The 56999-nt window shown below is 65.0% G+C and carries 49 protein-coding genes, 3 tRNA genes and 1 pseudogene (1 of these 53 running past the window's edge); 16 read left to right on the plus strand and 37 right to left on the minus strand.

Going from position 1 to position 56999, the window contains the following annotated elements; genetic code table 11:
• Both AC1RMD_RS27100 and AC1RMD_RS27105 read right to left on the minus strand, forming a co-directional pair.
• Positions 1–596, minus strand: a pseudogene (locus AC1RMD_RS27100) (hypothetical protein); the annotation flags it as partial.
• Between the two features lie 249 nt (positions 597–845).
• Positions 846–2219: a sigma-54 dependent transcriptional regulator gene (locus AC1RMD_RS27105; RefSeq protein WP_492931262.1), complete on the minus strand. Its 1374-nt coding sequence runs from the start codon at positions 2217–2219 to the stop codon at positions 846–848.
• Positions 2220–2390: 171 nt separating this feature from the next.
• Here AC1RMD_RS27105 and AC1RMD_RS27110 point away from each other — a divergent pair, with 171 nt between their 5' ends.
• Positions 2391–3011 carry a 1-acyl-sn-glycerol-3-phosphate acyltransferase gene (locus tag AC1RMD_RS27110; protein ID WP_492931264.1) on the plus strand — a complete coding sequence of 207 codons (621 nt, stop codon included), beginning with the start codon at positions 2391–2393 and terminating at the stop codon, positions 3009–3011.
• A 1-nt stretch (position 3012) separates the two neighbouring features.
• Here AC1RMD_RS27110 and AC1RMD_RS27115 read toward each other — a convergent pair whose 3' ends face one another.
• From AC1RMD_RS27115 to AC1RMD_RS27150, 8 genes are read right to left on the minus strand one after another with little or no spacing between them, the layout of a single operon-like run.
• Positions 3013–3570, minus strand: coding sequence for a HupE/UreJ family protein (locus AC1RMD_RS27115; RefSeq protein ID WP_492931266.1), 558 nt, complete (start codon positions 3568–3570; stop codon positions 3013–3015).
• Positions 3567–4211, minus strand: coding sequence for an urease accessory protein UreG (ureG, locus tag AC1RMD_RS27120; protein WP_492931268.1), 645 nt, complete (start codon positions 4209–4211; stop codon positions 3567–3569). The genes AC1RMD_RS27115 and ureG overlap by 4 nt, the downstream gene beginning before the upstream one ends.
• Positions 4212–4224: 13 nt before the next feature.
• On the minus strand, positions 4225–4905 hold the full coding sequence (locus tag AC1RMD_RS27125; protein WP_492931474.1) for an urease accessory protein UreF: 681 nt from the start codon (positions 4903–4905) through the stop codon (positions 4225–4227).
• Positions 4905–5408, minus strand: coding sequence for an urease accessory protein UreE (ureE, locus tag AC1RMD_RS27130; protein ID WP_492931269.1), 504 nt, complete (start codon positions 5406–5408; stop codon positions 4905–4907). Before ureE ends, AC1RMD_RS27125 begins: the two co-directional genes overlap by 1 nt.
• Positions 5409–5425: 17 nt before the next feature.
• Positions 5426–7126, minus strand: coding sequence for an urease subunit alpha (gene ureC, locus AC1RMD_RS27135; protein ID WP_492931271.1), 1701 nt, complete (start codon positions 7124–7126; stop codon positions 5426–5428).
• A gap of 1 nt (position 7127) precedes the next feature.
• Positions 7128–7454 carry an urease subunit beta gene (locus tag AC1RMD_RS27140; RefSeq protein WP_492931273.1) on the minus strand — a complete coding sequence of 109 codons (327 nt, stop codon included), beginning with the start codon at positions 7452–7454 and terminating at the stop codon, positions 7128–7130.
• 11 nt (positions 7455–7465) lie between these two features.
• The gene (locus AC1RMD_RS27145; protein ID WP_161046610.1) at positions 7466–7768 is read right to left on the minus strand and encodes an urease subunit gamma; all 303 of its coding nucleotides are present in this window, start codon (positions 7766–7768) and stop codon (positions 7466–7468) included.
• Positions 7769–7788: 20 nt separating this feature from the next.
• On the minus strand, positions 7789–8646 hold the full coding sequence (locus AC1RMD_RS27150) for an urease accessory protein UreD (RefSeq protein ID WP_492931276.1): 858 nt from the start codon (positions 8644–8646) through the stop codon (positions 7789–7791).
• Positions 8647–8831: 185 nt separating this feature from the next.
• On the opposite strand from AC1RMD_RS27150, the gene AC1RMD_RS27155 reads away from it, so the two are divergent.
• Together AC1RMD_RS27155 and AC1RMD_RS27160 are read left to right on the plus strand one after the other, a co-directional pair.
• Positions 8832–9527 carry a PEP-CTERM sorting domain-containing protein gene (locus tag AC1RMD_RS27155; RefSeq protein ID WP_492931278.1) on the plus strand — a complete coding sequence of 232 codons (696 nt, stop codon included), beginning with the start codon at positions 8832–8834 and terminating at the stop codon, positions 9525–9527.
• A 102-nt stretch (positions 9528–9629) separates the two neighbouring features.
• Positions 9630–10523 (plus strand): NAD-dependent epimerase/dehydratase family protein, encoded by an 894-nt coding sequence (locus tag AC1RMD_RS27160; protein ID WP_492931280.1) that lies wholly within the window; start codon positions 9630–9632, stop codon positions 10521–10523.
• A gap of 3 nt (positions 10524–10526) precedes the next feature.
• Here AC1RMD_RS27160 and AC1RMD_RS27165 read toward each other — a convergent pair whose 3' ends face one another.
• On the minus strand, positions 10527–11882 hold the full coding sequence (locus tag AC1RMD_RS27165; protein ID WP_492931282.1) for a DUF945 family protein: 1356 nt from the start codon (positions 11880–11882) through the stop codon (positions 10527–10529).
• Between the two features lie 327 nt (positions 11883–12209).
• On the opposite strand from AC1RMD_RS27165, the gene AC1RMD_RS27170 reads away from it, so the two are divergent.
• Complete coding sequence (locus AC1RMD_RS27170; protein WP_492931284.1) at positions 12210–13529, plus strand: reverse transcriptase family protein; 1320 nt, start codon at positions 12210–12212, stop codon at positions 13527–13529.
• Here AC1RMD_RS27170 and AC1RMD_RS27175 read toward each other — a convergent pair.
• From AC1RMD_RS27175 to AC1RMD_RS27200, 6 genes are all read right to left on the minus strand, one after another.
• Entirely contained in the window at positions 13500–13880 is a 381-nt protein-coding gene (locus tag AC1RMD_RS27175) for a DUF945 family protein (protein WP_492931476.1), read from the minus strand. The two genes, AC1RMD_RS27170 and AC1RMD_RS27175, sit on opposite strands and share 30 nt — an antisense overlap.
• A 226-nt stretch (positions 13881–14106) precedes the next feature.
• On the minus strand, positions 14107–14367 hold the full coding sequence (locus AC1RMD_RS27180) for a hypothetical protein (RefSeq protein ID WP_492931286.1): 261 nt from the start codon (positions 14365–14367) through the stop codon (positions 14107–14109).
• 70 nt (positions 14368–14437) lie between these two features.
• Positions 14438–16219, minus strand: coding sequence for a DUF885 domain-containing protein (locus AC1RMD_RS27185; RefSeq protein ID WP_492931288.1), 1782 nt, complete (start codon positions 16217–16219; stop codon positions 14438–14440).
• A 22-nt stretch (positions 16220–16241) separates the two neighbouring features.
• Complete coding sequence (locus AC1RMD_RS27190; RefSeq protein ID WP_492931290.1) at positions 16242–18446, minus strand: two-component system response regulator; 2205 nt, start codon at positions 18444–18446, stop codon at positions 16242–16244.
• Between the two features lie 56 nt (positions 18447–18502).
• Positions 18503–21037 carry an ATP-binding protein gene (locus tag AC1RMD_RS27195; protein WP_492931292.1) on the minus strand — a complete coding sequence of 845 codons (2535 nt, stop codon included), beginning with the start codon at positions 21035–21037 and terminating at the stop codon, positions 18503–18505.
• A 184-nt stretch (positions 21038–21221) separates the two neighbouring features.
• Positions 21222–22868, minus strand: a complete 1647-nt coding sequence (locus tag AC1RMD_RS27200) for a SulP family inorganic anion transporter (protein ID WP_492931294.1) — start codon at positions 22866–22868, stop codon at positions 21222–21224.
• 276 nt (positions 22869–23144) lie between these two features.
• Here AC1RMD_RS27200 and AC1RMD_RS27205 point away from each other — a divergent pair, with 276 nt between their 5' ends.
• The gene (locus AC1RMD_RS27205) at positions 23145–24440 is read left to right on the plus strand and encodes a porin (protein WP_492931296.1); all 1296 of its coding nucleotides are present in this window, start codon (positions 23145–23147) and stop codon (positions 24438–24440) included.
• Positions 24441–24469: 29 nt separating this feature from the next.
• Here AC1RMD_RS27205 and AC1RMD_RS27210 read toward each other — a convergent pair whose 3' ends face one another.
• Positions 24470–25042: a TetR/AcrR family transcriptional regulator gene (locus AC1RMD_RS27210; RefSeq protein ID WP_492931298.1), complete on the minus strand. Its 573-nt coding sequence runs from the start codon at positions 25040–25042 to the stop codon at positions 24470–24472.
• 87 nt (positions 25043–25129) lie between these two features.
• Between AC1RMD_RS27210 and AC1RMD_RS27215 the strand changes: the two genes are divergently transcribed.
• Complete coding sequence (locus AC1RMD_RS27215) at positions 25130–26266, plus strand: thiolase family protein (protein WP_492931300.1); 1137 nt, start codon at positions 25130–25132, stop codon at positions 26264–26266.
• A 1-nt stretch (position 26267) separates the two neighbouring features.
• Here AC1RMD_RS27215 and AC1RMD_RS27220 read toward each other — a convergent pair whose 3' ends face one another.
• Positions 26268–27632, minus strand: coding sequence for a GGDEF domain-containing protein (locus AC1RMD_RS27220; protein ID WP_492931302.1), 1365 nt, complete (start codon positions 27630–27632; stop codon positions 26268–26270).
• 374 nt (positions 27633–28006) lie between these two features.
• Between AC1RMD_RS27220 and ku the strand changes: the two genes are divergently transcribed.
• A complete protein-coding gene (gene ku / locus AC1RMD_RS27225; RefSeq protein WP_492931304.1) occupies positions 28007–28870 on the plus strand; it encodes a non-homologous end joining protein Ku in 864 nt (287 codons plus the stop codon).
• A gap of 13 nt (positions 28871–28883) precedes the next feature.
• On the opposite strand, the gene ligD is transcribed toward ku, so the two are convergent.
• On the minus strand, positions 28884–31358 hold the full coding sequence (gene ligD, locus AC1RMD_RS27230) for a DNA ligase D (protein ID WP_492931306.1): 2475 nt from the start codon (positions 31356–31358) through the stop codon (positions 28884–28886).
• Between the two features lie 176 nt (positions 31359–31534).
• Here ligD and AC1RMD_RS27235 point away from each other — a divergent pair, with 176 nt between their 5' ends.
• Positions 31535–31897 carry a hypothetical protein gene (locus tag AC1RMD_RS27235; RefSeq protein WP_492931308.1) on the plus strand — a complete coding sequence of 121 codons (363 nt, stop codon included), beginning with the start codon at positions 31535–31537 and terminating at the stop codon, positions 31895–31897.
• Positions 31898–32010: 113 nt separating this feature from the next.
• On the opposite strand, the gene AC1RMD_RS27240 is transcribed toward AC1RMD_RS27235, so the two are convergent.
• The 5 genes from AC1RMD_RS27240 to AC1RMD_RS27260 all read right to left on the minus strand — a co-directional run bounded on the left by AC1RMD_RS27240 (position 32011) and on the right by AC1RMD_RS27260 (position 39159).
• Positions 32011–33504 carry an efflux transporter outer membrane subunit gene (locus AC1RMD_RS27240; protein WP_492931310.1) on the minus strand — a complete coding sequence of 498 codons (1494 nt, stop codon included), beginning with the start codon at positions 33502–33504 and terminating at the stop codon, positions 32011–32013.
• A gap of 1 nt (position 33505) precedes the next feature.
• Complete coding sequence (locus tag AC1RMD_RS27245; protein ID WP_492931312.1) at positions 33506–36694, minus strand: efflux RND transporter permease subunit; 3189 nt, start codon at positions 36692–36694, stop codon at positions 33506–33508.
• A gap of 6 nt (positions 36695–36700) precedes the next feature.
• Entirely contained in the window at positions 36701–37942 is a 1242-nt protein-coding gene (locus AC1RMD_RS27250; RefSeq protein WP_492931314.1) for an efflux RND transporter periplasmic adaptor subunit, read from the minus strand.
• Between the two features lie 144 nt (positions 37943–38086).
• On the minus strand, positions 38087–38953 hold the full coding sequence (locus AC1RMD_RS27255; protein ID WP_492931316.1) for an alpha/beta hydrolase: 867 nt from the start codon (positions 38951–38953) through the stop codon (positions 38087–38089).
• The gene (locus AC1RMD_RS27260) at positions 38950–39159 is read right to left on the minus strand and encodes a hypothetical protein (protein ID WP_492931318.1); all 210 of its coding nucleotides are present in this window, start codon (positions 39157–39159) and stop codon (positions 38950–38952) included. Before AC1RMD_RS27260 ends, AC1RMD_RS27255 begins: the two co-directional genes overlap by 4 nt.
• A 125-nt stretch (positions 39160–39284) precedes the next feature.
• On the opposite strand from AC1RMD_RS27260, the gene AC1RMD_RS27265 reads away from it, so the two are divergent.
• Positions 39285–40241 (plus strand): LysR family transcriptional regulator, encoded by a 957-nt coding sequence (locus AC1RMD_RS27265; protein ID WP_492931320.1) that lies wholly within the window; start codon positions 39285–39287, stop codon positions 40239–40241.
• Entirely contained in the window at positions 40238–41209 is a 972-nt protein-coding gene (locus tag AC1RMD_RS27270; RefSeq protein WP_492931322.1) for a D-2-hydroxyacid dehydrogenase, read from the plus strand. Before AC1RMD_RS27265 ends, AC1RMD_RS27270 begins: the two co-directional genes overlap by 4 nt.
• A gap of 22 nt (positions 41210–41231) precedes the next feature.
• Here the strand turns inward: AC1RMD_RS27270 and AC1RMD_RS27275 are convergent, their stop codons facing one another.
• The 3 genes from AC1RMD_RS27275 to AC1RMD_RS27285 form a co-directional block, all read right to left on the minus strand.
• Positions 41232–41918: an SDR family NAD(P)-dependent oxidoreductase gene (locus tag AC1RMD_RS27275; RefSeq protein WP_492931324.1), complete on the minus strand. Its 687-nt coding sequence runs from the start codon at positions 41916–41918 to the stop codon at positions 41232–41234.
• 133 nt (positions 41919–42051) lie between these two features.
• Entirely contained in the window at positions 42052–42930 is an 879-nt protein-coding gene (locus AC1RMD_RS27280; protein WP_492931326.1) for a class I SAM-dependent methyltransferase, read from the minus strand.
• Positions 42927–44075 carry an alpha-hydroxy acid oxidase gene (locus AC1RMD_RS27285; RefSeq protein ID WP_492931328.1) on the minus strand — a complete coding sequence of 383 codons (1149 nt, stop codon included), beginning with the start codon at positions 44073–44075 and terminating at the stop codon, positions 42927–42929. The genes AC1RMD_RS27280 and AC1RMD_RS27285 overlap by 4 nt, the downstream gene beginning before the upstream one ends.
• 83 nt (positions 44076–44158) lie before the next feature.
• Between AC1RMD_RS27285 and AC1RMD_RS27290 the strand changes: the two genes are divergently transcribed.
• Positions 44159–44359, plus strand: a complete 201-nt coding sequence (locus AC1RMD_RS27290) for an entry exclusion lipoprotein TrbK (RefSeq protein WP_492931329.1) — start codon at positions 44159–44161, stop codon at positions 44357–44359.
• A gap of 47 nt (positions 44360–44406) precedes the next feature.
• On the opposite strand, the gene AC1RMD_RS27295 is transcribed toward AC1RMD_RS27290, so the two are convergent.
• The 5 genes from AC1RMD_RS27295 to AC1RMD_RS27315 all read right to left on the minus strand — a co-directional run bounded on the left by AC1RMD_RS27295 (position 44407) and on the right by AC1RMD_RS27315 (position 45643).
• Positions 44407–44483, minus strand: a tRNA-Arg gene (locus tag AC1RMD_RS27295).
• Positions 44484–44553: 70 nt separating this feature from the next.
• A complete protein-coding gene (locus tag AC1RMD_RS27300; protein ID WP_492931331.1) occupies positions 44554–44805 on the minus strand; it encodes a hypothetical protein in 252 nt (83 codons plus the stop codon).
• Positions 44806–44947: 142 nt separating this feature from the next.
• Positions 44948–45024, minus strand: a tRNA-Arg gene (locus tag AC1RMD_RS27305).
• A 136-nt stretch (positions 45025–45160) separates the two neighbouring features.
• A tRNA-Arg gene (locus tag AC1RMD_RS27310) sits at positions 45161–45237 on the minus strand.
• A 190-nt stretch (positions 45238–45427) separates the two neighbouring features.
• Entirely contained in the window at positions 45428–45643 is a 216-nt protein-coding gene (locus AC1RMD_RS27315) for a hypothetical protein (protein WP_492931333.1), read from the minus strand.
• A 329-nt stretch (positions 45644–45972) separates the two neighbouring features.
• Between AC1RMD_RS27315 and AC1RMD_RS27320 the strand changes: the two genes are divergently transcribed.
• The 3 genes from AC1RMD_RS27320 to AC1RMD_RS27330 all read left to right on the plus strand — a co-directional run bounded on the left by AC1RMD_RS27320 (position 45973) and on the right by AC1RMD_RS27330 (position 50404).
• Positions 45973–46800 (plus strand): response regulator, encoded by an 828-nt coding sequence (locus AC1RMD_RS27320; protein WP_492931335.1) that lies wholly within the window; start codon positions 45973–45975, stop codon positions 46798–46800.
• A gap of 135 nt (positions 46801–46935) precedes the next feature.
• Positions 46936–49167 carry a hybrid sensor histidine kinase/response regulator gene (locus AC1RMD_RS27325; RefSeq protein ID WP_492931337.1) on the plus strand — a complete coding sequence of 744 codons (2232 nt, stop codon included), beginning with the start codon at positions 46936–46938 and terminating at the stop codon, positions 49165–49167.
• 262 nt (positions 49168–49429) lie between these two features.
• The gene (locus AC1RMD_RS27330) at positions 49430–50404 is read left to right on the plus strand and encodes a diguanylate cyclase domain-containing protein (RefSeq protein ID WP_492931339.1); all 975 of its coding nucleotides are present in this window, start codon (positions 49430–49432) and stop codon (positions 50402–50404) included.
• Positions 50405–50424: 20 nt separating this feature from the next.
• On the opposite strand, the gene AC1RMD_RS27335 is transcribed toward AC1RMD_RS27330, so the two are convergent.
• Positions 50425–50823, minus strand: coding sequence for a hypothetical protein (locus AC1RMD_RS27335; protein ID WP_492931341.1), 399 nt, complete (start codon positions 50821–50823; stop codon positions 50425–50427).
• A gap of 226 nt (positions 50824–51049) precedes the next feature.
• On the opposite strand from AC1RMD_RS27335, the gene AC1RMD_RS27340 reads away from it, so the two are divergent.
• Positions 51050–52672 (plus strand): response regulator, encoded by a 1623-nt coding sequence (locus AC1RMD_RS27340; RefSeq protein WP_492931343.1) that lies wholly within the window; start codon positions 51050–51052, stop codon positions 52670–52672.
• Positions 52673–52749: 77 nt separating this feature from the next.
• A complete protein-coding gene (locus AC1RMD_RS27345) occupies positions 52750–53478 on the plus strand; it encodes a sensor histidine kinase (RefSeq protein ID WP_492931345.1) in 729 nt (242 codons plus the stop codon).
• Positions 53479–53485: 7 nt separating this feature from the next.
• Here AC1RMD_RS27345 and AC1RMD_RS27350 read toward each other — a convergent pair whose 3' ends face one another.
• The 3 genes from AC1RMD_RS27350 to AC1RMD_RS27360 all read right to left on the minus strand — a co-directional run.
• On the minus strand, positions 53486–54790 hold the full coding sequence (locus AC1RMD_RS27350; RefSeq protein ID WP_492931347.1) for an NAD(P)/FAD-dependent oxidoreductase: 1305 nt from the start codon (positions 54788–54790) through the stop codon (positions 53486–53488).
• A 36-nt stretch (positions 54791–54826) separates the two neighbouring features.
• Positions 54827–55294: a hypothetical protein gene (locus AC1RMD_RS27355; protein ID WP_492931349.1), complete on the minus strand. Its 468-nt coding sequence runs from the start codon at positions 55292–55294 to the stop codon at positions 54827–54829.
• Positions 55295–55577: 283 nt separating this feature from the next.
• Positions 55578–56999: the 3' portion of a hypothetical protein gene (locus AC1RMD_RS27360; RefSeq protein ID WP_492931351.1), read on the minus strand. The gene runs 138 nt beyond the window's last position; the window shows 1422 of its 1560 coding nt (coding positions 139–1560); its start codon lies off the right edge, out of view; its stop codon occupies positions 55578–55580.

Below are 56999 nucleotides of genomic sequence, written 5' to 3' on the forward strand. Positions count from 1 at the left end.
GCGCCACCCGCACCGCCCGAGCCGCTGGCCGCAGCGCTGGCGGCGCCGCCGGCACCGCCGGCGCCGCCGCTGACGGCGCCCACCGAGGGCGAGGCATTAGTGGCGCTGCCGTTGGTGGCGTTGCCGCCCAAACCGCCAGCCGCGCCATTGCCGCCGGCGCTATTGCCGCCCAGGCCGCCAGTGCCGGTGGCCGCACCCGCCGTGGCCGCACCACCGGTGCCGGCGCCGCCGGCGCCGCCCGTGGTGCCGGCGCTGTTAGTGGCATTGTTGCCGATGTTTTCCACGGTATTGTTGCTGACGGTGCCGGTCAGGGTGCTGGTGGCGGTGGCCGTCGATTGGTTGTACGCATTAGTGAGCGAGGATGTGGCTGTGGCGCCGTTGTTGGCTGCCGCCGCGCCGATCTGGCTGGCGGTCGCGCTGCCGGTGCTGTTATTCTTGTCGCTGCTGCTGTCCTGACGCGCAGTAGCGTTGTCGCTCGCGTGAGCGCCGGCGCCGGATTGGGTGGTCGCCGTCGTCGGCGGCGGCGTGGTTTGCGCATACGCTGCACTTGCGCCAAACGCCAACGCGATGGCCGCGCTGATCAATGTTTTATTCATAGCTGCTCCCTACCTAACAAGTTGTACGGTTGATTGAATGGGTGCCAGGGGACCGATCTCCCGGCCATCCCCTCATTCGCAAACTTGATGCCAGCGCCGGCGCCACGCGCGCAAACCATTGAAAACACGGGACAATTCAACCCAGCCGCTGAACCACAGCGCTCGCCGCCGCACGCCGCCCGGCGCTGGACGTAACACCGATGTGACAGCGCGACAGCAGCGCCACGCCGCGCGCCCCAGCGCCATCCCCTATTTGGACGGTGGCGCGGCGGTGTAACAGGCACGCGACGGCGCCGCCATGCCGTGCTTGGCCAGCAGGCGATACAGCGTCATGCGCGAGACACCGAGGTCGCGCGCCGCCAGCGTGATATTGCGGCCGGCCCGTTGCAGGCTGGCGTCGATGGCGTCGCGCTCGGCGCGAATGCGGGCGTCGTCCAGCGGCGCGGCGATGCGCGGCGCCGGCTCCGCGCTCAGGCCCAGGTCGTGCGGCAGGATCAGCCGGCCCTCGGCCATCACCATCGCCCGCCGCACGCGGTTGAGCAGCTCGCGCACATTGCCGGGCCAGTCGTAGTCGCGGATCGCCTGCGCCGCGCGGCCGCTGAAGCCCTTGACGCGCGGCGCCCGCTCGCTGGAATAAGTGTGGAAGAATTGTTCGGCCAGCGGCAGCAGATCCTCGCGCCGCTCGCGCAGCGGCGGCACATCCAGCGCCAGCACGTTGAGCCGGTAATACAGGTCCTCGCGGAAGGCGCCGCGCGCCACCGCCTGCGCCAGGTTGACGTGCGAAGCGGCGATCACCCGCACGTCGACCGCGATGCTGCGCGTCGAACCCAGGCGGTAGATGGTCTTCTCCTGAAGGAAGCGCAGCAGGTTCGCTTGCAGCTCCATCGGCAGGTCGCCGATCTCGTCGAGAAAAATAGAGCCGCCCTGCGCCGTCTCGATCAGCCCGCGCTTCTCGCGCGCCGCGCCGGTAAAGGCGCCGCGCTCATAGCCGAACAATTCGGACTGGATCAGCGCGGCCGGAATCGCGCCGCAATTGATCGGCACGAACGGCCCGTCGCGGCGCGGCGAATGCGCGTGGACGGCCTGCGCCGCCAGCTCCTTGCCGCTGCCGCTCTCGCCCCAGATCAGCACCGGCGCGCTGGCGCCCGCCACCTTGACGATCTGCCGCCGCAGCCTGGCGATGGCGACCGATTGTCCCGTCAACGCCGGCTCTTGCTGGGCGACGCCGCGCCCCTGCTGCGACCGGCGCAACGCCGCCAGTCCGAGCGCGTGGCCCAGCGTATGCCGCAGCCGCTGGGCATCCAGCGGCAAGGTGTGAAAATCGCCGCAGTGGTCGTGCACCAGCTGACGCCAGGCCGGCGATTCCAGCGCCGGCGCATGCAGCACCGCCACCCAGTGCACATCCCAGTGTTCGTGCAGGAAGCCATCCATCGCGGCGCACGACTGCTCGTCATGCGCCTCCACCAGCAGCACGCCCACCAGCATGGGGCGCTCCTTCAACTGGCGGCGCGCCTCGGCCAGCGTCACCGCACTGTATACTTCCCATCCCTCTACTGCGGCGTTGAGCGTGTCCGGTAAGACGGGACTCCCGAGTGCCAGGCAGAGTATGGTTTTTTTCGTCATCAGCGTTGGACGGCACGGCGTGAGAAAAGTTCAATCTTTCAATTTCAGCAAACACAAGTAGCTTGCCGCGCCCTCGGCGTCCAGATAGAATGCCTGCGCAGTTTTTTTGACGAGGGGTACGCCAGCCTGTCAATAGTGAAGTAAGTTAATAATAACGACGGGATCAAGTACATGAGCGAATATCGAGTGAAGCCGGCGGATCTGCCGGGCTGGGGCCAGCGCGCGGCCTTGCGCGTCCTGGGCCTGTTCGGCTGGCGCATGCTGTTTCGCACACTGCCCGGCCCACGCGGCATCTGCGTGATCTATCCCCATACGTCCAACTGGGATTTCATGATCGGCCTGTTCGGCAAATGGGCGCTGAACCTGCCGTTCCGTTGGCTGGCCAAGGATTCGCTGTTCAAACTGCCGGTGTTGGGCAAATGGTTCCGCGCCATGGGTGGCGAGCCGGTCGAACGCGGCACGCCAAGCGGCACCATCAAGCTGCAGGCGCAGCGCATGAATGCAGCCGACTGGTACTGGGTCGGCATCACGCCGGAAGGCACGCGCGGCTATCGTCCCAACTGGAAGAGCGGTTTCTACCATCTGGCGCTGGAGGCCAAGGTGCCGCTGGTGCTGGTGTATATCGACTATCCGAACAAGACGCTGGGCCTGGTCGACCATGTGTTCCTGACCGGCGACCAGGAGACCGACCTGGCCGCCATCCGCGCCGGTTTCGACGGCCACCAGGGCCTGTATCCGGCCAACGCGGCGCCCATCGTGCTGCAGGAACGCCGCACCGAGACGCGCGACTAGATCAAGCCGTCGCCACCAGCATCACGCCGGTGGCGGCGATCGCGGCGCCGGAAAGCTTCAGCGCCAGCGCCGGACTGACACGGCCCAGCACCCTTCCCCCATAGACCAGCAGCGCGCTGGCAGCCAGCAAGCCCATGGCGCTGGCCGCCTCCGGCAGTTCGTGGCCATGCGCGTTGCCGTGCAAGAGCGCGAACGCGCCGACCATCAACGCCCCCAGCGCCGCCGGCAAGCGCGCAGCCACCGCGATCAGCCCCCCCATCAAGGCCACCGTCAGCGCGATGCCGATTTCCAGTCCGGGGATCGCCAGGCCCGCCACGCCGGTCAGCACACCGAACAGCATCATGCCGAGGAAGGTCGCCGGCAACCACTGCGCGTTGGACTGGCGCGCGCTCCAGATCCCCATCGCCAGCATCGCCAGCAAGTGATCGAGGCCGGTGAACGGATGAACGAAACCGTCAAAGAAGCCGTGAGTGTGCGCGCCGCCCGTTTGCGGGTGGGCCGCTGCGGCGGCGCAGGCCAGTGCCAGTGCGGCTGCCGCCGCGATGCGTTGCTTCTTCATTGGATTTCCTTTGCAAAGTGTGGAGTTTGGCCGAGCAAGCCTTGCTCGCGGATGAAATCGATGACGGCGGCCACGCCGTCGCCGCTGCGCAGATTGGTGAACACGAACGGCCGCGCGCCCCGCTGCTGCCTGGCGTCGCGCGCCATCACATCGAGGTCGGCGCCGACGTGCGGCGCCAGGTCGGTCTTGTTGATGATCAGCAGATCGGAACGGGTGATGCCGGGCCCACCCTTGCGCGGAATCTTCTCGCCGCCGGCCACGTCGATCACGTAGATCGTCAGGTCCGACAGCTCCGGGCTGAAGGTGGCGGCCAGGTTGTCGCCGCCCGATTCAACCAGTATCAGGTCAAGATTGGGAAAGTCGGCCTGCATGCGGGCGATGGCTTCAAGGTTGATCGACGCATCTTCGCGGATCGCCGTGTGCGGACAGCCGCCGGTCTCCACGCCCATCAGGCGCTCGGCCGGCAGCGCGTTGGCGCGCAGCAGGATCTCCATGTCTTCCTTGGTGTAGATGTCGTTGGTGATGACGGCCATGTCGAACTGGTCGCGCATGCCTTTGCACAGCATCTCGCACAAGGCGGTCTTGCCGGAGCCGACCGGGCCGCCGATGCCGACGCGCAGGGGATTGGAAGTTGGTGTCATGATGGTTCTCTCTTTAAGATCGGTATAAACGGCTGTACTGCACCTCATGCTGCATCGACAGCAGCGACAGGCCCGGCGCCCAGTTGCTCATGTCATCGTCGGCGACGGTTTTCGCGTGGCGGGCGGCGGCTTCGAGGTCGGCCCGCAGCGACAGCAACATGCGCTGGCCCGCCACCTGCCCCAACGGCACGGATTTGACGCACACCAGCACCTGGTTCTCGGCCCACGCGAACAGCATCGCCAGCAACGCGGCATCGTGCGGGATGTCCAGCGCGGCGACGGCGCAGGCGAAGGCGGTCGGCAAGGCGACTTCCGCCTGGCCCTGCAGCTGCGCCAGCATCTCGGCGTCGACGATGCCCAGCTCCGCCACCAGCTTGGTCAGCGAGTAGCCCATCTGGATGGTCTCGGCGCGGAACTCGGCGCTGTCGCGCGAGGCGATGAAACGCTCGCTCCATTCGGACACGGCCTGCCAGTCGCGCCGCGACCAGGCTTGCATCAGACGCCAGCACACCGGCGCCTCCCACTGCGACACCACTTCATGCAGATGGCGCAATATCCAGGCGCGCGCGGTGCCGGCGTTGTGGACGATACCGGTTTCCAGCGCCGCCTCCAGTCCCTGCGAATAGCTGTACGCGCCGATCGGCAGGGCCGGACTGGCGAACTGCAGGAGGTTGAGCAGCGCCGAGGCTTGCATCATTTGGGATCGCCGGGACGGTGGATCTTCTGGCGCAGCGGGATCGGCGCCAGCGGATTGCCATCGTGGTGGTGCCCGTGACCGCCGCCATACGCGCCGGACTCCGGCTCGAAGGCGGCCTTCTCCTCCACCACCGTCGCGCCCAGCCCGGCCAGCATCTCCTTCAGCACCGCGTCCGCGCGGATGCGCAGGTAGCCGTCGCCGACCTGCGCCTGCGTGTGGCGGTTACCCAGGTGGAAAGCGCAGCGCAGCAAGGTGTGCGCATCGGCGCAGGTGATCTTGTAGGTCGGCTCCGGCGCTGCCACCACCTTGACCACGCGCTTGTCCTCGCCGGTCAGCAGGTCGCCGTCGCGCAGCACGGTGCCGCGCACGGTGAACACGGCGACCTCCTCGCCGGTATCGAGCGTGGCCCGCAGACGGCACTTCTCGCGCAGTTCGTAAGGCAGCACCAGCTGCGCGGCGATGGTGTCCGCGCTCGGGATTTTAGTGTGCAGTGTCAGCATAGGTCATCAAAAATTCATCAGAATAAGAAGTAGCGCTGCGCCATCGGCAGCGTGGCCGCGGCTTCGCAGATCAGCAGCTCGCCATCGGCGCGCACTTCATAGGTTTCGGGATCGACACTCATCTTCGGCGTGGCGCCGTTATGGATCATGTCGGACTTGCGCAGCGAGCGCATGTTGCTGGCGACGATCAGCGTCTTGTTCAACTTGAGCTGGTCGCCGATGCCGGCGTCGAACGCCGCCTGCGAGACAAAGGTGAACGACTTCTTCAAGCCGCCGCCGAAGGCGCCGAACATCATCCGGTAATGCACCGGCTGCGGCGTCGGGATCGAGGCGTTGGGATCGCCCATCTGCGCGGCGGCGATCATGCCGCCCTTCAGGATCGTCTGCGGCTTGACGCCGAAGAAGGCCGGCTTCCATAGCACCAGGTCGGCGATCTTGCCCACTTCCAGCGAACCCACCGCATGCGCGATGCCGTGCGTGATGGCCGGGTTGATCGTGTACTTGGCGATGTAGCGCTTGACGCGGAAGTTATCGTTGCGCGACGAATCCGGCGCCAGCGGCCCGCGCTGCACCTTCATCTTGTGCGCGGTCTGCCAGGTGCGCATCACCACCTCGCCGACCCGGCCCATGGCCTGCGAATCGGACGACATCATCGAGATCGCGCCGATGTCGTGCAGGATGTCCTCGGCCGCGATGGTCTCGCGGCGGATGCGCGATTCGGCGAAGGCCACGTCCTCGGCGATGGCCGCGTCGAGGTGATGGCAGACCATCAGCATGTCCAGGTGCTCGTCCAGCGTGTTGACGGTGAACGGGCGGGTCGGATTGGTCGACGACGGCAGCACGTTCGATTCGCCCACCGCCGCGATGATGTCCGGCGCATGGCCGCCGCCCGCGCCTTCGGTGTGGAAGGTGTGGATGGTGCGGTCCTTGAACGCGGCCAGCGTGTCGGCCAGGTAGCCGCCCTCGTTGAGCGTATCGCTGTGGATGGCCACCTGCACGTCCATGCGGTCGGCCACCGACAGGCAGTTGTCGATGGCGGCCGGCGTGCTGCCCCAGTCCTCGTGCAGCTTCAGGCCGATGGCGCCGGCGCGCACCTGCTCCTCCAGCGGCTCCGGCAGCGACACATTGCCCTTGCCGAGGAAGCCCAGGTTCATCGGGAAGGCGTCGGCCGCGCCCAGCATCGAGTGCAGGTGCCACGGTCCCGGCGTGCAGGTGGTGGCCGAGGTACCGGCCGAGGGACCGGTGCCGCCGCCTATCATGGTGGTCACGCCGCTCATCAGCGCTTCCTCGATCTGCTGCGGGCAGATGAAGTGGATGTGCGTATCGACCCCGCCGGCGGTGACGATCATGCCTTCGCCGGCGATGATCTCGGTGGCGCCGCCGATGGCCATCGTCACATTCGGCTGGATGTCCGGGTTGCCGGCCTTGCCGATGGCGGCGATCATGCCGTTTTTCAGGCCGATGTCGGCCTTGACGATCCCCCAGTGGTCGATGATCACCGCGTTGGTGATCACCGTGTCCATCACGTCGGCGGCCACGCGCTGCGACTGGCCCATGCCGTCGCGGATCACTTTGCCGCCGCCGAATTTGACTTCTTCGCCATAGGTGGCGTAATCGTGTTCGATTTCGATAAACAGTTCGGTGTCCGCCAGGCGGATGCGGTCGCCCTTGGTGGGACCGAACATTTCCGAGTAGGCGCGGCGCGAGATTGTAGCCATGTCAGCCCTTCTGTGGATTGGGATCGAGCTTGCCCATGACTTTTCCGTTGAAGCCGTAGACCTTTTGATCGCCGCCCAGCTTCACCAGTTCCACCGTGCGCTGCTGGCCCGGCTCGAAGCGCACGGCGGTGCCGGCGGCGATATTGAGCCGCATGCCGTAGGCCTTCCAGCGCTCGAACTTGAGCTCCGTGTTGACTTCGAAAAAATGGAAATGCGAGCCGACCTGCACCGGCCGGTCGCCCTGGTTGGTCACCACCACGGTCGCGGTGGCGCGGCCTTCATTGAGGCCGATCTCGCCCTCTTCGAGTATGTATTCGCCTGGGATCATGATGACCTCCTTTAAGGGATGGGGTTGTGGACGGTTACCAGCTTGCTGCCGTCGGGGAACGTGGCTTCGACCTGGATGTCGGGGATCATTTCGGGGATGCCTTCCATGACGTCGGCGCGGGTGAGGATGCGGGCGCCGTCGGACATCAGCTGCGCCACGGTCTTGCCGTCGCGCGCACCTTCCATGATGGCGCAGGTGATCAGCGCCACCGCTTCCGGATAGTTCAGCTTCAGGCCGCGCGCGAGGCGGCGTTCCGCCACGATGCCGGCGGTGAAAATCAGCAGCTTGTCTTTTTCTCTTGGTGTCAGGTCCATGGTGTTTCTCAGGTTAACCTTCAGGTTTGCCAGATGCGCGGCGTGACGGCCGCGCGGTCCAGCAGGTGTGGGCGCAAACGGCGCCAGACGGTGAGCATCAGGCGGCGCGCGGTTTCGCTGTCGTCGCCCAGATGGCGCGCGACCAGCACGCCCTTGGTTTGCGTAACGCCGAAAACGTGGTCGCCGTCGGCTTGAATATCGGCGCGGATCTCGGACAGCACGGCGGCGCCGAGCTGCTTGCCGGCGGCGATCAGCGTGGCGCAAACGGTCTTGCCGTTCAGCGCCAGCGGACTGTCGAGCCGACCGCCCAGCATCGCGCCCTGCTCCCACCAGATCAACCGACCGTCGCGGCGGATGCTGCTGCGTTGGGTGACGGTGCCGGTGTTGAAGGTTTCGCCGGAGCCGCGCCGGCCCATGCAAAGGATCTCGCAGCCGATGTAGGTGGCGCCGGCGGCCAGTTCGACGTGCTGCTCCAGCACCACGTTAGCGGTATCAAAAAAGATGGTTTCTTGCGGCAGCCATTCGAGTGCGGCGCCTGCGCCCACGGTCAGGCGCACGCTCTGGCGCGACACCTGGCCGTTGGCCTTGTACCACTTGGCGGCGCCGGGCGTGGTGAGGAAGGCATGCGCCTGCGCGCCGACGCCGACTTCGATGGACAGCTGATCGCCGCCCACCACGCCGCCCGGCGGATGGACCACGATGGCGTGGCACACCTTGGCGTCCTCCGGGTACAGCGCCTTCTGCACGCGCAGCGGACCATAGTGGCGATTGTCGAACAGCCGCGTGACGCCGCCATCGTCGGCAAAACCGAGGGCGAGGCTGGCCTGCCAGGCGCTGTGGCCGGCGGCGAGTTCTCTGGAGGCGGTGGTATCGGGCATGCCTGACGTAATGCAAGCGTCATGCCAGCTGAATCACGGGCTACATCCGCCGTCATGACATTTTTCGCACCAAAGCGTCTCCCGCGCACCGAGACGGTGCACGCCAAGCCAGCGCGAGGTTTTACTTTTGCCAATTTTGCTTGTAAAATAATCACCTTTTCTCATTTTCCGTTTAAGGACAAGCAATGCGCTTCTCGACTTTTGCCGCCGCTGCGGCGGTTGCCCTGGCACTGGCTCCGGCCGCACACGCCACCGCTTTCGGCGCCAACCTGATCGCCAACGGCAATGCCGAATCCGGCAGTACCTCGGGCTGGAACACTTCGTCGGCGTTCACCGTGGTCCAATACGGCGCTGGCGGCGGCTTCCCATCCCCATCCGATTCGGGTCCGTCCGACCGCGGCACCTACTTCTTCGCCGGCGGCGACGGTAGCTCGCTGTCGAGTGCAACCCAGACCATCGACCTGTCGTCGCTGAGCGCCGCGATCAACACCGGCGCATCGCGCTACGACCTGTCGGCCTGGCTGGGTGGCTATGAATCGCAGAACGACAACGCCAAGCTGACCGCCACCTTCTTCGGCAGCGGCGGCAATGCGCTGACCCGGGTCAGCCTCGGCCCTGTCTCCAATACCGATCGCGCCAACCACACTGGTTTGCTGCTGAGCGACAAGCAAGGCTACATCCCGGTCGGTGCGTTCACCGTCGGCATCACGCTGACCATGGCCCGCGAAGCCGGCTCCTACAACGACGGCTACGCCGACAACCTGTCCTTCGCCGTGGCCGCCGCACCTGTGCCGGAAGCGGACGCCTACGCCATGCTGCTGGGCGGACTGGCCCTGCTGGGCGTGGTCGCCAAGCGCAAACAGCGCAAGGTTCAAGCCTAATATTTGACCGGCAATCAAGAGTACTTTGCGCCGCGCGGGCTATTTGCGCGCGGCGTTCATCCTCATACTGTGTGCTTCTCGATTTGATTAAGTGAGCACAGCATGAAAGTATTCGTCACTGGCGCAGCAGGTTTCATCGGCGGTTCGATCGCAGCGGGACTGGTACGCGCAGGCCATCAGGTAACGGGCCTGGTGCGCAAGCCGGAACAGCTGGCGGAACTGGCCAGCATCGGCGTAACCGGCGTGGTCGGCACCCTGAACGACCGCGATCTGCTGATCGCCCAGGCGCAGGCGGCGGACGCCGTCATCAACGCCGCCAGCAGCGACAACCGCGCCGCCGTTGAAGCCTTCATCGAAGCGCTGGCCGACTCCGGCAAGGTATTCCTGCACACCAGCGGTTCCAGCATCGTCGGCGACGCCGCCGGCGGCGAAAGCACGGACCGCATCTACTTCGAAGACCAACTCCCCGCCCCCACCGCCGACAAGGCCGCGCGCGTCGCCATCGACGACCTGGTGCTGGCCGCCGCCGGCAAAGGCGTGCGTTCGGCGGTGCTGTGCAATACGCTGATCTACGGCCACGGCGCGCTGCCGCGCGACAGCGTGCAGCTGCCACGCCTGCTCAAGCAGGCCCGCAAGAGCGGCATCGTGCGCCACGTGGGCCGTGGTTTGAATATCTGGTCCAACGTCCACATCGACGACGTGGTCGACCTGTATCTGCTGGCGTTGGAGAAGACCGAAGCGGGCGCGTTCTATTTCGTCGAAAGCGGCGAGGCGTCGTTCCGCGACATGACCACCGCCATCGCCCACGCACTGCACCTGGGCGAACCGCAGGACTGGCCGCTGGAACAAGCCAAGGAAGAATGGGGATATGAAATGGCCTCGTACGGCCTGGGTTGCAATAGCCGCGTGCGCGGACAACGGGCCCGCGCGCAGCTGGGCTGGAAGCCGCATCGCCCGCCAGTGCTGGACTGGATCGCGGGCGACATGCTGCGCTAGGGCTTACTGCTTGGCAGGCGCCCGCGCTATTTGCGCGCGCTGATAGACCTGCACCAGATCACCTTCCGGCATGCCCGGCAGCGGCGCCACCTTGCCATTGAAGGTCAACTTGCCGCCCTTGATCTCGATGGTCGAACGCAGCTCGCCCTTCTCCATCACGGCAAAGCCCTCGTTCAGCAGCTTGCCGACCACCATGCCGGCGATGTTCTTGGCCGCCGTATCGATTTGTCCGGCGACATCGGGCGTCGCAGGGGGCACCTGCTTGGCCGCCACCATGCGCGAAATGTCGTTCACCATCGCGACCGGCAGGCGCACCTCGAAACGCGCGATCAGCTTCTTGATCAGTTCTATCGGCGCGCTGAAATCGGCGTCCACCACTTTGTCGAAATCGACGCGGCCTTTGATCGAGGCCGTGTTGCCGTGATAGCTGGCGCTGATATCGTCGATGATCACACTGGAACCAGCCGTCAATGCGTTCTTGCCGAACGACTTCATGGTCCTCAACATCACCTCAGCCTGGGCGTCCGCCGGCAGGCTGCTGCTTTGCGCCTGCCGCAACTCTCGATCCAGATCGGCCATCGCTTGCTCCGGCATATTCACCATGCGCACGCCGACGTTGACGCGCTCGACGCGGTCGTCGCCAAAGATGATCGACCGGATCGAGAAGCCGGAAGACAGGTCGACCAGCTTACCGCGCAGCGTGGTGCTGGCGCCGGTGGCAAAACCTTCGACGCGGAACAGTTCCTTGGCTTCCGGCGTGCCAGGCGTGACGCCACGTATCACCATGGAGTCGGTTTTGATACCGCCCTTTCCGTACCAAAGGCCGTTCTTCGCGCGCGTGTGCTTGAAGTCCACGCTGATGTTGTCGATCGCGACGCCGACCGTGGTGCCCACGAGGGAAACCGACGGCCAGGTCGCGCTGGTATCGAGCACGGTCCCGCCTTTGCTGACGACAGTCTTGGCGTTAAGCTCGGCCCACGAAAACGCCGTAGCGTGTTCGTCGAGGTAGCTATGCGCCTTCAGTTTCGACGCATATGTGATCTGGCCCTTGGGGCCATTGGTGCGCTGAACCGGGAACGGCCGTTCGCTGCCAAAGACGTCTTTCAGCTTGAGCCGCAGCGCAGGCGAGAATTCGAACTTCGAATAGATCTCCAACTGCTTCGCCATGTCGGACTGCCGGCCGATCGCTTCGGTCAATTCAGTGGCCGCTTCAGCGATGGTCGTGATAAAGGACGATCTAACCGGCGTGGCCGGTGCCGGCGACACGACCTGGGAAGGCGGCGCCTGCTCGATGGCCTGGATGGACGTATGCGCCAGCAAGGCGCCGGAGATGGCTACTGCGAGTATCGATTTTTTCAACGTGCTGCCTGAAGAGGATGGTAATGGTAGGGCCGAGATTCTACACACTACGAGTCGTGCAGAAATACACGCATTGTCACCGTCGAATTACAGATCGGTTAGCTTGTATCCGCGGTTGATTTTTAACTAAAACTCCGCTACCGTGTGCACGGGGCGGATCCTTCAAGCCGGCCTGTCTTTGCCGCGTGCAGGGACAGCCTCCACGGGGCTACCCCGTGGGATATCAAATGTTCAGCACTTCGCCGCATGAGCCGCGTTGCGTTACCACGCAAGACAGCTCACGCATCACGAGACTCGTTGAAGGCTCTCCGCCCCTTTTCACCACACATGAATATCGAAAAACTTACCGTGTTGGCGCTGGCCGACACGATGCTCGCTTCCGACCGCAGCCTGGAAAGCCTGATCTCAGCCTGCGGCCGTGTTTTCGATATGTCGCCGCTATGGGTGCCCGGGGTTTGCGCAGCGCTCATTGAACGGACCGGCGACAACTTCCATTATTTTAGCCGGCACGAGATCGCCCACATTCTCCTGCAGCTTCTTGAGAACGACGATGCGCCGGACGCGATGGCACTGCCAAAAGTGCGGCGCTATTGCATCGACCCGCCCTTACGTCCTCCGCAGGCCGCGTGGGTCGCCGCGCTCGCGCTGCCGCAACTGCCAACGGTTGGCGCCCTGGCCGCCTGGCTGGACGAACCGGTGGGCGCGCTCGATTGGTTCGCCGACCAATGGCGCCTCGCGGGCGACCGGCAATCGCCCCTGCAGCATTACCATTACCGGTGGGTGCCAAAACGCAGCGGCGGCCTGCGCCTGATCGAGATCCCCAAGGCGCGGCTGCGCCGTCTGCAGCAAAAGATACTGCGCCACATACTTGACCGCCTGCCGCCGCATGCCGCCGCACATGGCTTTCGGCGCGGCCACTCCTGCGTCACGCACGCCGCGCTGCACGCGGGCCGGAACACCGTCATCCGCATGGACCTGAAGGATTTTTTCCCGAGCATACAACTCGCGCGCATCCACGCATTGTTTGAGAAACTGGACTACCCGCCAGCGGTCGCCGGAACGCTGGCACGCATTTGCGTGAACCGCGCACCGCAAGGCGTTTTCCAAGAAGCCAGTTCACTTCAGTGGGCCGAGCGCCAGGCCTTGAAGTCACCCCACCTGCCGCAAGGCTCCCCATGCTCGCCCGCCCTGGCCAATCTGTGCGCCTACCGGCTCGACATGCGGCTGGAAGCGCTGGCGCGTTCGCTTGGCGCCACGTACAGCCGCTACGCCGACGACCTGGCATTTTCCGGCGATCGTGATTTTGCCCGCGCGGCCGAACGCTTTCACATCCAGGTCGCCGCGATAGCGCTCGAAGAAGGCTTCCGCATCAACACCCGCAAGACGCGGCTGATGCGCGAAGGAACGCGCCAGCAGTTGACAGGCGTTGTGGTCAACGCCCACCCCAACATCGCGCGCGACGAGTACGACAAACTGAAGGCCACGCTGACCAACTGCGCACGCCACGGCCCTGCGTCCCAAAACCGCGATCATCATCCCGACTTTCGCGCCTACCTGGCGGGCAGGATTTCATTCGTGAAGATGGTCAACGCGAATCGCGCGGTCAGGCTGCAACGACTATTGGACACCGTTACCTGGCCAGATTGAAGCTTTTGCGAGGTCACCATCCGGCACACCCGGCAACGGCACGGTGTTGCCGTTAAAAGTGAGCTTGCCGCCTTTGATTTCGATGGTGGACCGCAGTTCGCCTTTTTCCATCACTGCAAAGCGCTCGTTCAGCAGCTTGCCGATCACCATGTCGGACGACAGGTCGCTCGCCATGCCGACCGGCAGGCGCACATCGAAGCGGGCCACGATCTTCCTGACCAACGCCAACGGCGCGCTGAAATCAGCCTCCACCACTTTGTTGAAATCGACGCGCCCCTTGATCGATGCCTTGTTGCCGCGATAGCTGGCGCTGATGTCGTCGATCACCAGGCCGGCGCCGCCGATGATCAGGTTCTTGGCAAAACGCTGGACGCGATATCCTCAACGCGCAGCGTTTCTTTGATTGCCCCGTCAGGCGCCGCCGAACGCAGGACAGCGGAACCAACTTTGAGTCCGCCATGGCCGTACCAGCCACCATCCTTGCCGGACGACGATACCAAGCCAAAGCTCATATCCTTTACCACGAAACTGCCGGAGGCGCCGGTGATCGACAGTGACGGCCAGCTTCCTCTATTGTTCAACAAGCTGCCGGATTTGTTGGTTTTAGCCGGGGACGCAACTCTGGCGAAAACTCAAACTTTGAGTACGGCTCCATCTTTTTCACCACATCGCGCTGGCCGCCCATGGCTGCGCTCAATTCCCTGCCGGCGGCGGCGAGGGTCGGGACAAAAATGGATTTGGATGGCGCGGCAGGGGTTGCCGCATGTACCAACAAGGCACTGGCGAAGGTTGCTGCGAGTAGGGATTTTTTCAACGCGTGTCCGGAGAAGTTGGTCATTGTGGGGCAGCGATTCTACCTGCCCAACTTCTTCCGGAAATACACGCTTTGTCACATTAGAACGATCAGCCTAGTCCAGGTTCGGATACGGGCTCTTGCCGCCTTCGGCGATGAAGGTATCGATGCGCGCCTCCAGCACCGGCAGCGGCACCGAGCCCAGTTGCAGCACCGTGTCGTGGAAGGCGCGGATGTCGAACTTGGTCCCCAGCGCCGCCTCGGCCTTCTTGCGGGCGTTGATGATGCTCATCTCGCCCAGGTAGTAGGACAGCGCCTGGCCCGGCCACGAAATGTAGCGGTCCACTTCCGTTTCGATCTCGTGGTCGGACAGCGCGGTGTTGTCGTGCAGGTAGTCCTGCGCCTGCTTGCGGGTCCAGCCCTTGCTGTGGACGCCCGTGTCGACCACCAGCCGCGAGGCGCGCCAGGCCTGGTAGCTCAACATGCCGAACACCTCATACGGCGTTTCGTACATGCCCATCTCCACGCCCAGCCGCTCCGAGTACAGCGCCCAGCCCTCGCCATAGGCCGAGATGTAGGCGTTGCGGAACGGCGGACGGCCCTTCTGCTCCATCGCCACCGGCATCTGGAAGGCATGGCCCGGCGCCGATTCGTGCAACGTCAGCGCCGGCATCGAGTACAGCGCGCGCGCCGGCAGGTTGTAGGTGTTGACCAGGTAGACGCCCGGACCGCCACGGCCCGAGGTGTAGAACGGCGCCTGGTCGTCCGGCACCGGTATCACCGCGAAGCGGCGGCGCGGCAGGTAGCCGAAGTACTGGCCGACCTTGGCGTCGAACTTCTTGGTGACCCAGGCGGAGCGCATCAGCAGCTCTTCCGGCGTCTTGGCGTAGAAGCGCGAATCGGTGCGCAGGAATTGCAGGAAGGCCGGCAGGTCGCCTTCGAAGCCGGTCTGCTTGATCACGTCGTGCATCTCGGCGCGGATCTTGGCCATTTCGCTCAGGCCGATCTTGTGGATCTGGTCCGCGCTCATCGTGGTGGTGGTGAACTCGACGATCTTCGACTGGTAGTAGGCTTTACCGTTCGGCAGGCTCTCGGCCGCCAGCGACTCGCGCGCCTTCGGCACGTACTCCTCGCGCATGAACTTGAGCAGCTTGGCGTACGACGGCAGCACATAGGCCTGGATCGCCTTCACGCCTTCCGCGCGCAGCGCTTCCTGGCGCGCCGCCGGCATGGTGGCCGGCATGGTCTTGAACGGCAGGTAGAACACCGTGTCCTGCGGCGTCTTGGCGTCGGTGACGGAGGTGATCGACGCGTCGCGGCCGATCAGCGTGACCTTGGGCGGCGTGAAGCCGCGCGCCAGGCCGGCGCGCATATTGTCCATCTCTTCGCCGAAGTAGCGCGGCGTCTCCGTCAGCTGCTTCAGATAGTCCTGGTACTGCTTTTCATTGGTCAGCGGCTTGCGCGCGCCGGACGCCATGTTGGACCAGAAGGCCGAATCGGCGTTCAACGGCTTCTCGTACTCGCGGAACACCTGGCTGGCGATCAGCGCGGCGATCTGCGCCTTGTAGACCTGGTAGTTGATGCGCTCCGGCGCCGACAGCCGGTCCTGCGAGATGCCGTCCAGCTTCTTCATCACGCCCTGCCAGTACGCCAACCGCTTGGCCTGGGTGGCGGCGTCGATGCGCGGCAGCGTCGCGGAGACGCCATTGTCGTCGTCCTCTTCCTCTTCCTGTTTCTGGCTGATGCGCCACTTCCACTCCTGGGTGTAGATGGCTTTGAACTGCGCGTCGGCGGGGCCGGGCTTGATGGCCGGCGCCGGAGCGGCATGGGCGGCGGCGGTGACTGCGGCTAACAGCATGCATGCGCCGGCGATGGCGGCGCTGAACTTCTTTTCCATAACACTCCAGGGGAAGGGTTGATTACATGTCCAACAAGTTGCGGTGTTCGCGCAGCAGCGCGGTGAAGGCTTCGGCGCTGACGGGGCGGCTGAAGAAGTAGCCCTGCATCTCGTCGCAACCGCGTTCGGTCAGGAACTGCACCTGCTCGCGGGTTTCCACACCCTCCGCGATCACGCGCATGTTCAGGTTGTGCGCCAGCGAGATCACCGACAGCGCGATGGCGGCGTCGTTGGCGTTGGTGGTCACGTCGTCGACGAAGGATTTATCGATCTTCAGCACGTCGATCGGAAAGCGCTTCAGGTAGCTCAGGCTGGAATAGCCGGTGCCGAAGTCGTCCAGCGAAACGCTGACGCCGATCGCCTTCAGGCGGCGCAGCGCCGCCACCGCCTTGTCCGGATCGCCCATCACCGTGCCCTCGGTGATTTCCAGGCCCAGGTACTCGGGCGCGACGCCGAACTTGCGCAGCGTGCTTTCCACATACGGCACGGTGGCGTCGTTGGCGAACTGGCCGGCCGCCAGGTTGACCGACACCTTGATATCGCCCAGCCCCTGGTCGTGCCACACCTTGATCTGCGCGCACACGCTCTCCAGCACCCATTCGCCGATCGAATTCACCAGCCCATACTCCTCGGCCAGCGGGATGAAGCGGTTCGGCGGCACCTTGCCCAGCACCGCGTTATCCCAGCGCAGCAGCGCTTCCGCGCCCAGCATGGCGCCGGTCTTCAAACACATCTGCGGCTGGTAGTGCACCTCGAATTCGTCGCGCGCGATGGCGCCGCGCAGCTGGCCCTGGATCGCCAGCTTGTCGCGGATTTCCGCGTCCATGCGCTCGGTGAAGAAGGCGTAGTTGTCGCGGCCTATTTCCTTGGCGCGGAACAGCGCCGTGTCGCCGTTGCGCACCAGCTCATCGAAGCTGTCGCCGTCGGTCAGGCTGACGGCGATGCCGATGCTGGAGGTGACGGTGATCTGCTGGCCGTCGATCATCAGCTCCTTGCGCAGGCCGCCCAGGATCTTCTGCGCCAGCGCCATCGTCGCGCCCAGCTGGGCGTCGTCCGGCACGATGATCTGGAATTCGTCGCCGCCCTGGCGGGTCACGATGTCGCCTTCGCGCACCGCCTCGGTCAGGAACTTCGACACCACCTGCAGCGCCTTGTCGCCGACGTCGTGGCCGTAGGAGTCGTTGATGCTCTTGAAGCGGTCCAGGTCCAGGCACATGACGGCCACGCAGCGGTGTTCGCGCTTGGCCGCGGCCAGCGTCTGCTCGAAGCGCTGGCGCGCCAGCAGGCGGTTCGGCAGCCCGGTCAGCGCGTCGTGGTTGGACAGGAAGTCGATCAGGTGCTGCTCGGCCTTGCGCTCGGTCAGGTCCATGAACACCGCCACGTGGTTGATCACGTGGCCCTGCTCGTCCTTGACCACCGAGGCGCTCAGCAGGCCGGGATAGGTGTCGCCGTTCTTGCGGCGCGCCAGGATCTCGCCCGACCAGTGGCCGGTCTTGGCGATCGACTGCGCCATCAGCTCGAAGGACTTGGCGTCCGGCTCGCCGGCGTGCAGCAGCGCCACGCTCTGCCCCACCACCTCTTCCGCGCTGTAGCCGGAGATCTGGGTGAAGGCGGGATTGGTGGCGACGATGCGCGCATCGCCGTCGGTGACCACGATGGCGTCCTGGCTCGCCTCGAACACCTGGCTGGAGAGGCGCATGAATTCTTCGTTGGCGCGGCGCTGCTCGACTTCCTTTTCCAGCGACGCGGCCAGCGCGGCCAGCTCGGTGGTGCGCTCGATCACGCGCTCCTCCAGCAAGGCGCGTTCGGCCGCCAGCGCCTGCTGGGCGCGGCCCAGCCGCACGTGGGCGTCGGTGCGGGCCAGGATTTCCTCGGCCTGGAACGGCTTGGCGATGAAGTCGACCGCGCCCAGCGCGAAGCCGCGCACCTTGTCGTCGGTGTCATGCTGGGCCGACAGGAAGATCACCGGCACCTGGCTCAGCTCCGGCGAGGCCTTCAGGCGGCGGCACACCTCGAAGCCGTCGATGCCGGGCATGCGCACGTCCAGCAGGATCAGTTCCGGCGGACGTGACTGCGCGGTCCACAGGGCCAGCTCGCCGTTGGGCGCCTGGCGCACGTAGTAGCCGGCTTCCGTCAGCAGGTCGCTCAGCAGTTTGAGCGAGGCCGGCGTGTCCTCCACGATCAGCACTTCGCCCTTGGTGTGTTGTTCCGACAAATCCCGATGCATGTAACGCTCTTTCGCCTGGTTTGCTGCCATATTTGACTGCCACTATGATATACCCGTCAGGCTTGTGCTTCCAACTCATTCCCCGCCTCGTCCAGCAAACCGCACAGCTGCGGGTACTGGTGCAGCCGTATCATGTGCTCGATGCGTTCGACCACCTCGCCCAATTCCAGCGGCAAGGGCGCCAATAACAGCGCCACGCGCGCCAGGTTCAGCTCCTGCAACGCGGTTTTCAGCTGATGGCGCAGCGCCGGCGCCAGCAGGCCCAGGTCGTCGCGCGACAGCGGCGGCGGCAACGGCAGGCGCGCGCTGTGGTGGCGGCGCTGGAACTGCAGCCCCAGCTGCTGCTCCAGCACCGCGTACAACTGGTCCTGCTCCACCGGCTTGCGCATGAATTCATCGGCGCCGGCGCCCAGCGCCTCTTCCCGCTCCTCGGCGAAGGCGGACGCGGTCAGCACCACCACCTTCGGCTGCGGGCCGGCGGCGTTGGCGCGGATCTGGCGCGTCGCGCTCAGGCCGTCCAGCGCCGGCATGCGCCAGTCCATGAACACCAGGTCCGGCCGCCAGACCTCGACCATCGCCAGCGCCTGCGCGCCGTCGCCCACCACCGCCACTTCGAAGCCCAGCGGCTTGAGCAGGTTCTCCAGCAGCGCGCAGCCGTCGGCGTTGTCGTCGGCCACCAGGATGCGGCGGCCGCGCTGCGGCGGCGCCAGCGCCGTCACTTCATCGTCCTCACCGTCGAGCGGCACGCCGTCGGCCACCTGCACCGAGATGGCGAAACGGAAGGTGGCGCCGGCGCCGGGTTGCGATTGCACCGTCAGCTCGCCGCCCATCAGCTGCACGAATTCGCGCGAAATGGTCAGGCCCAGGCCCGTGCCTTCCTGCGCGCCGGGGCCCTCGGCCTGGATGAACGGTTCGAAAATGCGCGCCTGGTCGGGCGGCGAAATGCCCGGGCCGTTGTCGATGACGGCGAATTCCAGCTCGCAGCGGCCGCCGCTCGGGATGTTGCGCATGTCGCCGCGCACCCGCAGCGTGACCTTGCCCTGCCCGGTGAACTTGACCGCGTTCGACATCAGGTTGAGCAGCACCTGGCGCAGCTTGGTGCCGTCCACGCGGGCGCCGGCGGGCAGGCCGGCGGCGTCCAGCTCCAGCTCCACGCCGGTCTGGCCGGCGCGCATGCTGACCATGTCCATCACTTCCTGCAGCATGTCGTCCAGGCCCACCACCTCGGTCTGCAGCACGGCGCGGCCGGCCTCGATCTTGGACAGTTCCAGGATGTCGTTGATCAGCGTGAGCAGGTGCTGGCCGGAGCGGTGGATGATGGCCAGGTTGCGCTTCTCTTCCGGCAGCATGTTCTTGGAGTCCGCCATCAGGCGCGAGAAGCCGATCACGGAGTTGAGCGGCGTGCGCAGCTCGTGGCTCATATTGGCCAGGAAGATGCTCTTGGCCTGGTTGGCGGCCTGCGCCTGCAGCACCGCGACCGACAGCGCGTTGGTGCGCTCGGCCACCAGGTCCTCCAGGTGGATGCGGTGGCGGCGCAGTTCCTGCTCGGCCACGCGGCTGGCGGTGACGTCGTAGTTGACCCCGACCATGCGCGCCGGATGGCCGTCGGCGTCGCGGAAGATCATGGCGTCGCCCTTGATATGGTGCACCGAGCCGTCGGCCCAGACCACGCGGAACTCGACGTCGAACTCGGCCCGGCCGTCCAGCGCCTGGCGCAGCAGCGCCTCGGTGGGGATGGCGTCGTCCGGATGCATCATGCTGCGCCACAGCTCGAACGGCCGCTCCACCTTGCGGCCCTCGACGCCGTGCAGGCGGTACATCTGCTCGTCCCACACCACTTCGTCGCTGGGGATGTTCCAGTCCCAGATGCCGATCGCCGCCGCGCTGCTGGCGATCTGCAGCCGCTCCTCGCTGGCGTGCATGGCGACGAAGCGGCTGTCCATCAGGCGCACCATCTCGCGGATCGAGCCGTTCAGGGTTTTCAGCTCGCCGAAGAACCAGTCGCTGGGCGGCAAGGCGCCCGGATTCTGGCCGGCCTTGACGTTGGCGGCGTAGCGTTCGATGGTGGTCAGCGGCTTGAGGATCAATTGCCACAGCAGCAGGTACAGGCTCAGCACCAGCGTCACGTCCAGCACGAAGATCATGCCGGCGATGGTGTACAGGCGCTGGCGCAACTGCTCGATCAGGCCGGCCGGCGAGGCGTACACGGTGATGACGCCGATGTTCTGGCCGCCGGCGACGATGGCGCGCCGCTCCGACAGCAGCTCGGGATTGTCCGGCATGCGGCTGGTGGCGATCAGCTGCGCCTGGTCGTTGCGGGTGATGATGAAGGGATGGTTGCTGGCCACCGGCGCGACCGCGCTGGCGTACAGGTCGCGGTTGCTCAAGCCGCTCTTCATGATGGTGACGATCTGGGTTTCGTCGAAGTTCCAGGCCGGCAGCGCCACGGCGGCGGCCAGCTCCTCGGCGCTGTTGGCCAGCGTCTTGTGCAGCTGTTCCCAGCGTTGGGCGCGCTCCACCTGGTAGAAGTACAAGGCAAACGTGGTCAATACCAGCGTCACCACGGCCGTCAGCGTCACGCTGACGAACACGGCGATTGATACTCTTCCAGCACGGCGAGCAAGTCGGTCCAACATCGGAAAACCATTCTTTGGGGTTAGTCTGCGCTTGGAGCTTGAATCCTTCGACTTAAATCATAGGAGCAAACCGACCTGAAGTCCACGCATTTTATTGCCCAAAAGGATTAAATTACAGGAACAGCAAGTTTTTACACATTCAAGCAACATCCTTGACAGTTTGCAAATGGTCGCAGGCGATGGCCGTGCTCAGGAACAGCTGGCCGTTCAGCTCGCGCAGCAGCGCGCTGTTGCGCAGCCGGTCCAGCACCGGCCCCTTCACCTCGGCCAGGTGCAGGCCGATGGCGCGCCGCTTCAGGCTCTGGTTCAGTTCGCACAGCGCGTACAGCGCGGTGGTGTCGATCGAGCTGACCGCCGTCATCACCAGCACCAGGTGGCGCGCGCTGGCGTGGGTGGCCAGCTCGCACTCGATGCGCTCGGCCACCGCCTCCATATTGCCGAAGAACAGATTGGCGTCGATCCGCAGCACCAGCAGCTCCGGCTGGGTTTCGGCCGGATAGCGCTCGATATTGCGGAAATGTTCGGTGCCGGCGATGCGGCCCAGCACCGCGATGTGCGGCCGGCTGGCGCGCCAGATCAGGGTGCCCAGCGACAGCGCCACGCCGATCACCACGCCCGCCTCCACGCCCAGCACCAGCACGCCCAGGCAGGTCGCGCCCCAGGCCAGCACGTCGCCACGGTCGTACTGCCAGGCGGTGCGCACGATGCCCAGCTCCAGCAGGCCGAGCACAGCGACGATGATGGTCGCGGCCAGCACCGGCAGCGGCAGCAACGCCAGCCAGCCGGTCGGCGCCAGCAGCGCGCAGGCCAGCAGCGCGGCGGTGATCAGGCTGGCCAGCGGCGTGTTGGCGCCGGCGGCGAAATTGACGGCGGAGCGCGACAGGCTGCCGGTGACGGGGAAGCCGCCGGTCAGCGCGCTGGCGACGTTGGCCGCGCCCAGGCCGATCAGCTCATGGTTGCTGACCAGCTTCTCGTTGCGCTTGAGCGCCAGCGACTGCGCCGCCGACATCGACATCAGGAAGATGATGAAGCCGATCAGCATGCCCGGTTGCAGCAGCGGCTTCCAGTGCGCGCTGGAGCTGGCCAGGTTCAGCTGCGGCAGGCCGCCGGGGATGGCGCCGGTGGTGCGCACGCCCATCTCGGCCAGGCCGGTGCTGGCCATCAGCACGATGCCGGCCAACACCACAAACATCGGCGCCAGCTTGGCGGCGATGTCGGCCGCCGCCGGCCCCATGCCGCAGCGCTTCAGCAGGCCGGCCAGGTAGTGCTTGGACAGCACCAGCACCAGCAGCGAACCGACGCCCAGCACGGCGCTCGGCATATGCACGCGCGGCAGTTCGGCCCCGAGCAGGGTATGCAGCTGGTCGTAGGCGATCACCAGCGCCGAGCCGACGGTGAAGCCGCTCATCACCGGACGCGAAAAGAAGTTGGCCAGGAAGCCCATGCGCAGCACGCCGCACAGCAGCAGCGCCGCGCCGGAGATCAGCGCCAGTTGCGCCGCCAGCACCACGGCCAGCGAAGAGCCGGCCGGCGCCAGCGGGCCGATGACGGTGGCCGTCATCAGTGAAATGATGGCCATCGGCCCCACCGACTGCGTCATGCTGCTGCCGAACAGCGCGTAGATGATCGGCGGCAGGATGCTGGCGTAGATCCCGACCACCGGCGGCAGGCCCGCCACCAATGCGTAGGCGGTGCCCTGCGGGATCATCATCATCGCCACCACCAGGCCGGCGGAGATGTCGCCGGCCAGCAGTTCGCGCCGGTAGTTCTTCAACCAATGCAGCATGTGTTCGTCCACGAAACCAGAAATACCGCCAGTCTACGTCATCGGACATGGGCGGCCCAGCCTTAGACGTTTTTTATTCTTTCATATACGAAAATCACATAAGACCGACTGCGGTCGCGCTAGCAAAACGTGTTTGTGTCTGTTTTGCAACTCCAAATTTCTCGCCACGCTCGGCGTTCTGTACAAGTGCCGGCAGCGCAGGCATATTGAGGAAGCGCTCTAAAAAGAACGAACGTTCGATCTTAAATATCGAAAACAAAAACAAACAGGAGACTTATGAAAACAAAATTACTTGCCGGCATGATCGCGGCGTGTTGCGCCGCGCCCGCCCTGGCCCAGTCGTCGGTCGCGATCTACGGGCTGGCCGATGCCGGCTTAATGTACGTCAACAATGGCGGCAACGACGCCCGGACCAAACTGGTCAGCGGCATCGCCGACGGTTCCCGCCTGGGATTCAAGGGCACGGAAGACATGGGCGGCGGCTACAAGGCCGTCTTCAACCTCGAGATGCGCGTCCAACTCGACAATGGCACCAACCAGGCGGGCAATTTGTCCAGCAACCAGGGTTACGCCCTGACCAAAGGCTTGAACTTCGCCGTACCGGCCGCCGCCGGTGGCGCCGCCACCGCGGCCAAATTGCGGGCCGGCGTGCAAGGCGCGCTGCAGCCCGCGGTCAACGTCAACCTCAACGGCGCCATCTTCGACCGCACCTCGATGGTGGGCCTGGTGACGCCGGTCGGCGCCGTCCTGCTTGGACGGATGTACACACCGGACTATGAAGTGCTGGCCAACGCCGACGTGTTCGAAACCGGCACGGCCGGCGGCTGGGGCGGCATCGTCGGCGGCACCGGCGGCTTGTTGACGGCGGGCGTGGCGATCCGTTCCGACAAATCGATACAATACCGGGTGCAATCGCCGAACGGCGTCAGTGCCGCGCTGATGTACGGCGCCGAGAACTCGGGCTACATCGGCATGGACAAGCGCTCCTGGGGCGCCAACCTGTTCTATAGGGCGAACGGGGTGGATGTCGGCCTCGGTTACAACCATGGCACCGATCAACTCGGCAATCCCGGCCTGATCACCACCACGCTGGGCGGTTCCTACAAGATCGACAACTGGAAGCTGTTCGCCGGTTACCACAAGCAGCGCAACGAAAACTCGGTGATCATCCTGTACGCCGATGCCGTCCTGGCCCCGACCTTCGCCGCCTTCGGCCCGGTGCTCGGCCCGGCGCTGGCGGGCGAACTGCACCGCACGCTGGCACGCACCTTCTACCTCGACGCCGTCAGCACCCAGATCGGCTTGCACTACCAGATCGGCGCCGGGCGGGTCATGGCTTCGGTGGCGCGCCAGCACGACCGGACCGCGTCCGCCAGCGACGCCACCCAGTTCGCCCTGGGCTACGACCACAACCTGTCCAAGCGCACCGATTTGTACATGGTGGCGGCCTACATCAGGAATCAGGGCGATGGCCAGTATGCGATCGGCGCCGCCAGCGCCTCGGGCGGATTTACCTCCAAGCCGGGCGAGGCCAGCAAGGGAATCCAGCTCGGCATGCGCCATCGCTTCTGACGCGGCGGCCCTGGCGACGTAGGGGCAGGCTACGATCCTGCAGGCAGCGATTGCCGCACCGCCTGCAGGATTTCCGCGGACAGCGCTTTGTCGTCGACGGCGCGCGCCAGCACGATGGCGCCGACCATCGAGGCATAAGTGGCCAGCGCCAGCCGGCGCCGCGCCGCCGGATCGGCGCCCGGCATCAGCTCTTCCAGCACCGCCACCTGCCCGCTAGCGCCCTCGGTCAGCGCGTGGCGCGCCTTGGGCCCGAGGCGCGCGATGTCGGCGCCCAGCGCGGTGACCGAGCAGCCCTTCTCCGGATGCTCGCAATGCTGCCTGGTCAGGTAGCCGTCGCCGATTTTCTCCAGCGCCGTGTCGCGCCCTTCGGCTAGATAGCCCTCCCAGCGCTGCACCGATTTTTTCAGCGCATGCGCGGCGGCTTCGGCCAGCAAGTCTTCCTTGGAGGCGAAATGGCCATAGAAACCGCCGTGCGTCAGGCCGGCGCTCTTCATCAGATCGGCCACGCCGATGCCGTCGTAGCCTTTTTCGCGGAACAGCCGCGCCGCCGTTTCAACGATGCGCTCGCGGTTGAGCGCCACTTGTTCCCTGCTGACTTTCATGCCGGTCTCCTTCTCAAATCCTATTGACATCATACATGACGAGCGTAATATATCAATCATTACGATCATCATCAAAGGAGCCGAACCATGAAAGCCGTGATTAGTGCCTATGCCCGTTCCCCCTTCCACTTCTCCCGCAAGGGCAAGCTGGCCGAAGTCCGCCCCGACGACCTGGGCGCCCAGGTGGTGCAGGGCCTGATGCGGCGCACCGGCCTGGATCCCAAGCTGCTGGACGACGTGATCCTCGGCTGCGCCTACCCGGAATCCTCGCAGGGCAACAACCTGGCGCGCATCGTCGCGCTGCTGGCCGGCTTTCCGCATGAGGTGCCGGGCATGACGATCAACCGCTTCTGCGGCTCGTCGATGTCGGCCATCCACATCGCCGCCGCGCAGATCGAGGCCGGCCTGGGCGAGGCTTATCTATGCGTCGGCGTCGAGTCGATGACGATGGTGCCGCAGGGCGGCTACAACTTCTCGCCCAACCCGCGGTTGCTGGCGCAAACCGACGCCTACATCAGCATGGGCGACACCGCCGAAAACGTCGCCCGCAAATACGAGGTATCGCGCGCCGACCAGGAGCTGCTGGCCTTCCAGTCGCACCAGAAGGCGGCCGGCGCCCGCGCCGCCGGTTTGCTGAAGGATGAAATCGTGACTATCACCACCGCCGCCGGCGACCTGGTGGCCGAAGACGGCTGCATCCGCCCCGCCACCACGGTCGAGGCGCTGGCCGCGCTGAAGCCGGTGTTCGATCCCGAGCATGGCGTGGTCACGGCCGGCACCTCGTCGCCGCTGACCGACGGCGCTTCGGCGGTGCTGGTCACCAGCGAGGAATTCGCCCGCAGGCACGGCCTGAAGCCGAGCGCGCGCATCGTCGCGATGGCGGCGGTGGGTTGCGATCCGGCGCTGATGGGCATCGGCCCGATTCCGGCCACGCGCAAGGCGCTGAAGCTGGCCGGCCTGCAAGCGGGCGATATCGACGTAGCGGAGATCAACGAGGCCTTCGCCTCGCAGGCGCTGGCCTGCGTACGCGAGCTGGGGATCCGGCCGGAGGTGTTGAATATCGACGGCGGCGGCATGGCCATCGGCCATCCGCTGGGCGCCACCGGCGCGCGCATCACCGGCAAGGCGGCGGCGCTGCTGGCGCGCACCGGCGGCCGCTACGCGCTGGCCGCCCAGTGCATCGGCGGCGGCCAGGGTATCGCGACGGTGCTGGAAAGGATCTGAGTTACTGCGCCAGCTCGATACAGTTGCGGCCCACGCGCTTGGCGCGGTGCAGCGACGCATCCAGCCGGTCGAGCACAGTGGAGCCGCCCTCGTCCGCCCCGACCTGGGCCACGCCCAGGCTGATTACCACCTCGCCGGTGCCCGGCAGGTCCGCTTCGGCGAGCGCGCCGCGCAGCTTTTCCGCCAGCCGCATGGCGTCGGCCGCCGTGGTGTGGGTGGCGATGATCAGGAACTCTTCGCCGCGCATGCGCGCCAGCAGGTCCGAGGTGCGCAAGCGGCCCTTGACCACGTCCGCCACCGCGCGCAACGCGTGGGCGCCGACCGGGGAACCGTATAAATCGTTTTCCGACTGGAAGCTGGCGACATCGAACGACAGCACCGCCAGCGGCAGGCCGTAGCGGCGCGCGCGGCGGATCTCGTTGTCCAGCATGTCTTCGCCGGCACGGCGGTTGGCGGCGCCGGTGACGGTGTCGGTGGTGCTCATCAGCGTAATCTGGCCGGACAATTCTTCGTTGCGGTGCTTCAATTCGCTCATGCCCAGGCCGAAGCTGACAAACTGCGCCAGGCTGGAGAAGCAGGCGAACTGCTCGCGAGAGAAGGTGATGTGACGGTCGAACATCAGGCAGATCGCGCCCAGTTCAGGGCTGCCCGGCTCGGCGCGCAGCGGCAGCGCCAGCACCATGCGCACGCAGCGGTCGTGCAGCATCATCGCCAGTTCCGGGTCGCCGGCCTTTTCCGGCGCGTCCAGCAGCACCATCTCGCCGCGCGCCACCGCCAGCAGCGGCGGGAACACCTCGCGCAGCGGCGATTGCAGCAAGCGGTCGCGCCGTTGCAGCAGGCGTGCCAGGTCCAGGTGGTTGCGCGACTCCTGCGCCACCAGTTGCAGGTCGCCCCGCTCCTTCATGTGCAGCACGGCGGTATGACGCACGCCGGGGAAATTGCACAGCGCCAGGCAGATCTGCGCCGACATCGATTCGATGGTGTCGATGCCGCTCAGCGCGCGTTGCAGACTGCGCTGCACGCCCAGCAGGTCGCGCAACTCCTTTTCCTTGTCCAGCAAGGTTTGCTGCAAGGCTGCGGCGGCATCGGCCGGCACCGCCAGCGCCTGCTGCACGGCCTGCTGCAACTCGTCGCTGAGCACCGGGCAGATACGGTAGTCGAACTGGCCGTAGGTCATCAGCTCCGGCAGCCAGGCGCTATGCTCGTAGGCGCACAGCACCAGCACCGGCGCGCCAGCCCGGCCTCGTATCAACGCGCCGACACCGGCCAGCTCGCTCAGCTGCTCGTAGCCGTTCAGGTCCAGCACCAGCAGGTCCACATGGCGTTTGCCAAGGGCCGCTGCGGTGGCGTCGATGTGCTCCGTCATCGTCAGCTGGGAGAACAACTCCCCGCAGCATGCCTGGAACTCCGCGCGCCGCTCGCCTGTGGCATTAAAAAAGACACCTACGCTAGTGGTCCGGTCCGCCATCATATTGCTCCTACCCATGCTATTTAGTGTAAAAAATATAGTCCCCTTGCTAGTGTGCCATAAAGTTCATAATTAGCAATATTTTTTGTATTAAAGACTAGACTATTTCCCAAGGTAACTAATTGGCGTCGCGATTTTGCCGCATATGTGTGAACGAGCGCACCGTCATCGGACAAATAACCGCAAATACTGTGCACTCCAAGGAGGATGCCATGGCAAGCACCAAGAATCAATCAGTTCCTGACGCAGCCAGCCAGCGGGACGAGTAGGCCATGGCGGCGCGCGCGTTATGGAAAGGCGCCATCAGCTTCGGGCTGGTGCACATTCCGGTCGAGATGTATTCGGCCGTGCAGGAGCACGAGCTGGATCTGACCATGCTGGACCGGCGCGACTTTTCGCCGGTCGGGTACAAGCGCTACAACAAGAACACCGGCAAGGAAGTGGCCTGGGACGATATCGTCAAAGGCTATGAATACGAAGACCACGAGTACGTGGTGCTGTCCGACGAAGACCTCAAGCGGGCCAACGTCGAAGCCACGCAGACCATCGACATCCAGGCCTTCGTCGACGCCGCCGAGGTGCCGCTGACCTACTACCAGCAGCCCTATTACTTGGCGCCGTCGCGCGGCGGCGCCAAGGTGTATGCGCTGCTGCGCGAGACGTTGCGCAAGGCCGGCAAGATCGGCATCGCCACGGTGGTCATGCGCACCAAGCAGCACTTGTGCGCGCTGGTCTGCGTCGAGGACAAGATCGTATTGAACACGCTGCGCTATGCGGCCGAGATCCGCAGCGCGGAAGAATTGAAGCTGCCGGCCGCCACCATGAAGGCGGCCGGCATCAGCGACAAGGAGCTGCAGATGGCGCTGTCGCTGGTCGAAGGCATGAGCGAGGCATGGAAACCGGAGCAGTATCACGACACCTACAAGGACGACGTGCTGGCACTGGTGAAGAAGAAGGTCAAGGCAGGCCAGACCAAGACCATCACCGCCGCCGAGCCCGAGGCCAAGGCGGCCAGGTCGTCGAACGTGGTCGATCTGGTGGCGCTGTTGCAGGACAGCCTGGGCAAGCGGCCGGTGAAATCACGCCGCGCGCCGAAAACGAAAACAACGGCCACGCGCGCCGGAGCGACGCATTAGCGGCACACATCAGTCAGAAAGTGCCGGGCTTGAACCCCATGGCTTTCATCGCCGGGGCCAGTCCCTTGGCGGATTGCTGGTAGGCGTCCCAGGGCGCATTGCCGACATCGAGCCGCGTATGCACGTTGGCGACGGTCCACTGGTCGGCGCCATGCAGGCTATCCAGCTCCTCCCACGCCAGCGGCACGGAGATGCCCAGGCCGGGCCGGCTGCGCGCCGACCACGCGGCCACCGTGGTGGCGCCCCGCCCATTGCGCAGATAGTCGATGAAGATCTTGCCGACCCGATTACGCGGCCCGCTCTTCAAGACGAAACGCTCGGGGATATGCTCCGCCATGTGGGCCACGATGGCCTGTGAAAACGCCTTGACCTGATCCCAGCCATATCCCGGCCGCACCGGCACCACCACATGCAGACCCTTGCCGCCGCTGGTCTTCAGGAAGGCCGGCAGGCCCAGATGATCGAGGAAGGCGCGCATCAGCTGCGCCGCCTCCTGCACCTGCGGCCAGCCTACGCCCTTGCCTGGGTCCAGGTCGAACACCATGCGGTTGGGCTTTTCGTAGCTGGCGGCGTTGGCGTTTTGCGTGTGCAACTCCACCACGTTCCACTGCGCGGCCGACAGCAGGCCCCGTTCGCTGGCGATTTCCAGCATCGGCGGGTGATCGGGATCGAGCGATGGATTCAGATGTTTAACGCCGGGCAGCTTGCCGGTCTCGGCGTGCTTCTGGAAGAACAACTCGCCGCCGACGCCGGCCGGAGCGCGCACCAGCGATACGGGGCGGCCCTTCAGGTGCGGCAGTATCAGCGCGCCGACCAGCGCATAGTAGCGCACCAGCGTGATCTTGGTGGCGCCGCTTTGCTGGTCGATCACGCGATCGGGGTTGCTGATCTTGAGTGTGGCGGGCAGCTTGCCCTGCACTGTGCTTGATGGCTGCATGTCTGCTTGCTCCTTGAGATGGGCCGGCACTTCGCGGACGATGGCTTGCGCCTTCTTGTCTTTGCGTAGGCCTTTGAAGACGGCGTGGCGGATCGAACCCGCACGCGTCCATTCGCCAAAGCTGACTTCCGCCACCAGCACCGGCCTGAGCCAGTGGGCTTTCTTGTCGATCTCGCGATTGGGCGCGAACGGGCTGTTGTCGGCCGCCAGCTTGTCCATTCTGTTTCTGATGTCGTGCAGCGTGCCGGCGTTGAAGCCGCTGCCGACGTTGCCCGCATATTGCAGCTTGCCGTCCTGGTCGTAGGTGCCCAGCAGCAGCGAGCCGAAGCCGCTGCGCGAGCCTTGCGGATCGGTGTAGCCGCCGATGACGAACTCCTGCCGCTGGCCGCATTTGAGCTTGATCCAGCTGCCGCTGCGGCGCGAGGTGTAGCCGCTGTCGCGGCGCTTGCCGATGATGCCCTCCAGGCCCATGCTGCACGCGGCCGCGATCATCTGCTGCGGCGTGGCGTCCAGCGCGGCGCTGAAGCGGACGGTGTCGGACGGCGTTTTGTCGAGCAGCGCTTGCAGCAAGACGCGGCGCCGCTCCAGCGGGACGTGACGCAGATCGCGGCCGTCGTGGAATGGGATGTCGAACAGGAAGTAGACGATGTCGGCTGGGTTGTTTTCGTCGAAGGCGTTTTGCAGCAGGCCGAAGTCCGGGCGGCCGTTGTCGTCGTGGACGACGATTTCGCCGTCATACCAGCCGGCCGGCAGTTTCATCCTGGCGATGGCGTCGCGCAGGGTTTGCAGGCGATGCGTCCAGTCGTTGCCGTTGCGGGTTACCAGCCGAATGTCCTTGCCGGCTATGCGCGCCAACAAGCGGTAACCGTCGAACTTGATTTCGAATAGCCAGTCCTCGGGCGAGGACGGCGGCGCATCCACCAGCGTGGCCAGTTGCGGCGACAGCGATTGCGGCAAGGCGGCTTTCGGCGCATCCGACAACGCATCTTTCGCCGCGGCGGCCGGCGGTAACGCCTTCACGCTGTCCGGCATCTCATCCACCACGCTGAACTCATCGGCGGGCCGCGCGTAATCGTCCTTCTCTTTGATGAGCAGCCACGGCTCCTGCTTCTCGCCCTTGCCCTTCATGCGCACCAGCGCCCAGCGGCCCCGCATCTTGTGCCCGACCAGTTCGAACTTCAGGCTGCCCTCCGCCAGTGCCTTGCGCGGATCGCCCAACGGCCGCCACACGCCGCGATCCCAGATGACCACCTTGCCGGCGCCGTACTGCCTGGGCGGGATCGTGCCTTCGAAATCGTTGTAGGAAATCGGATGGTCTTCCACATGCACGGCCATGCGCTTGTCGCGCGTGTCGTAGCTGGGGCCTTTGGGCACGGCCCAACTCAGCATGACGCCATCGAGCTCCAGCCGGAAATCGTAATGCAGGCGGCTGGCCCAGTGCTTTTGAATGACAAAGGCCAGCGCGCCTTCGCCCCGCTTGCCTCCTTCGGCCGGCTCGGGCGTGATCGCGAAGTTGCGCTTGGACTTGTAGCTTGTAAGAGCGTCTCCCATGCGAACAGATTATTCCCGCATGGCCGTCGATTCCGTGCGCTAGCCAACATGTAAGCAATCTGGAGAGCTTGTAAGCGAATGTAAAGCCCGTCAACGAGAGCGATCCGGGCCGCGTTTTTCGCTCAGTGACACGGGAATTGTCCCGGCTCCAAATCAACCTGAATGAGGATTTCATCATGAACAAACTTATCGCTACCCTGATCGCCGGCCTGTTCGCTACCGCAGCTTTTGCACAGACCCCAGCCACCGCGCCAGTCGCTCCGGCCGCTCCCGCAGCTGTGAAAGCAGAAGCCAAGGAAGCCAAGACCGACGCCAAAGCCACCGCTAAAGAAACCAAGGCCGACGTCAAAGCCGAAGCCAAGACCGCCAAGGTAGAAGCCGAAGCAAAGAAAGATGTCGCCGTCGCCAAGGCTGACGAAAAATCCGACAAGGCTGACGCCCACGCCAAGGCCACCAAGACCAAATCCAAAGCCAAGGCCCACGCCAAGACCGAGAAAGCCGAAGCAGCAGCTGCACCAGCACCTGTCGTCACCAAGTAATTCCGTAGCAGGCGGCGGCCCCCAGCCCGCCGCAGACGTAAAAAAACCCCGCCAGCCTGAACGCGATCAAGATCGCGCCCAGTGCCGGCGGGGTTTTTCATTGGCCGTTCAGCTTATCGCTGCGCGACCTTCTCTGCTGCTTTGGCGCCATCCCAGCCGCCGCCCAAGGCGCGGATCAGCGCCACGGTGGTGACCGCGCGATTGCCGCGCAGCTGCACCGCGGTGCGTTCCACCGTCGCCAGGTTGCGCTGCGCGTCCAGCAGGTCGAGGTAGCTCGAACGGCCGGCCGCATACAGCTTCTGCGCCAGGTCGGCGGAACGGCGTGCCGACACCACAGCATCTTCGATCTGCGCGGTCTGGCCAGCCAGGATGCGCAGACCGGCCAGGTTGTCTTCCACTTCCGCGAAAGCCACCAGCACACTCTGACGATAGGTGCCGACCGATTCCTCGAGCGCCGCCTCGCTGCGCGCGATATTGGCCTTGTTGCGGCCACCATCGATCAGCGGCATCGACATCAGCGCGCCCAGCACCCACGAGCGGCTGCTCCACTTGAACACGTCGGCAACGGTGTTGCCCGACATGCCGCCGGCGTTGGCGTTCAAGGTCAGCGCCGGGAACATCGCCGACTTGGCGACGCCGATGCGGGCGTTGGCCGCTTCCATCGTGCGCTGCGCCGACGCGATGTCGGGACGACGCTCCAGCAGCGACGACGGCAAGCCCGCCGGGATCACCGGCAGCAGCGCGGTATCGAGCAGCGGACTGGCGCCGGCCGTGTAGCTGGCCGCCGGTTTGCCCAGCAGGACCGCCAGTGCATGCTCGGTCGTCACGCGCTGGCGTTGCAGGCCGATGGCTTCGGCACGCGAGGTGGCCAGTTCGGTCTTGGCGCGCGACAGGTCGAATTCGCCGATATCGCCCAGGTCGAAGCGACGCTGGTTGACCTTGACGTTTTCTTCGCGGGTTTGCACCGTGCGGTTCAGCGTTTCCAGTTCGGCGTCGGTGGCGCGCAGACGGAAGTAAGTCTGCGCCACATCGGCCTGCACCGACAGCAGCACCGAACGATAAGTCGCTTCCATCGAAGCGGCGTCGTTGCGGGCGGCGCTGACGTTCGACGACACGCGGCCGAACAGGTCGACCTCGTAGCTGGCCGTCAAGTTGGCGCTGAACGCGTTGCCCGGAGCGACCGGCGTACCGGCCGGCAGGCCGAGCGCCACGTCGGACTGGCGTTGGCGCTGTGCGCCGACGTTGACGCCGACCTGCGGAATGCGATCCGCCTCGGCGATGCCGGCGATGGAGCGGGCCTGCTTGACGCGCGCCGCAGCCACCGCCAGGTTGGCGTTGGCCTTGGTGGCTTCGGCGACCAGCTCATTGAGAGCCGTATCGTTGAAAGCCAGCCACCATTCGCCGCGCGGTTGCGCCTCGGCGGCCTGCGCCTGTTTCCAGGTGCTGCCGTCGGCGGCGACCTTCACCGCCGCAGGCAGTTGCGATTCCTTGAACGCGACCGGCACGTCCATCGCAGGCTGCTTGAATTCCGGCGCGGCGCAAGCGCTCATCAGCAAGGCCGCCAATACCGGCGCCACACCTTTAGCGATCATATGCAGCTTGTTCATATTAATGGCTTCCTTCCAGTTTTACCGCAGCGGCGTCGCCGGCCACGGCAGGTTTCTTCTTCTCCAGGCGTACCGCCAGCTTGCGCAGCAGGACGTAGAACACCGGCGTCAGGAACAGGCCGAAGAAGGTCACGCCCAGCATGCCGGCAAACACCGCCACACCCATTGCATGACGCATTTCCGAACCGGCGCCGTGCGAGAACACCAGCGGCAGCACGCCCATGATGAATGCGATCGACGTCATCAGAATCGGACGCAGACGCTGACGGGATGCTTCCAGCGCCGCTTCGACGATGGTACGGCCATGGTGTTCCAGTTCCCGCGCAAACTCCACGATCAGAATCGCATTCTTCGAGGCCAGCCCCACCAGCACGAACAGCGCGATCTGGGTGAAGACGTTGTTGTCGCCGTGGGTCAGCTTCACGCCGAGCAGTGCGCACAGGATCGACATCGGCACGATCAGGATCACCGCCAGCGGCAGCGTCCAGCTTTCGTACTGGGCTGCCAGCACCAGGAACACCAGCAGTACGCACAGCGGGAACACATACATCATCGTGTTACCGGACAGGATGTCCTGATAAACCAGCTCGGTCCATTCGTAGCCGATACCTTTCGGCAGCACTTCGTTGACGATCTTGGTCATTTCAGCCTGCGCTTCGCCGGTCGATACGCCAGGCGCGGCGCCGCCATTGATTTCCGCGGCGACGTAAGCGTTGTAGCGCTGTACGCGGTCCGGGCCATAGCTATCCTTGACGCGCATCAGCGACGACAGCGGAATCATCTCGCCCTTGTTGTTGCGGACTTTCAGCTGGGCGATGTCTTCAGCGTGCGAACGGAACTGCTTGTCCGCCTGGACCCGCACCTGGTAGGTACGGCCAAACTGGTTGAAGTCATTCACATACAGCGAACCCAGATTGATCTGCAAGGTCTGGTAGATCGTCTGCAGCGGCACGCCCAATTGCTTGGCCTTGGCGCGGTCGATGTCGGCGAACAGCTGCGGCACGTTGATCTGGTAGCTCGAGAAGACGCCGGCCAATTTCGGGTTCTGCCATGCCTTCATCTGCACCGCTTGCACCGCCTTGTACAAGGCGTCGTAACCCAGGTTGTCGCGGTCTTCGATCATCAGCTTGAAGCCGCCGGTGGTACCCAGGCCGCTGACAGGAGGCGGCGACAGCACCAGCACGAAGGCGCCTTCGATGGAGCCCATGCGCTTGTTGATTTCGCCGGCGATCGCTTCGGCCGATTCGCTGGCCTTGCTGCGCTGGTCGAACGGCTTCAGGCCGACAAACACGATACCGGCGTTAGGCGCGTTGGTGAAGCCATTGATCGACAGGCCCGGGAACGAGATCGAATTGTCGACGCCAGGGATTTCCTTGGCGATGTCCGACATCTTGCGGATCACGGCGTCGGTGCGGTCCAGCGAAGCGGCGTCCGGCAATTGCGCGAAGCCGATCAGATAGCCCTTGTCCTGCGGCGGCACGAAGCCTGGCGGGACGATCTTGAACATGAAGCCGGCGGCGACCGCCAGCACGGCGTACACGATCAGCGAACCGCCCTTGCGTTTCAATGCGCCTTTCACGCCGCCTTCGTAGTTCTCCGAAGCGCGGTTGAAGAAGCGGTTGAACCACTTGAAGAAGCCGCCGAACACCTTGTCCATGCCGCGGGTCAGCGCGTCCTTCGGTGCATCGTGCGAACGCAGCAGGGTTGCGGCCAGGGCCGGGGCCAGGGTCAGCGAGCTGAATGCCGAGATCACGGTCGAGATGGCGATGGTCAGCGCGAACTGCTTGTAGAACTGGCCGGACAGGCCCGATACAAACGCGATCGGCACGAACACGGCGCACAGCACCAGCGCGATGGCGATAATCGGACCGCTCACCTCTTTCATCGCCTGGATCGTCGCGTCATGCGGCGTCAGGCCGTTGGAGATATTGCGTTCGACGTTTTCCACCACCACGATCGCATCATCGACCACGATACCGATGGCCAGCACAAGACCGAACAGCGACAGCGTGTTGATCGAGAAGCCGAAGCCCAGCATCACGGCGAAAGTACCGACCACCGACACCGGCACCGCCAGCAGCGGGATCAGCGAGGCGCGCCAGGTTTGCAGGAAGATGATCACCACCAGCGCCACCAGGATCACCGCTTCGATCAGGGTGTGGATCACGGCGTTGATCGACTCGCGCACGAATTGGGTCGGGTCATATACAACGCTGTACGTGACGCCTTCCGGGAAATCTTTCGACAGACGGGCCATGGTCGCGCGGACGTCGGTCGACAGTTGCAGCGCATTGGCGTTCGGCGCTTCGAAAATAGGAATCGCCACCGCCGACTTGTTGTTCAGCAGGGAGCGGAGCGCGTACGAATTCGAACCCATTTCAAGACGGGCGACATCCTTGAGCAGCGTGACCGCGCCGTCGGCGTTGGTCTTGAGGATGATGTTGCCGAATTCCTCGGGGCTCTTCAAGCGACCTTGCGTATTGACGGTCAGCTGGAAGTCCGCGCCCTGGCTTGGGCCCTGGCCGATCACACCGGCGGCGACCTGCACGTTCTGCTCGCGCACCGCTTCGACGACGTCGCCGGCGGTCAGGCCACGCTGCGCCACCTTCTGCGGATCGAGCCATACGCGCATCGCGTAGTCGCCCGAACCGAACAACTGCACCTCGCCCATGCCGGGCAGGCGGGCCAGTTGGTCCTTGATGTTCAGCACCGCGTAGTTACGCAGATACAGGTCGTCGTAACGGCCGTTCGGCGATTGCAGGTGGACCACCATGGTCAGGTTGGGCGACGACTTGACGGTCGTCACGCCGATCTGGCGCACCTCTTCCGGCAGGCGCGGCAGAGCGCGCTGGACGCGGTTCTGCACTTGCGTTTCGGCCTGCTCGACGTTGGTGCCGATCTTGAAGGTGACGGTCAGCGCCAGCGCGCCGTCCGAGGTGTTTTGCGAGGACATGTAGAGCATGTTCTCGACGCCGTTGATCTGTTCCTCAAGCGGCGCGGCCACGGTTTCGGCGATGATCTTCGGGTTCGCGCCAGGATACTGGGCCCGCACCACGATCGATGGCGGCACCACGTCCGGATACTCCGAGATCGGCAGCTTGAAGATAGCGATCAAGCCGGCGACGAAGATAAGAATCGACAGTACCGCCGCAAAAATCGGCTTGTCGACAAAAAATCGAGAGATATTCATAGTTTTTTATTCCTTGGAAGTGCCGGTCTTCGCAACGACCGCCGCTACTTTTTCATCTTTTTTGACTTCAGGTTTCGCCACGTTGGCGGCCAGCGGATCGGAATCCATGGCGACCACGGTCGGCGTGATCGGCGCGCCGGGACGTACCCGCTGCAAGCCGTTGACGACGATCTTCTCGCCGGCCTTCAAACCGTCGCGCACCACGCGCAGGCCGTCGATCGCAGGGCCCAGGGTCACAGGGCGGTACTCGGCCTTGTTGTCCTTGTCGACCACGAACACGAACTTGCGGTCCTGGTCGGTGCTGATGGCGCGGTCGTTGATCATCAGCGCCGACTTGGCGCCGGTGGAACCGGCCAGCTGCACGCGGGCGAACAGGCCGGGCACCAGCATGCCGTCGGTGTTGGTGAAGGTGGCGCGCATGCGCACCGAGCCGCTGCGTGGATCGAGCTGGTTGTCGACGAATTCCAGCTTGCCCTCGTGCGGGAAGCCGGTTTCGTTGGCCAGGCCGATCTTGACGGTGGCCGGCTTGCCCTGGTGGGCGGCGGCGCCAACGCGCAGATAGGTCTCTTCGTCGCCGTCGAAGGAAGCGTAGATGCGCTCCAGCGAGACCACCGAGGTCAGCACCGCCGAAGCGTCGACCAGGTTGCCCAGCGTGATTTCCGCTTTCGACACGCGGCCGTTAATCGGCGACGTCACCTGGGTGTAGCTCAGGTTCAGCTTGGCCGCTTCGTACTGCGCTTGCGCGGCGCGGGTGTCGGCGTCCAGCTGTTTCAGGCTCGATGCCAGGGCGTCGTATTCGCGCTGGGCGATGGCTTTGTCGGCCAGCAGTTTCTCGGCGCGGGCCAGCTCCAGCTTGGCCAGGTCGGCCTTGGCGCGGGCCGAGCCGGCTGCCGCTTCGGCGCGGTTGGCTTCAGCCTGGAACGGACGTGGATCGATGACGAACAGCACTTCGCCCTTCTTCACTTCGCTGCCCGGCTTGAAGTTGATCGCGGTGATGAAGCCGGCCACGCGCGGACGGATCTGCACTTGCTCGATCGCTTCCAGGCGGCCCGAGAACTCCTGGGTCTCGGTGATGGTTTTCTCGACGACCACGGCGGCCGAAATCGGCGGGCCGCCGGCAGCCGGTGCTTCAGCCGTCTTGCCGGTAGCGTCTTCGCAACCGGAGAGGACGAAAGCGGCCAGTCCCGCCAGCGCCATAGCGGCGGCCAGAGGCCGGGCTACGACGGTGAGTTGTTTAATGGTTTTCATGTTTATTCCCTTTTATATGAAAATAATTAATAGAAATGGCGGCACCGGCTACCTCAACGAAAATCGAGAAAACACGGTAACTAGCGCCCCGCCGGCAAGCCGGTGGGGACGTGATTGCAGATACTGCTTAAAGGTTGGGGAACCCTATTCGGCTGGCGGTGTCTCAGACCGTTCCAGGCCAGCGATGAAACTGGCGATTTCTCCCAGCGCGTAACACTTGCACGCGCATTCGTTGCGCGCCCCTGCTTCGGTCAGGGGCGACGGTGGCATTCGATTGACGGTGGTCTTGACGCCGCAGGCGATCAATTTGGCACCGTATTGTTCCGCTTCGTCCCGCAGCGGGTCGTCTTCGGCCGACAGGATCAGTGCCGGCGGCAGGTTCTTCAAACGGCTCGACTGCAAGGGCGAGGCGTAGGGATGGGTACGGTCGGCGGCGTTCGGCAGGTAGCCGCGGTAGGCCGCCGCGCAGGCGTCGGCCACGTCCAGCAGCTCCGGCGCGCTCTGCATCTCGCGCATCGACCAGGTACTCAGGCCAGGATCGAGCATCGGCATCACCAGCACCTGGCCGGCCAGCGCCGGGCCGCCACGGTCGCGCGACATCAGCGCGCAGACGGCCGCCAGGTTGGCGCCGGCTTCGATGCCGGCCACCACCATGCGCTTGCCGGTCCAGCCCAGCTTGGCCTTGTTCTTCTTGGCCCAGATCAGCACCGCGTGGGCGTCTTCGACGGCGGCCGGGAAAGGCTGCACCGTTGCCAGCGTGTAGGCGGTGGCCAGTACTGCGCTGCCCTGGTTGTCGTCGGCCATGTGGCGCAGGAAGATGTCGGCGTCTTCCAGGTCGCCGCTGTTGAAGCCGCCGGCGTGGAAGAATACGATCAAGGTGTCGCGCTTGATGCCGGCCTCGCCGCTGGTGTACAGGCGGGCGGCCAAGGGGCCTTCCGCGCCGCGCACGTCCATCGAGCGGACCTTGATCAGCTCCGACAGCTGCGGCAATGGCTCGACGGCTGCGCTCATCGCTGCACCGTATCCGATGGGCTGGACAACATGGCGGTGTCGGCGCAGGCGAAGGTCTCGCCGGCGGCCGCCTCGGTCAGGGCACGAACGCCGGTCGCTTCGGCCTTGGCCGCCTGCGAGTAGGCATCGGTATAGACCACGCCTGCCAGGGCGACCGAAGTCAGCGCCAGTGCGAGCGTTGCAAAAATTCCATTCCGATATTTCATGTTGAACCCCTTTCCTTCGTTGGTCTTACTTGGTGCAGTACAGCAATCATAAACTTGATCTACAATCTGATAAATACTGCAATGTCGAATTGATTGTTCAGGATTCCGAACAATGGGATGAATAGATGAATAAACTACAAGCAATGGAAGTGTTTGTCCAGGTGGTCGACGCCGGCGGCTTCACGCGCGCGGCCGACAATATGCAGCTGCCCAAGGCCACCGTCTCGACGCTGATCCAGGCGCTGGAGGCCACGCTGTCGGTCAAGCTGCTGCATCGGACCACGCGCCAGGTCAGCGTGACGGCCGACGGCGCCGCCTACTATGAGCGCTGCCTGCGCATTTTGTCGGACGTGCGCGAGGCCGAGGAATCGCTGTCGCGCACCCGGCTCAGCCCCAGCGGACGGTTGCGGGTCGACGCGCCCACCGGCCTGGCCAGCGACGTGCTGATCCCCGCCCTGCCCGATTTCTTTACGCGCTACCCGGACATCCAGCTGGAGCTGGGCTGCAGCGACCGCACCATCGACTTGATCGAGGAAGGCGTGGACTGCGCGGTGCGCGGCGGCGTGTTGGGCGATTCCAACCTGATCGCACGGCGCGTGGGCATCCTGCAGTTCGTCACCTGCGCCACGCCGGGTTACCTGGACATCTATGGCCGGCCGGCGCATCCCGATGAACTGATGCGCCACCGCTGCGTGAACTATTTCTCGTCCCGCACCGGCAAGCTGTTCGACTGGGACTTCTCGCGCGACGGCCACCGGATACAGGTCGCCCTGCCCGGCCACATCGCCGTCAACGACACCAACGCCTACATTGCTGCCGGCCTGGCGGGACTGGGCATCGTGCAGATGCCGAACTTTATGATGGAACCCATGCTCAACGACGGCCGCTTCGAACTGCTGCTGGCCGACTGGAGCACCGATCCGCTGCCGGTACACGTGGTCTATCCGCAGAACCGCCACCTGTCGGCCAAGGTGCGGGTGTTTGTCGAATGGGTCGCCGAACTGTTTTCCAACCATCCGGGCATGCGCCTGCCGAAAGTAGCGCCGCCGGCGCGCCCGATTCCATTTGAGGTTGCACTATGACTGATATTCACCGCATCGTTTTCCTCGACCGCGACAGCGTGATCGCCAACATCCGCAAGCCTGCCTTCGCGCATGAGTGGACCGAGTATCCGGCCACCGCCGCGGCCGACGCCATGCAGCGCCTGCGCGACGCCCGCGCCACCATCGCCATCACCAACAAGGTGCCCTTGCGCGCGGCCGACCTGGCGCAGCTGCCGGACCTGAAGATGATCGCGGTGGCCGCCACCGGCACCGACATCGTCGACCTGGCGGCCTGCCGCGAGCGCGGCATCGTCGTCTCCAACATCCGCAACTACGCGGTGCACACGCTGCCCGAGCACACCTTCGCATTGATACTGGCATTGCGCCGGCAGCTGGTGGCCTACCGCGCCGATATCGAAGCGGGACTGTGGCAGAAGTCGGACCGATTCTGCCTGTTCGGCCACCCGATTTCCGACCTGGCTGGCAGCCGACTGGGCCTGCTGGGATATGGCGCGCTGGGCAAATCGGTGGCGCGCATCGCGCAGGCGTTCGGCATGGAGGTAATGGTGCATACGCGCTCGCCGATCCCCGACGCGGCGGCCGACGGCGTGCGCGAAGTGGGCTTCGACCAGCTGCTGGAAACGTCGGACGTACTGAGCCTGCACCTGCCGCTGAACGACAAGACGCGCAACCTGATCGGCGCGAAGGAACTGATACGCATGAAGCGCAGCGCGCTGCTGATCAACACCGCGCGCGGCGGCTTGGTGGACGAGACGGCGCTGGCGGACGCGCTGCGCAGCGGCGTGATCGCCGGCGCCGGCTTCGACGTGCTGGTGCAAGAACCACCGCCGGAGGACAACGTGCTGCTCAATCTGCGGCTGCCTAACTTCATCCTCACCCCGCATTCAGCCTGGGCCAGTTCGCAGGCGATGCAGGTGCTGGTGGATCAGCTGATCGACAACGTCGAGGCGTGGGTGGAGGGCACGCCGAAAAACGTGCTTGCCTGACAGGCGCGGCCTCCGCAAAACACTAGCGGTAATTGGTGCCGTTGTTCATGTCGATGACGTCGCCATTGATGAAGGCCGGCGCGTCGGTCGCCAGCCAGCTGACCGTTTCCGCAACCTCTTCTGCAAGGCAGAATCGCTGGCTGATGGTGGCGGCCATCAAACGGTTCTTTCTGTCTTGCGGAATGTTTTTCATCATCTCAGTTTCTACCGGGCCCGGCGCAACCGAGTTGGCGATCACGCCTTTGGGGCCGTAGGTACGCGCCAGTGAACGCATCGCATTCATGAGGCCCGCCTTTGAAACGCCGTACCAAATATCCGGATGGCCGATTTCGCCGGCAATCGACCCCATGCTGACAATGCGGCCGCCGCCCTGGTTCGCCATCCGCTCGGCCACATGAACACTCAGGCGCACCGTTGAAATCAGGTTCACGTGCAGCATCTGGAGTATCGCGTCGCCGTCGTAGTCGCTGGCGGTCTTCGCATTCATGATCCCGGCGTTGTTGACGAGTACGTCGGGTGTGCCGATCTCCTCGACTATCCGCGCTATCCGTTCGTAGTCTGCAACGTCGGCTGTCCATGAAGTCAATCCGCTCATGGCGACGGGGACGCCCGATCGGGACAGCACGTGCACTTCGAATCCCTTGCTTAACAGTTTCTTCGATATTTCGAGTCCGATTCCCCGGTTACCGCCAGTGATGATTGCTTTCATTTTTATGCGCAGTTATTTAGTTGCTAAAAACAATAGAGTATACTGTATGCATATTTAATGCAATCGAGAGGACAAACAATGCGTGCCGCGTGCTTACGAATGCAGATGCGCTAATCGGCCTGCCCCGCAAAGATCATTTGACATGGGCGCGCATCAGGCGCGTGCCGCCGCCCAGCCGCAGGCCGTCGTTGCGGTTGGCGAGATAGCACTGGCGCAGCTGGTCGGCGCCGTGGTCGCAGACGTCGCCGAAGCCGAGCGCCCGCAGTTCGCAGGCCAGCACCTCGGGCGCGAAGTAGGAGATCCACGGTTCACCCTCGGCCTCGTACTTCTGGGCGAAGTAGGCCATGCCCATGCGCTCCATCGGGTTGAGCAGCTCCGGCACCACGCCGTAGTCGAACACGATGCCGCTGCCGGACGGCAGGCCGGCGACGAAGGCCAGCGTGTCGTACACGGCGTCGCTGCTCAGGTACAGGGTCACGCCCAGCCAGGAAAAGAACACCGGCTGGTCCAGGCGGCAGCCGGCCGCCGTCAGCGCCTCGGCCAGGTCGTCGCGTTCGAAATCGACCGGCACGTAGCTCATCGATGCCGGCACGGCGATGCCGGCCTGCTCCAGCAAGCCGCGCTTCCAGCGCTGGGTGGCGGGATGATCGACCTCGAACACCCGCAGCTCGGCCACCGGATTGCGGTAGGCGTAGGTATCGAGGCCGGCGCCCAGCAACACGAACTGGCGCACGCCGTGGCGCAGCGCCTGCGCCAGTTCGTCCTCGGCGAAGCGGCTGCGCACCGCCATCGCGGCGCGCAGCACGCGGACCACGCCGCTGTCGAATTCTTCCGGCGCGGCGCGCACCGTCGCCTCGTGCTCAGGGCCGATGACGGACAAGGCCAGCGGATCGTCGAACACCAGCGGCGTATCGATCAACTGGTGGGCGGCGCGCAGCATGGCCACCATCAGCGCACTGCGGCTGGCTACGCCCTGTTGCAGCAAACCCTTGCCGCTGCCGGCCTGCTTCATTTAAAGGTACCCGGCAGCAGGATGTTTTGATCGACCCTGGTGACATCGCGCAGGCCGCAGAAGGCCATCGTCAGATCCAGCTCGTTGCGGATGATGTCCAGGCATTTGGTCACGCCCTGCTCGCCCATCGCGCCCAGTCCATACAGGAAGGGACGGCCGATGTAGACGCCCTTGGCGCCCAGCGCCAGCGCCTTGATCACGTCCTGGCCGGAGCGCACGCCGCCGTCCATGTGGATTTCGATCTGGCCGCCGACCGCGTCGACGATGGCCGGCAACGCGCCGATCGACGACTGCGCGCCGTCCAGCTGGCGGCCGCCGTGGTTGGAGACGATCAGCGCATCGGCGCCGCTTTCCACTGCCAGCCGCGCGTCTTCCGCGTCCATGATGCCCTTGATAATCAGCTTGCCGCCCCAGCGCTGCTTGATCCACTCGACATCCTTCCACGACAGGCTCAGGTCGAACTGCTGGCTGGTCCACGCCGACAGCGACGACATGTCCGACACCGACGACGCGTGGCCGACGATGTTGCCGAAGCTGCGGCGCTTGGTGCCCAGCATGCCCAGCACCCAGCGCGGCTTGGTCGCCATGTTGACGATGTTGGCGATGGTCAGCTTGGGCGGCGCCGACAGGCCGTTGCGCAAGTCCTTGTGGCGCTGGCCCAGCACCTGCAGGTCCAAGGTCAGCACCAGCGCCGAGCAGCGCGCGGCCTTGGCGCGGTCGATCAGGCGGTTGATGAATTCGCGGTCCTTCATCACGTACAGCTGGAACCAGAACGGCTTGCTGGTGTTGGCGGCGATGTCTTCGATCGAGCAGATGCTCATGGTCGACAAGGTGAACGGCACGCCGAATTTTTCCGCGGCCTTGGCGGCGAGGATCTCGCCGTCGGCGTGCTGCATGCCGGTCAGGCCGGTCGGCGCCAGCGCCACCGGCATCGCCACTTCCTGGCCGACCATGGTGCTTTTCAGCGTACGGTTTTCCAGGTTGACGGCCACGCGCTGGCGGAATTTGATGGTCTGGAAATCGTCGACATTGGCGCGGTAGGTCGATTCGGTCCACGAGCCGGCATCAGCATAATCGTAGAACATGCGCGGCACGCGCTTCTGGGCCAAGACACGCAGGTCTTCGACGGTAGTGATGATGGTCATGCACGCTCCTCCGGGACTATGATCGGACCATCATCGCACGGGGCCCGTGTATCATGGAAGTACTATCAAATAAGGAATGATTTTTGAAATCCAAAACCAACGTCCTCATCACGCTGGCCGCCGCCGCCTTGCTCGGCGTGTTCGGCTATCGCAGCCTCGCCAGGCAGGTGCAGCCGATCGCGGCCAGCGCCGCGACCTGCACGCCGGACTACATCCGCGGCGTCGGCGACGCGATGGAGCGCTCCATCCTGTCGGCCCAATGCGATAAAGCCGCGCGCCAATAGAAAAAAGGCCTGAAGATCACTCTTCAGGCCTTTCGTCTTACGAATTTTGGTGCGGCTGGCAGGAATTGAACCCACGACCCCTTGGTTCGTAGCCAAGTACTCTATCCAGCTGAGCTACAGCCGCGAAAGACAACATTATAGCAGGGGAAACTCAAATCAAGAAGAGCCGCGGCGACTTTTTTACGGCGCGCAATTCAGTGACGCACGCGGGCATATTTCGCTTCGTATTCCTGGCAGCGGATTTCGTAGCTGCCATATTCCACCGCCATCAATACCGCCGTTTCGCGGTCGGCAAAACCGAGGATTTCCGGCCGCTTCAGCGGCGTGGCGTCGTCGGCGTTTTTCAGGACGCGGTATTCGGGCAGCCACTGCCCTTCCTTGTTGTAGGCGGAAGCTTCGATCTGGCTTTCCATGAAGGTGAAACTGGTGGCGTGTGCGGCGGTCATTGTATTCTCCTGGCTGTTTGAGACAGGATAGCGACAATTGCTGAGTTGCATCGTGCGCTGGCGTACACAGACGGCGGCAAAAGGCAGGCGCAAAGAAAAAAGGCCTGAAGATCACTCTTCAGGCCCTTCCACTTACGAATTTTGGTGCGGCTGGCAGGAATTGAACCCACGACCCCTTGGTTCGTAGCCAAGTACTCTATCCAGCTGAGCTACAGCCGCGAAAAACAAGATTATAACAGCGTTTTCTTGTTTGGCGAAGAATTCCTTGAAGAAATTTTGCAATCAATTTCAAGGTCTTACACTAATAGCAAAAGGGCCCGAAGATTGCTCTTCAGGCCCTTTCACTCACGAATTTTGGTGCGGCTGGCAGGAATTGAACCCACGACCCCTTGGTTCGTAGCCAAGTACTCTATCCAGCTGAGCTACAGCCGCTTAAGCAACATTATAAAGCATTAATTTCGTTTTGCAAAGTTCGATGTTTTCTATCGTTTAGTTGGTCGGGTGTACGAAACACCGAATCAACCACTCCGCAAACTGCTTTGCTGCATCTCCTTCAACCGGCATGCCGTTCGAAAGAAGCAGCATTATAGGGACACCGCCCCGGCTTGTCCAGCACTCTCTATCACGTGCCGAACTCGGCCGCCGCCTTGGCCGACCACATCGCTTCATTATAGGACGCGTACGGCACGCCGTAGCAATCGACCTGGCCGCCCTCGCCGACAAACTTGATCCACCAGCCCGCGGGGTCGGCAACGATGGCGATATCGCCCTGCCGGCACTGGTCCGCAATCTGTTCGTTTTGTTCCAGCACAACAATGTTGACCTTTCTGTGCTTCACCACAGTCGCCATAACACCTCCCAATCGCGGCACTACGCCGCTTCAACCACCAGTGTATATGCAGCGCGCCCGAATGCGGGAAAAAACATGGTCAATCCGCCCACAAACCCAGGCTGCTCAAGGCTTGCAAGCAGCTTCATTCATGCCAGTGATCTCGCTCATCATCAGAAAAAATTTGCATTCGTTTGCGCGTTGCAGCATCATTCGCCTGTCTCCTCTATTCTCCTCCAAGGAAATAGATTTAGCCCGCTCCTGTAGCGGGCTTTTTTTTTAGTGTACGATGCGGTCAGCTTTGCCTTCCAAGACAAATACAGACAGGTTGCCCCAGCATGACACCACCCACCGCCGTCGCGCCGCCCTCCCCTGACTGGTCGCGCACCGCCCTTGGCGAGCCTGCCGGCTGGCCGTTGCCGCTGCGGCTGACGGTGGACATCCTGCTCAATTCCCCCACGGCCATGCTGCTGATGTGGGGCCCCGAACAAATCATGGTCTACAACGACGCCTACGCGGCACTGATCGGCTTGTCGAGCCTGCGCGCTCCCGGCGGCGGCGTGCCGTCGATCCAGCCGGCCGCGTGGAGCTGGAACAGCGCCGCGGTGCGCCAGGCCTGGGCCGGCGACAGTGCCAGCTATCGCGGCGTCAGCCTGCCGGCGTGGCGCAACAACGGCGTCGCCCAGTTGCCGCTCGACCTGTACTACACCCCGGTGCGGATCGACGCCGGCCAGGTGGCCGGCGTGCTGTGCGCGCTGGCGCCGGCCCAGGCCGCGCCGCCGGCCGAGGTCGCGCGCCCGCTGCACCTGCTGGTGGTCGAGGACAACGCCGACGCCCGCTACCTGGTCTGCGAAACCCTGCGCGCGCTGGGCCACGAGGTGCACGCCGCCGCCACCGGCGAGGACGCCCTGCCCGAACTGGCGCGCCAGTGCTTCGACGTCTTGTTCACCGACGTCAGCCTGCCCGGCATGTCCGGCGTCGAGCTGGCGCGCCAGGCGCTCAAGCAGGCGCCCATGCTGCAATTGCTGTTCGCCTCCGGCTACGGCGACGAACTGACCCGCCACCTGGAATTCCCCGCCCAGTCGCTGCAAAAGCCCTACGACATCGAACAGCTGCAAGCGGCGCTGGATCGGATCGCTCAGCGCATGGCCGCCCGCCCGGCCTGAGCTACCTGCCAACCGTGCGGAGCCACGGGGGGAGATGGAGCTACAATGAACTCACCGTAAACGTCGTGCGTAAGCCTGGCGAGCCAACGGTCGCCGTCCGGCGGCTGCAGGCATCGCGGCAGCCCGAAGCCCCACATGATTCTTCCTCACGAGCCCACCGACGCCGTAACGCCCCAGCCCCCGACGGACGACGCCGCGCTCCCTGCATCAAGCAGCGCCCAGCAGGATTTGCTGAGCGCCCGGGAAGCGCTGCGCCAGAGCCAGCTGGAGCTGCGCGCACTGGCCAATTCCATGCCGCAGCTGGCCTGGATCGCCGAGCAGGACGGCACCAAGATCTGGTACAACCAGCCGTGGTACGCCTACACCGGCACCACCCCCGAACAGATGAGCGGCGACGGCTGGCGCCAGGCCTACGCACCCGACTGCGTCGCCCCCATGCTGGAGCGCTGGGAACACTCGCGCGCCACCGGCCTGCCGTATGAACTGGAAGTGCCGATCCGCAGCGCCAACGGCGAGTTCCGCTGGTTCCTGACGCGCGCCAACCCGGTGCACGACGCCGCCGGCCGCGTGCTGCGCTGGTTCGGCACCAGCACCGACGTCGACCAGGTCAAGCGGGTGCAGGAAGCGCTGCGCGACGAGACCGCCGTGCTGGAGCTGGTCAACCGCACCGGCAACGCGCTGGCCTCGACCCGCGACCTGCATCCGCTGTTGCAGGAAGTGACCGACGCCGCCACCAGCATCAGCGGCGCCCGCTTCGGCGCCTTCTTCTACCGCGGCGCCGACGGCCAGGGCCGCGCGCGCGAACTGCACATGGTGTCGAGCGGCGCCCCGGCCAGTTGCGCCGGCTTCGGCCGCCCCGGCGACGGCGCCCTGTCGAGCGCCGAGCTGTGCACGCACGGCACGGTGCGCAGCAACGACTGGCCGGCCGACGCCCGCTACGGCCGCGACTCGCCCTGCCACCGGCTGCCGCCCGGCCAGCCGCCGGTGCGCAGCTACCTGGCGGTGCCGGTGGCGCTGCGCTCGGGCGTGGTGATCGGCTGCCTGTTCTTCGGCCACCCGGAACCGTTCATGTTCAGCGAGCGCACCGAGCGCATCATCGGCGGCATCGCCGCCCAGGCCGCCGTCGCGATCGACAACGCGCGCCTGTATGAAGCCTCGCAGCAGGCCGCCGAGGAGCGCAAGATCCTGCTCGACAGCGAGCGCCAGGCGCGCGCCGACGTCGAGCGCACCAGCCAGATGAAGGATGAATTCCTGGCCACGCTGTCGCACGAGCTGCGCACGCCGCTGACGGCCATCCTCGGCTGGGCCCAGGTGCTGCGGCGCGGCAGCCGCGACCAGGCCGACCTGCACCGCGGCCTGCAAACCATCGAACGCAACGCCCGCGCCCAGGCCCAGTTGATCGAAGACCTGCTCGACATGAGCAGCATCGCCTCCGGCAAGGTGCGGCTGGAAATGCTGGCGCTGGCGCCGGCCGCCATCGTCGTCGCCGCCATCGACACCGTGCGCCCGGCCGCCGAGGCCAAGCAGATCCGCATCGAGCGCGACTTCGATCCGGCGCCCGGCATGGTGGCCGGCGACGCCAACCGCCTGCAGCAAATCGTCTGGAACCTGCTGACCAACGCCATCAAGTTCACGCCGGCCGGCGGCCGCATCCAGGTCGGCATCCACCGCGAGGGCGACCAGATCGCCGTCGATGTGCGCGACAACGGCGTCGGCATCGCCGCCGCCTTCATCGAACATGTGTTCGAGCGCTTCCGCCAGGCCGACGCCACCACCACCCGCAAGCACGGCGGACTGGGGTTGGGACTGTCGATCGTCAAGCACCTGGTGGAGCAGCACGGCGGCACGGTCAGCGCCGCCAGCGAGGGCGAAGGCCACGGCGCCTGCTTCACCGTGCGCCTGCCGCGCCGCCACGGCGGCCACGAGCCGCTGGACGCCGGCAACGACGGCGCGCCGCACCGCGCCGCCGCGCACGACCTGTCCGGCCTGCAGGTGCTGGTGGTCGACGACGAGGACGACGCCCGCGAACTGATCAAGCGCATCCTCAACGATTGCAACGCCGACGTGCTGACCGCGGCCACCGCCGGCGAGGCGCTGACGCTGCTGCAACACGCGCGGCCGGACCTGATGCTCAGCGACCTCGGCATGCCGGAGGTGGACGGCTACGGCCTGCTGGACCGGATCCGGGCGCTGGGGCCGGCGCGCGGCGGCGACTTGCCGGCCATCGCGCTGACCGCCTTCGCCCGCTCCGAGGACCGCATCAGGGCGCTGTCGAGCGGCTTCCTGGCGCATATTTCCAAGCCGGTCGAGCCTAACGAACTGATCGCCAAGGTGGCGGCGATGGGGGCCGCCCACCGCCATGCCTGAGCGACGTTGCCCAGGCTCCAACAACCGTGGTAATTATTTTCACATAGAAATAAATGGCTTCCTACTTGCAGACGCGGCAATGTCCTACAAGCAATCTGAAGTTCAGTTGATAAACTACAAAAATCCTAAAAAGCAGGTACAATTAGTTTCCGTGTGGAAATACATGCACAGGTGTGCGCCGCAGCACAGACGCATGCGCTAAGATCGTGGGACTATAATTTTTCCGGCCAGAATGGCCTACTTGAGACAGACAGAGACCATTATGCCGAGCCGAGACGAAATCCTGCACGCCAAGATCCTGGTGGTGGATGACAGCGCCGACAACGTCGAATTGATGTTGGAGATCCTGCGCGAAGCCGGCTATACCGATGTCGCCTCCACCATGCTGCCGGAGCAGGTATGCCCGCTACACCGCCAGCACTGCTACGACCTGATCCTGCTGGACCTGCAGATGCCGGGCTTGAACGGTTTCCAGGTCATGAAAGGCTTGAAGGAAATCGAGCAAGGCGGCTACCTGCCGGTGCTGGCGCTGACCGCCCAGCCGAGCTTCAAAATCGCCGCGCTGGAAGCGGGCGCGCGCGACTTCATCAGCAAACCGTTCGACCTGCTGGAAGTGCACAAGCGCATCCACAACATGCTGGAGGTGCGCCTGCTGTACAAGGAGCTGGCCCAGTACAGCCGCCAGCAGCAGGAACTGGCGCTGCACGATCCGCTGACCGGCCTGCCCAACCGCCGGCTGCTGGAAGACCGCATCGCCACCGTGCTGCAACACGCCACCCGCCAGCAGAACAAGGCGGCCGTGATGTACCTGGACCTGGACGGCTTCAAGGCGATCAACGACACCCACGGCCACGCGGCCGGCGACGAGATCCTGAAAATGGTGGCGCAGCGGCTGGTCGGCTGCGCCCGCAAGGAAGACACCGTGGCCCGCGTCGGCGGCGACGAGTTCGTCATTGTCATGGGCAATATCGCGCATCTGGGCGATACCCACGAGCCGGCCAGCAAACTGATCGAGGCGGTCTCCGAGCCCTATGTCATCAACGGCCTGACCTTGCGGCTGTCGACCAGCATCGGCATCGGCATCTACCCCGACGACGCCGACCAGGTGGCGTCGGTGATCGCGGCGGCCGACAGCGCGCTGTACGAAGCCAAGCGCTCCGGCAAGAACCGCTGCTGCACCGCGCAAACCATGCGCACCCCGGCGCCGCAACACGTGATGTCGCCGACCCCGGCCTGAGCGGCCGGGACCGGCCGGCCTCACACCGGGTGTGCGGCGTCCTCTTCCATCTTGCCGGCGTGCTGGTGATCGTCGTGCGCGTCGACCTTGTCCGGCGCCACTTCGATCCGGGTGATGCCGGCGTCCACCGACACCGGATCGCTGGCCGGGAAGGTCATCTCCAGGCCGCCGTCGAGCAGGGTTTCCTTGGCCTGTTCTTCCGGCGTGGCCTGCTCGTGCTCGGCCAGCGTGGTGATCGCGGCGGCCCATTTGACGAACTCCAGGTTGGCCAGCTCGCGCACCGTGTGCACATTGAAGGCCTGCGCCAGCAGCTTGGCATCCTTGGCGCCCAGGCCGCGCAAGGCACTGGTCGGGGCGTCGGCCAGCGCGCGGAAACTCAGGCCCAGGTACTCTTTATCCACGACTGTGTCGATATTCATGATGTGTCCTTTCGGTTGATGTTAAGCCCCCACTGTCGCAGTCCGGGTTGGCGTGGTCTGTACGGAATCGAACACTGCGCCGCCGTCCTTCCGCAGCGTTCGATAGACCGGGCGTTTTTGACATTCATATAGGCAATTGATATGATGATTTGGCGTGTATTTCTTGCTTCTCTGGCAGCTTCAAGGCCGCGAAGATTTCGCCGTTCCAGCAGTGTGCAGAGACCCCGTGCCTAAAACAGAAAAACCCAAAATCCTGGTTGTCAACGACGATGCCAACAGCCTGTTCGCGTTGACCAGCCTGCTCACCCAGTGGGCCGAACAGGAGTCCTACGAGGTACTGGCGGCGCGCTCGGGCCAGGAGGCGCTGCGCCAGGTGCTGATGCACGACTTCGCGGTGATCCTGCTGGACGTCAACATGCCCGGCATGGACGGCTTCGAGACGGCCGAAGCGATCCACCAGCGCGCCCGCTCGGCCGACATTCCCATCATCTTCATCACCGCCTTCCTCGCGGACGAGCTCGACCGCTTGAAGGCTTACCAGCGCGGCGCGGTCGACTTCCTGTTCACGCCGGTGATCCCGCAGATCCTGTACGCCAAGGTGGCGGTGTTTGTCGCGCTGGCCACCAAGAACGAGGAGTTGAAGAAGCAGGCGCGCCAGCTGAGCCAGCGCACCACCGAGCTGACCGCCACCAACTTGCGCCTGACGCGCGAGATCGAGGAGCGGCAGTCGGCCGAGCGGCAAAACCACGCCAAGGACGAGTTCCTCGCCATGCTGGGCCACGAGCTGCGCAATCCGCTGTCGGCCATCAGCAGCGCGGCATCGCTGATCGGCCTGCCCGGCGTGTCGGCCGAGGGCGTGGCGCGCGCCAAGAAGATCATCCAGCGCCAGAGCCAGCACCTGGGCCGCATCGTCGACGACCTGCTCGACCTGTCGCGCGCGATGTCGGGCAAGATCCTGCTCAACCGCGCGCCGCTGGACCTGGCGGCGCTGGTCGCGGCCTCGCTGGAAACCTACCGCGCCACCGGCCGCAGCGCCGACTACCAGCTGGTCAATGACCTCGACCAGGGCTGGGTCGACGGCGACGCCACCCGGCTGGAACAAATCACCAGCAACCTGATCGACAACGCCCTCAAGTACACGCCGGCCGGCGGCCGCATCGAAGTGCGCACCTGGACCGAGAACGACGACGTCGTGCTCAGCGTGCGCGACACCGGGGTCGGCATCGCCGCCGACCTGCTGCCGCATGTGTTCGACGTGTTCGTGCAGGGATCGAGCACGCTGGACCGCTCGCAGGGCGGCCTGGGCATCGGCCTGTCGCTGGTGCGCCGGCTGGCCGAGCTGCACGGCGGCGCGGTCGGCGCCGAAAGCAAGGGCCCGGGCGGCGGCAGCACCTTCACGCTGCGCCTGCCGCGCATCGAACACCAGCCGGCGGCGGCGCCGCCGCCGGCCGTCCCGGTCAGCGCGCACGGCATGCCCAGCATCCTGCTGATCGAGGACAACGACGACGGCCGCGAAATGATGACCATGATGCTCAGCTGCTACGGCTATGAAGTGCACGCGGCGGCCGACGGCAACGAGGGCGTGGCGGCCGCCGCCAGCCAGCGGCCGGACGTGGCGCTGATCGACATCGGCCTGCCCGGCATCGACGGCTACGAGGTGGCGCGCCGGCTGCGCGCCGATCCGGCCACGCGCGACATCCGCCTGATCGCGCTGACCGGCTACGGCCTGGCCGAGGATCTGCGGCGCGTGCTGGACGCCGGTTTCGACCGCCACCTGGTCAAACCGGTGGACATCGACCAGCTGGCCGAGGTGATCGGCGGCTGCGTTCCGCTCGCCGTCAAACAGTGAGCATCAGCCAGAGTGCGCCACGACTTGCAAAGCTCGGGTATGATCGCCCCACAAAGTAAGCACGAATAGAGAAAACCATGTCCGTCCCGGCACCACAACAACAGCCACCAGCGCCCGGCCAGCCAGACGCCCTGCGCAGCGCCGACCTGAGCGACCTGCTCGGCCACGTCCACACCTGCTGGGACAACGAGCGCCGCTCGCTGTCGCGCCAGCTGCACGACAGCCTCGGTTCGTCGCTGACGGCGCTGACCATGCACCTGGGCCTGCTGATGCAGAAGATGCCGCAGGAGGCCGCGCTGCAAGACCGCGCCGCCCACATGAAGCAGTTGCTGATGCAGATCGTCGAAACCAACCGCCAGATGCAGGTCAAGCTGTGGAACGACAAGCTGGAATTCCTCGGCGTGCGGGTGGCGCTGGGCGAAGCGGTCGAGCAGTTCGGCCAGCAGCAACAGCTGACCGCGCGCTGCAGCCTGCCGGAAGAAGAGTTGAATTGTCCGCGCAGCCACGGCATCGTGCTGCTGCACGCGCTGGAGGAAGCGCTGCGCAACATCGCCGCCCATGCGCAGGCGTCCGAGGTGGACGTCATCGTCGACGACAACGAAGACGAAGTGATGTTGACGGTCAAGGACAACGGCGTCGGCCTGAACGGACCGGTGGCGACGCTGCTGGGCCAGATCAGCGGCAAGTTCGGCCTGCGCACCGCGCGCGAACGGGCCGCCTACCTGGGCGGCACGCTGACCCTGTCGAACGGCGCCGAGCGCGGCGCCACGCTGACCATGGTCCTGCCGAAACCGGTCGCCGCCTGAGCCGGCGTCAGTGCAACTTGACCAATGGCGTGCTGCGCTTGATCAGGAAGCGCGCCAGCGCCAGCACGGCGGTGCGCACCGTGCCGAGCACGGCGCGGTGATGCATCAGGTGCAGGCTGACATACATCAGCCGCGCCACCAGGCCGTCGACAAACCAGCTTAATCCCTTCAGCGATCCCATCAGGCTACCCACCGACGTGGTCTGGCCGACCGACACCAGCGAACCATAGTCGCGATACACATACGGCTGTTGCTGCGGCGGCTTGCCGCGCCGCTGGCGCATGAAAGTCTCGACCAGGTAGTCGGCCTGCTGGTGCGCGGCTTGCGCGCGCGGCGGCACCAGCTTGCCGTCCGGCCCGGCGCAGGCGGCGCAATCGCCCAATGCATAAATACCCGCATGGCCTGGCACGGCCAGTTGGGCGTCGACTTCGATCTGGCCCGACTTGGCGGTCGGCAGGCCCAACTGGCCGAGAACGTCCGGCGCCTTGATGCCGGCCGCCCACACCACCAGCTGCGCCGGGTAGACGACGTCGCCGGCGGTCACGGCGTCGGCCGCGATGGCGGTCACGCGGGTGGCGGTCACGACCTGGATGGCGCGTTGATGCAACAGCGCCAGCGCGGCCGTCGATACTTTTTCCGGCAAGGGCGCGAGGATGCGCGGCGCGCCTTCGAGCAGCGTGATGCGCACGTCGCGCTCGGCGCGCAACTGGCGGAAGCCATAGGCGGCGTACACGCCGCTGGCCTCGCGCAGTTCGGCCGCCAGTTCGACGCCGGTGGCGCCGCCGCCGATGATGACGATGTCGACGCCGGCCTCGGGCCGCGTGCTTTTCTGCAGCTCGGCCTGGGTCAGCAGCTTGAGCAGGGTCAGGCGGAAGCGTTCGGCGTCTTCGGTGGCGTTCAGGGAAATGGTGTGCTCGGCCGCGCCGGGCACACCGAAATAATTGGAGGTGCTGCCGATCGCCAGCACCAGCGATTCATAGCCGATCAGGCGTTGCGGCAGCACTTCTTCGCGCTGGCCATGGTCGCCGCTATAGATGGCGCCGACGGTCAGCTGCCGCTGCCCGGCGTCCAGCGCCAGCATCGGTCCATAGACAAAGGTAAAGCCATTGTCGTGCGCCAGCATCTGGTACGACAGGCCTTCCTGATGCACGTCCAGCGTGCCGGCCGCCACTTCATGCAGCGACGGCTTCCAGATATGAAACAGACGGCTGTCGACCAGCGTCACCGCCTGCTGGCCCAGCTTGCGGCCCAGCTTGCAGGCGAGCTCCAGCCCGCCTGCCCCACCACCTACGATCAAGATTTGACTCTGCAAGCGTTTCTCCTGTGGGCGGCGGCTGGCGCCGCGCGATTAGTCCTTGTTGTGGCCTTTACCGTGGCCATTGCCATGGCCGTTGCCGTTGCCATGGCCGTTGCCACGGTCGTCGTCACGGCGGTCGTCACGGCGGTCATCGCGGCGCTCTTCATGACGGCCATCGCCATGACGATCGCGGTAACGCGGCACGTATTGATTCTGGTACCAGCCATCCTGCACGAAATACACGCGCTGGCCGCAGGCGTTGTACGCGCCGCAGTGCTTGCTCCAATGCTTGGCATGGCCAGGCGGCACGCGCAGGTAGACCGGCGCGCTCTCCACGTAGCGCACGGGACGCTGGACGATCACCGCCTCGCGGTAAATCACCTGGGGTTGCGGGTAGTCGCCGATATCGATGCGGCCATAAAAACCAGGCTGGCCGATGTTAATGGAAACGCCGACGTCGCTGGCGAAGGCTGCGGAGGACAACGCCAACAGGCTGGCGGCAAGGATCTTGGTTTTCATTTTGGCCTTCTTTTCTTGTAATCGTGGCTGAGCGAACTTGCTCAATTGGAATAATAACAAACCCCGGCCTGACTATCCGTACGCTAGCGTACGCAAAAAACCACAATGATTCACCAAAGTTGCGCCAACGGCAACACCACCCCGCTAGAGAAGGCCCAATTCGGCGCGGCCCGGTTTCAGCGGGCCGGCGGCCGGCAACAGGCGGAGCGCGGCGGCGAAAGGCGTTTTCATGGCATTTCCTTGTTGCGCTATATCGCCAGCGCAACACGTCCCAAACCCGGGATTATTTGCGCAGTTCGGCGTCGAGCTGGCGGATCGCCGCCTGGGCCTGGGTGATCACGCGGTCGGCTATGCGCTGGCGCATGCCGGGCACGCGGCCGGCCGCTTCGGCTTCCAGCAGCAAAGGCGTCAGCAGTTGCAGCGCGGAGTCGTGGAAGCCCTGGGCCACCAGGTCCAGCTGGGTGTTGAAGCTCAACTCCGCCGCTTGCAGCTGCTTGCGCAGTTCGGCCTCGAAGGCGGCACGCTTGTCGCGGATCTCGGTGCGTTTGCGCTTGCCGCCGTCGGTGAACCATTTGAATGCGCCCGCCAGCAGCACCGCGCCGCCGACAAACGGCGCCGCCGGCGCCACCACCGGCAACACCACCGCCGCGCCGATCAGATAGGCCGCCGTGCCGGTGCCGGCCGCTACTACCGCCCCGCTCATCAGCGTGACATTGGCCGCCGTGTCGACGCTGTTGACGATGCGCGTGCCGACCCGCAGCCGCGGCATCAACCTGGCCAGCGTCGAGTGGTGCTGACGCTGGAACACCGACGATTGATTCAACCGCATCGCTTGCTGGAACAGCCGCAAGTCTTCCTGCATCAGGTGCAGCGATTGCTCCTTGCGGCGCACGATGCGGTCCAGCCGCCGCTCCATCTCCAGGCCGAACTGCTGGCGTCCCATGCTGGCCCAGACGTCGTCGTCCTTCCACTGATCGGTGTTGAGCCGGTCGGTGATCGCCAGTTCGATGGCGTTGCCGGCATCGTGCACGGCGTCGTCGATCTCTTCCAGCAGCAGGCGGCGTTCATAGGCGATGCGCTGGTCCACCAGGGTCAGGCGTTGCAGCACCTGGTTTTTCAGGTCGTTGGCGGCGCTGACCAGGGTGGCGGCCATGGCCTCGCCCACCGACAGCATGCGCGCCTGCTCCAGGTAGACGCTGATGTCCTGCGCGATGGCGGCGGTGGCGCTGCCGACCAGCTCCCGCAGTTGGCCATGATCGATGTCGCCGGACTGAAAATTGCGCGCGTGTTCGACCAGCACCGGCTGTCCCGCGTGGCGGCCGAAATCGGCCACGGCGTCGGCCAGCGAGCGGCCGCGCACCAGCCGGCGCGCCTGCTCGCCCAGGTTGGCGAGGATGCCGCGTTCTTCGGTCTGCGGCAGCCGGTTCAGGTCTTCGGGCGAGAGCCGGGCCGACAAGGCTTTGGCCAGCCGTTGCGCCAGCACGCGCGCATCGGCGCCGTGCAGCGCCAGCAGCGGGATGGTCATGCTGAGGGCGTTTTCGCGGGCGGCCTGGTCGATGCCGGCGCTGCTGCGGCTCAGGGCGTTGAATGCCCAGTCGACGTCCACGCCCGATTCGATGGCGTTCAATACCAGTGCGGTGAAGACGGCGGAGGATTTGCCGTCGCCGGCGATGTCGGTGACGGCGGCGAACTGGGCCAGCGTGAG

It is taken from the genome of Duganella sp. GW822-FHT06D06, assembly GCF_058799615.1.

Bases quoted from the DNA above. Each gene is read 5' to 3' on its own strand.
- AC1RMD_RS27200 (WP_492931294.1), bottom strand. From the start codon at position 22,868: ATGCTGCATTGGTTGAAGAACTACCGGCGCGAACTGCTGGCCGGCGAC.
- AC1RMD_RS27285 (WP_492931328.1), bottom strand. From the start codon at position 44,075: ATGACCATCATCACTACCGTCGAAGACCTGCGTGTCTTGGCCCAGAAG.
- AC1RMD_RS27280 (WP_492931326.1), bottom strand. From the start codon at position 42,930: ATGAAGCAGGCCGGCAGCGGCAAGGGTTTGCTGCAACAGGGCGTAGCC.
- AC1RMD_RS27115 (WP_492931266.1), bottom strand. From the start codon at position 3,570: ATGAAGAAGCAACGCATCGCGGCGGCAGCCGCACTGGCACTGGCCTGC.
- ureC (WP_492931271.1), bottom strand. From the start codon at position 7,126: ATGGCTACAATCTCGCGCCGCGCCTACTCGGAAATGTTCGGTCCCACC.
- AC1RMD_RS27245 (WP_492931312.1), bottom strand. From the start codon at position 36,694: ATGAATATCTCTCGATTTTTTGTCGACAAGCCGATTTTTGCGGCGGTA.
- AC1RMD_RS27265 (WP_492931320.1), top strand. From the start codon at position 39,285: ATGAATAAACTACAAGCAATGGAAGTGTTTGTCCAGGTGGTCGACGCC.
- AC1RMD_RS27300 (WP_492931331.1), bottom strand. From the start codon at position 44,805: ATGACCGCCGCACACGCCACCAGTTTCACCTTCATGGAAAGCCAGATC.
- AC1RMD_RS27270 (WP_492931322.1), top strand. From the start codon at position 40,238: ATGACTGATATTCACCGCATCGTTTTCCTCGACCGCGACAGCGTGATC.
- ureG (WP_492931268.1), bottom strand. From the start codon at position 4,211: ATGACACCAACTTCCAATCCCCTGCGCGTCGGCATCGGCGGCCCGGTC.
- AC1RMD_RS27260 (WP_492931318.1), bottom strand. From the start codon at position 39,159: ATGAAATATCGGAATGGAATTTTTGCAACGCTCGCACTGGCGCTGACT.
- ureE (WP_492931269.1), bottom strand. From the start codon at position 5,408: ATGCTGACACTGCACACTAAAATCCCGAGCGCGGACACCATCGCCGCG.
- AC1RMD_RS27205 (WP_492931296.1), top strand. From the start codon at position 23,145: ATGAAAACAAAATTACTTGCCGGCATGATCGCGGCGTGTTGCGCCGCG.
- AC1RMD_RS27160 (WP_492931280.1), top strand. From the start codon at position 9,630: ATGAAAGTATTCGTCACTGGCGCAGCAGGTTTCATCGGCGGTTCGATC.
- AC1RMD_RS27325 (WP_492931337.1), top strand. From the start codon at position 46,936: ATGATTCTTCCTCACGAGCCCACCGACGCCGTAACGCCCCAGCCCCCG.
- AC1RMD_RS27145 (WP_161046610.1), bottom strand. From the start codon at position 7,768: ATGGACCTGACACCAAGAGAAAAAGACAAGCTGCTGATTTTCACCGCC.
- AC1RMD_RS27140 (WP_492931273.1), bottom strand. From the start codon at position 7,454: ATGATCCCAGGCGAATACATACTCGAAGAGGGCGAGATCGGCCTCAAT.
- AC1RMD_RS27335 (WP_492931341.1), bottom strand. From the start codon at position 50,823: ATGAATATCGACACAGTCGTGGATAAAGAGTACCTGGGCCTGAGTTTC.
- AC1RMD_RS27155 (WP_492931278.1), top strand. From the start codon at position 8,832: ATGCGCTTCTCGACTTTTGCCGCCGCTGCGGCGGTTGCCCTGGCACTG.
- ligD (WP_492931306.1), bottom strand. From the start codon at position 31,358: ATGGGAGACGCTCTTACAAGCTACAAGTCCAAGCGCAACTTCGCGATC.
- AC1RMD_RS27190 (WP_492931290.1), bottom strand. From the start codon at position 18,446: ATGCATCGGGATTTGTCGGAACAACACACCAAGGGCGAAGTGCTGATC.
- AC1RMD_RS27170 (WP_492931284.1), top strand. From the start codon at position 12,210: ATGAATATCGAAAAACTTACCGTGTTGGCGCTGGCCGACACGATGCTC.
- AC1RMD_RS27255 (WP_492931316.1), bottom strand. From the start codon at position 38,953: ATGAGCGCAGCCGTCGAGCCATTGCCGCAGCTGTCGGAGCTGATCAAG.
- AC1RMD_RS27250 (WP_492931314.1), bottom strand. From the start codon at position 37,942: ATGAAAACCATTAAACAACTCACCGTCGTAGCCCGGCCTCTGGCCGCC.
- AC1RMD_RS27105 (WP_492931262.1), bottom strand. From the start codon at position 2,219: ATGACGAAAAAAACCATACTCTGCCTGGCACTCGGGAGTCCCGTCTTA.
- AC1RMD_RS27355 (WP_492931349.1), bottom strand. From the start codon at position 55,294: ATGAAAACCAAGATCCTTGCCGCCAGCCTGTTGGCGTTGTCCTCCGCA.
- AC1RMD_RS27180 (WP_492931286.1), bottom strand. From the start codon at position 14,367: ATGACCAACTTCTCCGGACACGCGTTGAAAAAATCCCTACTCGCAGCA.
- ku (WP_492931304.1), top strand. From the start codon at position 28,007: ATGGCGGCGCGCGCGTTATGGAAAGGCGCCATCAGCTTCGGGCTGGTG.
- AC1RMD_RS27330 (WP_492931339.1), top strand. From the start codon at position 49,430: ATGCCGAGCCGAGACGAAATCCTGCACGCCAAGATCCTGGTGGTGGAT.
- AC1RMD_RS27220 (WP_492931302.1), bottom strand. From the start codon at position 27,632: ATGACGGAGCACATCGACGCCACCGCAGCGGCCCTTGGCAAACGCCAT.
- AC1RMD_RS27235 (WP_492931308.1), top strand. From the start codon at position 31,535: ATGAACAAACTTATCGCTACCCTGATCGCCGGCCTGTTCGCTACCGCA.
- AC1RMD_RS27240 (WP_492931310.1), bottom strand. From the start codon at position 33,504: ATGAACAAGCTGCATATGATCGCTAAAGGTGTGGCGCCGGTATTGGCG.
- AC1RMD_RS27110 (WP_492931264.1), top strand. From the start codon at position 2,391: ATGAGCGAATATCGAGTGAAGCCGGCGGATCTGCCGGGCTGGGGCCAG.
- AC1RMD_RS27125 (WP_492931474.1), bottom strand. From the start codon at position 4,905: ATGCAAGCCTCGGCGCTGCTCAACCTCCTGCAGTTCGCCAGTCCGGCC.
- AC1RMD_RS27275 (WP_492931324.1), bottom strand. From the start codon at position 41,918: ATGAAAGCAATCATCACTGGCGGTAACCGGGGAATCGGACTCGAAATA.
- AC1RMD_RS27150 (WP_492931276.1), bottom strand. From the start codon at position 8,646: ATGCCCGATACCACCGCCTCCAGAGAACTCGCCGCCGGCCACAGCGCC.
- AC1RMD_RS27320 (WP_492931335.1), top strand. From the start codon at position 45,973: ATGACACCACCCACCGCCGTCGCGCCGCCCTCCCCTGACTGGTCGCGC.
- AC1RMD_RS27345 (WP_492931345.1), top strand. From the start codon at position 52,750: ATGTCCGTCCCGGCACCACAACAACAGCCACCAGCGCCCGGCCAGCCA.
- AC1RMD_RS27215 (WP_492931300.1), top strand. From the start codon at position 25,130: ATGAAAGCCGTGATTAGTGCCTATGCCCGTTCCCCCTTCCACTTCTCC.
- AC1RMD_RS27185 (WP_492931288.1), bottom strand. From the start codon at position 16,219: ATGGAAAAGAAGTTCAGCGCCGCCATCGCCGGCGCATGCATGCTGTTA.
- AC1RMD_RS27210 (WP_492931298.1), bottom strand. From the start codon at position 25,042: ATGAAAGTCAGCAGGGAACAAGTGGCGCTCAACCGCGAGCGCATCGTT.